The sequence below is a fragment of the Nonomuraea glycinis genome, from assembly GCF_014646515.1.
GTDB classification, from domain to species: domain Bacteria; phylum Actinomycetota; class Actinomycetes; order Streptosporangiales; family Streptosporangiaceae; genus Nonomuraea; species Nonomuraea glycinis.
Genome location: NZ_BMNK01000022.1, coordinates 111490 through 165961, shown reverse-complemented (window position 1 = coordinate 165961; position 54472 = coordinate 111490). Strand labels below are relative to the sequence as shown.

Sequence of the window (54472 nt, the reverse complement as noted above, 5' to 3'; positions counted from 1 at the left end):
TCGCCATCTGTTGGAGTTGAGTCGGCATCCACGTATCACTGTCCAACTCGTGCCTATCGCGGCGGGTTGTGCGGCTGGCATGATGAGCGCGTTCGCGCTGGCACGGCTCCGCAATGGCGCTGAGGTGGTGTCGGCCGACTCCGTTCTCACTGGTCACGTCACGGGTGATCATGATTCGGTCGCCAGCCTCAAAATGAGGTATGACAACATCAGAGCTGACGCATATTCCCAATCAGTTTCACAGCAATCCATAGAGGATGCGGTAAGGAAATGGACAAAGTGAACCTTGAGCATGCGGAGTGGCGCAAGGCGAGCGCCAGCGGCGACAACGGCCAGTGCGTGGAAGTGGCGACCAACCTGCCCGGCGTCGTGGCCGTACGCGACAGTAAGGCCCCGGACGGGCCCGCGCTGGTGTTCACGCACCAGGAGTGGCAGGCGTTCCTCCACGGAGCCGGCCGCGGCGAGTTCGATCTCTGACCGAGGACGGCCGCTTCCAGGCCCAAGTCATCGACCGAAAACCTCCCGAACCATTCCTTGATCTGCGTACGTGTGGATGGTTGAGGAGGCAATCATGCTCACACGTCGTGCATTGATCACCCGGGTCGGCGCCGCGGGCGCAGGAAGCGTCGTCTTCCTGTGGCCGAGCGCGGCCGAGGCGGAGTCGGAGGCGGCCGGCCCCGTGCTGGCCAGCACCAAGGGCATTCCCGTCGGTGGCGGAAAGATCGTCAAAGGCAAGTACGTGATCACTCAGCCCAAGAAGGGCCTCTACAAGTGCTTCAGCGCCAAGTGCACCCATCAGGGCTGCACGGTGGCGAGCGTGAGCGGTGGCGCGATCAACTGCCCGTGTCACGGCAGCAAGTTCAGCGCCACGACCGGTCGTGTGCTGAACGGACCCGCCAAGCGGCCCCTGGCCCAGAAGAGGATCAAGGTCGCGAAGGGGAAGATCAGGCTCGCCTGAGCGGTAGGGCGTAGGAGACTGACCGAACGACGGCCGCTCCCAGGCACAGGAAGCATGTCTGAGAGCGGCCGCTCCGCACTCCCGGTGGCCATGTCGGGACTACAGGCCGGTCATCACCAGGCTCATGTAGTACCAGTAGCCGTTGCCGAAGATGTGCTGCGGGATGTCGGTGGTTTGGCCGGTGGCCAGCCCGGCGCAGGTGAAGCCCCAGGCGGTGACCGAGCCGAGCACCTTGCCCTGGCCGACGGCGGGCGGGGTGACCTCGCGCAGGCTGAACAGCGCCGACCCGGTGGTGCCGATGGTGGTGGTCGGGTTGGCGAAGTTGCCGGAATAGGCGCGGTCACCGTTGCTCATGGCGACGTACCGGTTGCCGGTGGGATACATGAACCCGGCGAGGTTGACCTTGATCTCGTCGCCGCCGTTCTCGTCCGTGTCGTGTGCGTCGACGAAATTTAGCTCCACCCTGCACGTGGAGGCCTTGGCGGTCGCGCCGGCGGGCGAGGCCACGGCCGCCGGGACGACCAGGCCCGCCGTCAGTGCGAGCGCGAGTACGAGCTTGTGAGATCGCATGCCGTTTCTCCCTCTAGGTGACCTGCGTTTCCTGCCGAAACGCCGGCATCTCAGGGTGTGGCCGACAGCGTGCGCAGGTCAGTGACCAAATCCACGCTCTGTGCACGCCCTTTTACGCGGTCGCGCGGCCAAGGCACGTGCGCGAACCCCGGTGAAACAGACGGTGGACAGATCATCGATCCATGTGGATCATGGCGTCCATCGAGGTTCCCGCCGCCCCCCACCACGAGGACCCGAGGATGACCCGTACAAGAGCTGTGCTCGCCATGGCCGCGTCCGTGCTCCTGATCAGCGGAAACGCCCAGGCCGCCACGGACCTGCCGTTATCGTCGGCGATCTTCCGCGCCACGCACAACAGCTATTCCGGCAACATCGACGGCGCCAGGAACTCCATCACCTACCAGCTCGACCACGGCGTCCGCTTCATCGAGCTCGACGTCCACGACAACGGGTACGCCACGGCGCACGACTACGCCATCGGCCACGACTCCCCCGGCGATCAGGTCGACCACTCCGGCAACCCGGCCTCGAACCTGCTGCGCGACTGGCTGGACGTGATCGACACCTGGTCCGAGCGGCATCCGACAGCCGCCCCGCTCGTCGTCATGCTCGACCTCAAGGACGATCTGACCGACAACCCGTCGTTCGCCGCCGGCAACCTGGCCGCGCTCAACCAGGAGCTCATCGAAGTCTTCGGGCCGCGGCTGCTGCGGGCCGAGGACTACCCGGCGAGCACCCCGCAGCTGGACTCGCTGCGCGGCCGCGTCCTGGCCCTGCTCTCCGGCAACGGCAAGAGCCGCGCGGAGTACCGACGTGACATCGGCCGCGACCCGGCGATCGCGATCAACGCGAACGGGCAGATCGTCGAGGTGCACGACTCCGGCTCGGGCGTGCTCTGGTACTGGACCGGCAGGTACGACGACGGCCGGGTGACCTGGCTCCGCCACGGGCGCTACGACAACGGCAGAACGCCCGCCGTCGCGCTGAACGACAACGGCGACGTGGTTGAGGTTCACCAGTCCCAGAACGCGACCACACTGTGGTCTCGGGTGGGGCGTCTCGGTGCGGACGGCGAGATCAGCTGGTCCGCCAGCCGCCAGTACGACAACGGCGTGCTGCCCACGGTCGCGTTCACGGACCCGGCCGGCACGCGGCTGCGCGAGATCCACCGCAGCCAGAGCAACAGCCAGAACTGGACGTGGGACGGCCTGCTGAACGGCGGCACGTCGACGGTCACGTGGAGCGGCAACGCGAAGACCTCCGACGCCCACTTCGACAAGACCACCTCGGCCCGCGGCACGTCGAGCGTGCGGGTGTGGACCGGGGCGGACGGCCCGACCCCGGCGCAGACCCTGCGCGTGGACACCGACCGCGTCACCGGCGACCGCATCGGCTACCCGCAGATCGCCTTCGACGAGTTCCAGAAGGGCGACGCCGCCGAGCTCCAGCAGGGCGCCCTGTTCTACGCCGCACCGGCGGGCGAGTCCGCCTTCATCACCTCGGCACGGCGAGCCGGGCGGCTCGTCCGCGGCTGGGACTTCGACAGTGCGAACCAGGCGACGACCCCGCTGGCCAACCACCCGGCGACCAACCATCCCTACGCCTCCTGGTACGAGAACCTCCTCACCCAGTCCGGCGCCGTCCAGTGATGCGCTCACGGATCTCAGTCGGCAGCCCTTCGTACGTGGCCAGGCGTGTCAGAGCCGCGCGGCTCTCGGGCACGGCCTGGGTGCAGAGGAGCGCCTCCACGGCCTTCTCGACGGCCATCCCGCGCTGTACGTACAGCTCGGCGAGGTTCATGAGCCAGGGGGTGAGCGCCTTTTCGTCGTCGACCATGAGGCCGCACCAGCTCAGGGTCCGCTCGGCGATCCAGGCGGTGACGCGCCGGGTCCAGATCTCCTCGAAGTCCATGGTGTCGATGCCCTGACGGGCGCACTCGGCCTTGACGTCGGCCATGCGCTCGGCGGTGACGTGCCGGGCGTAGGGCATGCGTACGCGCAGAAGGGCCCGGATCGTGGTCCACTCGGGGTACTCGTCGTCCGCGCACTCCCAGACGGTCGGCTCCTCCGGCGGCTCGGGCGCGGCGAGCGCGGCCCGAGGCAGGCATGCTTCGAGTACGGCCCGCGCGTAGGCCAGGTCCTCCTCGTGCTCCGGCGGCCAGACGAAGCCCGAGCCCCAGGAGAACGGGTAGGCCCGGACCACGTCCGGCAGCAGCGGTGTCTCGTCCGCGATCATGTGACTCCGTTCATGCGGAGGGTAGGGCGGCGGGCCCAGGTCGCCCAGCGCCAGAGCCACTCCAGGGGACCCTGACGGTAGCGGCGAAGCCAGAGGGTGGAGAACAACCACTGGGCCGCGAGGATGACGCCCGCGGCCTGGAACGCCACCGACGACGACAGGCCGATCGGCAGGCCGAGGAGGTGGGCGGCGGCCAGGACGAGGAGGGTGGCGGTCAGATAGTTGGTCAGCGCCATCCGGCCCAGCGGCGCGAAGAGGAGCTCCAGCACCGGTCGAAGCGGCGTTCTGAGCAGGATCAGCAGGACGCACACGTACACCCCGGCGAGCAGCAGGTCGGCCAGGGTGGACGTGGCGGGCAGGTCCGTCACCGACCGTGCCCACAGAGCGGCGGCCAGTCCCGCCGCGAAGGCCAGGCCCAGCAGGACCGGCCCCCGGGTGGAGCCGTCGATCTTGTCGATCACCCCGTAGCGGACCAGGGCCGAGCCCAGCAGGAACAGCCCGGCGATCAGCAGGGGCCCGCCGCCGCTGATCACCGCCACCGTCATGAGCGCGGCGGACAGGCCGGCCACGGCCCAGCGCGGCAGCCAGGTCGAGGGCAGCAGCACCAGCATGCCGACGATGGCGTACTTGGTCAGGACCTCGCCCGGCCACAGCAGCATGTGCCCGAGGCCGATCGCGAGCAGCGCCAGCAGCCGGCGCAGCAGGACCAGCCGTGGGCGGGGGTCGCGGCTCGCGGCGGAGTCCAGCAGCAGCGAGAACCCGATGCCGAACAGCAGGGAGAAGATCGGGAGCCCGAGCCAGGGATCCCAGGCGCCCATGGGCTGCGCGACGACGGCGGTGCCGTCATTGGCTATCAGCTGGATGTTGGCGAGCAGGATCTCGCACAGCGTGAACCCGCGCAGGACGTCGAGCGCGGCGATCCGCGGCCGGCCGGGGGAGGGCATGGCGGGGCCTCCCCTGAGGGGATGCAGGTCTTCATCGGGCACGGGCCTCATCCTGCGGGCGCGGCTCCGGCGCGGGGATCGGCCATAAGTGGTATTTCGCGGTCCGCGACCGTACTTTCGGCCAATTGAGAACGATATTGATTGTCATACCCAGTGGCTGTTCTACGCCGCACCGGCGAGCGAGTCCGCCTTCATCACCTCGGCACAGCGAGCCGGGCGGCTCGTCTGCGGCTGGGGCTTTCAACAGGGCGCCGTGGGTGAATGTCTACTCCGCGAGGTGGGCCCTGTCAGCTACCGCGCTGCGTCGATCACGCTGTCCACCACCTCGGTCACCGGCTTGGATGCATCGATGATCGTCGCGCCAAGGCTTTCGTAGATCGCTCGCATCTGAGGATTCCACTTCAGGGCCGCTGCGAGCTCTTCGGGATGTTGACCGAAGGTGTTCGTCGTGCGGGTCGCGAGCCGGTGGCGGAGGGTGTCCTCGTCGATCACCAGGCATACGATGAGGTCGAAAAGATCACGGACGTCTGTCTCGTTCTCCGCCGACCCGCACAAGAACGTGATCTGGAAACGAGACTCCTCGACGAGGGCCGCAACTCGCTCGCGGACGATCGCCCACCCGTATCGATCGAGCCAGCCCCCGGGAACCGGATCCGGCGGATCCATCACGACCTCGCCATCAGCTCGGTCGATCCAGCGACAGAATCCGTCCATGTCGGCGTCGAACGCGACATGGCCACGCGCTCGCAACACCCCGCAGACCGTGGACTTACCAGTCCCTGAATTGCCCGTCACCCACACCAATGGCACGCCGCCAGCGTAGCCATGACCACCCGGGCAAGCGACCGGCTGCTCTTCGTACGTGGGCCGTACGACCCTCGGGAGCCAGGTGCGAGAGTGTGACCACCCCGGAGTGGCGTGACCAGGGCATCGGCAGCGCCCTGATGGGTGAGGTCGACCGCTACGCCCGCAGCCATGACCTGGACACCCTCATCGTCTGGCCTTCACCTCGCAGCGCGCCGCTGTACCGGCGCGGTGGCTTCGGCCGCTCCGTCGAACTGCTCGAACTGCCCGTCACGCCTGACTGAGCCACGAAGCACCCTCGTACGACTCTGTCCCGCCCGAACCGACTCAGCCAGCCGTGCCCCCAGCGAAGTCAACGCCAGAAACGATACAAGAACGACATTGATTGTCATATCCAGTAGCGGTATGGTCGCGGAGGGTGATCAATCCGAATAAGGAGCCGCGTGAGCGACAGCATCAGCAACCCGATACCCCCCGGAGTGCGTTTCGCCTCCGACCTGGAGCACTACCGCAGAAACTCGGGCCTGTCCCTCGTCGCCCTCGGCACCCGGATGCAGTGTCACCCCTCTCTCATCAGCCACATCGAGCGAGGCCGCCGAGAGCCCACTCTCGACTTCGCCGAAGCCCTGGACCACGCCTTCCAGCTGGACCAGCATTTCACCACCCTGTTCCGGCAGATCTCGCACTCCCCCGCCCTCGGCTGGTTCGCGCGCTGGGTGGAGGAGGTCGAGCCGCAGGCGGTCATCCTCCAGTCCTGGGACCCGATGCTGATCCCGGGACTGCTCCAGACCTCGGAGTACGCCCGCGCCGTCTTCTCCCCCATGGCCCCCGCCGACCAGCTGGAGGAGCGGGTCGAGGCCCGGATCCGGCGGTTGCAGATCTTCGACCGGCCGAACCCGCCGGTCTTCCTGGCGCTCATCGACGAGGGCGTGCTGCATCGTCCGATCGGCGGGCCGGAGGTTCTCCTGCACCAGCTGCGCCACCTCCTGGAGCTCGCGCAGCATCCGTGCGTCACCGTCCAGTTCGTCCCTATCGCGGCGGGTTGCGGCGCTGGGATGATGAGTGCGTTCTCGCTGGCGCGGCTTCGCGGCGGGATCGAGGTGGCGTCGGCGGACTCCGTACTGTCGGGTGACGTCACGAGCGATCATGACGCGGTCGCCCGGCTGAAAGTGCGCTACAACATCATCAGAGCGGACGCGCATTCCCAGTCGGTGTCGCTGCGGCTCATGGAGGACGCGGTGACCACCTGGGCGAAGTGAGCCTTCCCGCGCACCCGGTTCGCTCCTGGGCCGTCAACCAAGCTGATCCGGACGGCGGGCCAGAGACGCCAGGATGATCTCTCGCACCGCGCGGACCGTGGCCGCGAAGGCGGCCGGGTCCCGGCCGATGTGTTCGGCGCCCGCGCGCATGACGCCGGACAGCAGCTCCACCGCGAGGTGCACGTCGCCGACGGCACGGAACTCCCCGCGCGCGATGCCCTCCCGGACGACGTTCCGCACCTCGACCACGATCGCGTGGAACGGACTGTCCAGCCCCTTCGGCACCTCGGCGACGAGCGGGCCGGAGCCCGGCCGGAACATCAGCTGCATGGCCTGATCCGTGGACGCCTCCAGGAAGGCCTCGATGATCTCCCGCATCCGCTCCGCGGCCGGGTCCGAGGACCGCGCGGCGATCGCGGCCACCCGCTCGACCACAGGGCGGCTCGCCCGCCGGGTCAGCGCCAGGACCAGCGCGCTCTTGTCGCCGGCGTAGTTGTACAGCGTGTTGCGGGCGAGCCCTGCCCGGGCCGCGATGTGGCCCATGGTGATCGAGTCGTAGTCGCGTTCGAGCAGCAGCCGCCGCATCGCCTCGGCGAGGTCGGCCCACACCATCTCGTGGTGCTCCTCGATGCTGGCTCCCCGGATCCGTGGCATCCGATCATTCTCCCCCCGCCGCTAGCGGGCCCGCTCGGCGGCCAGGGCAACGCTCGACAGCTGCGGGTTCTCCTGGTACGTCGAGGTGAGCTTCACGCGGTTGAGGCGCCAGCCGTCGGCCGTGCGGACCGCTTCGTTGTCGTAGAAGCCGACCACCAGCCAGTGATGGGGACCATCTCCGGCGAGCTCGTCCGGGATCCAGTGTTCGGCACGGACGTGCGCGTGGATCGTCGCGCTGTCGCCGTCGATCTCGATGACGTGTCCGGTGATGGCGTGGTGCGTCGCCGTGTAGGGCGCGAAGGCGGTGCGGAGGGTCTCGAGGTAATCGCCGAGCGGCACGGTCATGGGCGGAATGTCGGCGACAGACCCGAAGTCGAGCGTCAACGGGTCGGTGAAGACGAGGCCGGGTAGGTCGGTGAACTCCTTCAGGTCCGCTATATCGGCATATCGGCCAAGCAGCTCGATGAGATCGGCACGGTCGATGAGCGCATTCATGAGAAGCCCTCTCCCTTCACTACGACACTGCTCGCGCTTTACGCGACAACCTGTCGCAAAGATTACGACAGGTTGTCTACGAAATCAACGCATGGGCCTCAGTAGGAGGAGTTTCGAACCTCCCAGGACATCCGGATCCGGGATACGGTGCGAGCCACGGCGGCCCGTCGTTCGGCGTGGGCTCGGGTGAAGGAAAAGAGAAAACAGTGAGAGCATGGATCCTCATCGCAGTCGGCGTTCTCCTGGCGGCGGCCGGCGTCCTGTGGACGCTGCAAGGGCTGGGCGCGGTCGGCGGCAGCGTGATGAGCGGTGACACCACTTGGGCCGTCATCGGCCCCATCGTGGTCATCGTCGCTCTGGCCCTCGTGTTCATCGGCGTGCGCGGGTTGCGCGGCTCGTCCAAGGCAAGCGGCGAATGACCCGCTGACGCCTGGTTCAGCGCGGGGGGCGGACGCCGACGCCGTCGAGGTAGGTCGCGAGGAACGGCAGCTCGGCGACGCCGCCAATGGCCGCGACGTATCCGTCAGGACGGACGAGCGCCCACTCCCCCGGCGACAGCCCATAAGCACTCTGTACGTGGCCGCCGGTGTCGAGGATGTCCCGGCCGAGGACGTGGATCCGCAGGCCGACGCGGAGCGCCGGGAGTGCCGTCTCCTCGACCTCGTACCCGATCAGCGTCCAGTGCGGCCCCTGGAAAAGGCTGAACAGCCGCGTCGCGAGCCCGCCCGCGCCGGTCACGGGGGCGTCGGGGGCCCGGTCGCCGGCCTGGACGCCCTTCTCGCGCGGCGGTCCGCCCACCGTCAGGGGCGAGTCCGGGTAGCCGAGGTCGAGCTGGCTCACCTCGCGTCCGCGACGGAGGTCACGCTTCTGCGCCGCTTCGAGCAGCCGCTCCGACAGGCCCAGCACCTCCTGCGCGATCGGCCGGCGCTCTTGTTCGTACGTCTCCAGCAACGACTCCGGGGCGCCGTCGAGCACGGCGGCCAGCTTCCAGCCGAGGTTGTAGGCGTCCTGGATGCTGGTGTTCAGTCCCTGGCCGCCGGTCGGCGGGTGGCAGTGGGCCGCGTCCCCGGCCAGCAGCACGCGCCCGCGCCGGTACTGGCCGGCCAGCCGGGCGTTCATCTCGTAGACGGATCCCCATACCACCTCGCGGATCACGATGTCGTCCCGGCCGGTGCGTTCGCGGAGCAGCGCGGTGAGCCCCTCGGGCGACAGGTCGACGTCGACGCCGAAGGGGACGGCGGCCTGACACTGGAACAGGTCGGTGCCGTACAGGGGGCACAGTGACACCTGCGCCTCCTTGTCCTGGTCCCAGCGGTGCCAGAAGTCCCACGGGAGGCCGTCCACGCGCACGTCGGCCACGAGCGCCCGCACGCCGAGGGTCTTCCCGGGGAACTCGATGCCGAGGGCCTTGCGCACGAAACTCGATCCGCCGTCGGCGCCGACCAGGTATTTGGCACGCACCGGCCACGCGCCTTGGATCGTGGCGGTGACGCCGTCGGCGTCCTGCTCGAAGCCGACCAGCGCGTGGTCGTACTCGACGGCGTGGCCGAGCTCGGCCAGCCGCTCGCGGAGGCGGCGCTCGGTGAGGAACTGGGGGACGAGCAGGGGAATCTGGTACGGCTCGGCCGGCGTCGGCTCGGTCCGTTCGCCAGGTGCCCGGTCGACGTGGCCGTCATCGGTGTAGAGCCGCGCCAACGGGTACTCGCCGCCGGAGGCGACGATCCGGTCCACCACGCCGAGGTCCTCGAAGACCTCCTGGCTGCGGGGCTGGATGCCCTTGCCGCGCGAGCCGGCGAACGGGTGCGGCGCCTTGTCGATCAGGCGGAAGCCGACGTTCCTGCGGGCGAGGTCAATGGCCAGGATCAGTCCGGCCGGACCGGCCCCACAGATGATCACATCGGGTGACATGGCGTACGTCTCCTTCGGTGGAAGCTCCTTGAAAACGTGTGTATTTTGCACATAATTTGAGGAGAAAGTCAAGCGGATAGCCTGGTGGACTGGTTCATAGATGAATGCATAGTGAACACATCTTGCCAAGGCATCGGCGTGCGGCCATGCTGGGAGAGCTCACCCGAGCCGGTATCCTCGCGTTGGCACGTCCCACCCGTTCACGTAAGGCGAGCATGGTTTCCAAGCACCGCCGGCAGGTCGCGCTTCGGCGCCTGCACGAATCACTGGTCGACCTGATCTCGTTCACCAACCTGCCGCGCGGCGACGAGGAGCTCATCGCCGAGGCCGGGGTCGTGCTCGACCAGGCCCTGTTCCGCCTGCTCGTGGGCGTCGAGCGGTTCGGGCCGATCAGCGTGGGCGAGATCGCCGAACGGACCGACCGCGACCACACGACCGTGAGCCGGCAGGTGGCCAAACTCGCCGAGCTCGGCCTGATCGAGCGGCGGTCGAGCCCCCTGGACAAGCGGGTCAAGGAAGCGATGGTCACCGCCGCGGGCCGCCGGGTCACGGACGCGCTCGACGCCGCCCGGATGCGGCTCAGCACCCCAGTGTTCGAGCACTGGAGCGACAGGGACCTGCTGGAGCTCGAACGGCTGATGCGCCGCTTCGCGGACGACCTCCTCTCGATGTCCGCCATGCCGAAGGAGACGGACACCTGACTTTTCCCGCCTGTGCGAGAGACCTCGTCAGCCGCCGGCGTGCAGGGCTTCCGCCACGTGCACCCCGGCGGGCCCGTCCTCCTGGTCGAGCAGCGTGGCCGGCGTCCGGGTGTCCTGACGGAGGTCAGCGGGTCGAGGTGAGCCCTTCCGCGATCCGCTTCAGCTCGGCGCTGACGGCTTCGGCGCCGGAGAACTCCTTGGCGTATGTGGGACTGAACATGATCTCGGCGCGCTGCCTGTCGCCCATCCTGAGGAAGAGCGTGGGGGTGCCCTTCATGCCGTCCTCGCCCACGTGCTGGATGACCAGGTAGCCGGTCCGGTCGCCGATGGTCACCTCCTCACCGTCGCCCTCGTCGCGGTACTGCTGGATCCGGTCGTCGAGCTCCTGGACGGCCGCTTCCTCGTACATGTAGATCTGGACGCAGTAGAAGCTGTTCTTGTCGCCGTCGAAGTTGTACGAGGTCGAGTATCGGTCGCCGAAGTCCACCGACCAGTTCGACCATCGCAGCCGCTCGGGCAGATACCCCACCTTCACCTGCCCGAACTCCTTTCCGTCGCCCAGGTCTCCGAGCTCCCGCGGCTTGGAGGGGACCGGCGGGGTGTCGTCGATGGCGGGCGGCTCCGGCATCGCGGAGATCGTGGGCTCCTGCCCGGTCGTGGCCACCGAGCCGACGGTCAGGTATCCGATGGGCGCGGCGGCGATGACGGCGACCGACGTGGCCAGCGCCGCGACCCTGGCTCTCGTCCGCCTGCCGCGGGAGGCGCGCATGACCCGCTCCGCCAGGTCGGGCGCGGCCTGCAGCCTCGCGGTCTCGTCCGCCATGATCTGGCGGATCTCCTCCTCAAGCATGGGCATTCCTGATCACTCCTTCCGCTGATTCCCGGCCGAGCGCCGAGCGGAGCTTGGCCATGGCCTTCGACGCCTGGCTCTTGACGGTGCCGACCGAGCATCCGAGCACCTCAGCGGTCTGCGTCTCGCTGAGGTCCTCCCAGTACCGCAGGACGATCACCGCGCGCTGCCGGGGCGGCAGGGCGCGCAGCGCCTCCATGAGCACATGGCGCAGGTCGACATCGGTCGCGCGGGCCGACCTCTCCGGCGGGCTGTGCATCGGGATGATGCTGAGGATCGCCCGGCGGCGGGCGCGGCTGATGGCGGCGTTGACGATGACGCGCCGCACGTAGGGCTCGGGGCTGTCGTGACGCACCCGGTCCCAGCTTCTGTACGTACGCTCCAGCGCGGTCTGCAGCAGGTCCTCGGCCTCCGCCGCGTCACCGCAGGCGAGATAGGCGACCCGCAGCAGACTCGTGGCACGCGCGGCCACAAAGGCACTGAAGTCGCGTTCCACGCCGCTCACGGCTTTCTGTCCGATTTCACGCCTCCTAATACGCCTCGGCCTTCGCAACCGTTGCCCTCCCGCGCAGAATATTTTCGCGGGCAACCCTTCGAGCGGCCCAGGCGTATGGATGGTCGTGACTTCGAATCCATGGAGCGATCTGATGACATTCGTGACCGCGCCGGCCTGGCGGCTGATCACCCTCGGCGTCGCCCTGGCCGTTGGCGCCACCGCCCTGAGCGCGCCGGCGGCCGTCGCGGCCACTCCCCCTGAGGGGGCCTACTGGCACACCAGGACGATGTCGACGTCCACCCACCCCTGGCGATTCGGCTCCAAGGCGCGCCCCTATTCGCTGGTCCAGCGGGACATCACGGAACGGTGGAGCGCCCCTGACGGCAGGGCCTGGTTCGGATACCGCGAGCTGGCGACGCTGCCGGGGACCGCGGCCGACAAGAAGGCGTGGCAGCGCGACGGCTCCCCCTCCACGTGGAGTGAATCGATCGACGGCAAGACCGTGAAGCTGTCCGCCCACCCCGCCAAAGGCCGCGTGGGCCCAAGGCCGAATGAACCGAGCCGGTTCTGGTTCGCGCAGCAGTGGCTGACGTACGACGAGGTTCAGCGCCTGCCCAGCGACCCGGGTCGGCTGAAGGACTGGCTCACCAAGGCGGGCCAGGTCAGCCGGGAGAACGACATCCCCGGCTGGCTCCGGTACACCCTGCCCGAGCTGCTGCACGACGTTCCCGCCCCGAAGGAGGTTCGCGCCGCGGCCTACCAGGCGCTGCTGACGCTGCCGGGCATCCGCGCCGGCGGCGACGCGAAGGACGCCCTGGGCAGATCCGGCGCCGCCGTCCTGATCGACACGGGCCAGAAGCACTCGGCCAAGATCAGGCTGATCGTCGACACCGGCAGGATGGTGCTGCTGTCACGTGACCAGACGGCCAGGCTCGACGGCAAGATCCTCAGAGGCAAGACCAACGAGGAGACGCTGGTCGAGGTCGGCTGGACCAACTCCCAGCCTGCCGTCCCAGCCCTGCCCTAGTGTCCCGCCGGCGTGGACGGGGGCGCCTACCTCCGCCGGTGTCCGGCGCCTGCGCCGAGCTCCTCCACGCCGGCGCGCGTCTCCGGGGTCGTGGCCGCTACCACCAGGGCCGCGAGGGCTACGACAACGAGGTAGTAGGCGGGGGCCACTGCCTCCCCGGTGCTGTCGACCAGCCAGGTGCCCACGAACGGAGCCGTGCCGCCGAAGACGGCCAGGGTCACGTTGTAGCTGATGGCGGCGCCCGTCACGCGGGTCGCGGCGGGCAGCAGCTCGACGAAGAAGGTGTAGCTGCCGCCGCCGTAGACGGCCAGGGCCGCGGCCAGCAACACCTGCCCGATCACCGCGGCGCCGAAGGAGCCGCCGGTCATGAGCATGAACGCGGGCAGCCCCACGACGGCGACCGCCGCCGCGCCGGCGATCAGCATCGGCTTGCGGCCGAAGGTGTCGGACAGCCGGCCGCCGATCGGCAGCAGCATCGCGAACGACAGCAACGCCACGGCATTGGCCGCCAGCGACTGCGTCAGGCTCAGCCCGACGACGGTCTGCAGGTAGGTGACGAAGTAGCCGGCGAGGAGGTAGAAGCCGAGGCCGGACAGCGCCATGACGGCGAAGATCTGACCCAGCCGGACCCAGTCGCCGCGCAGGCTGCCCCGCAGCGGGGCGGCCTCGATCGCGTCGCTTCGCTGGAGCTCCCGGAACACCGGGCTCTCCTCGGTGCGACGGCGGACATAGACGCCGATCAGCGACAGCGGCAGCGCCAGCAGGAAGGGGACGCGCCAGCCCCACGCGGCGTAGGCGGTGTCCGGCACCGCGCCGGAGATGGCCAAGATGATGACCAGCGCGATGACGGACGCCGCGGCGGTCGCGGCGACCGTGATGGCGATCCAGGTGCCCCGACGTTCGTACGGCGCGTGTTCGAGCACGAACGACGGCGCGCTGACCGCCTCGCCACCCGCCGAGAAGCCCTGCGCCAGTCTGCACATGACCAGCAGGACGGGGGCCATGATCCCGGCCGCGGCGTGGGTGGGCAGCAGGCCAATGAGCGCGGTGGCCACCCCCATGCACATCAGCGTGGCGTACAGGACCTTCCGACGGCCGGTGCGGTCGGCGAGCGCGCCGAAGAACAGCCCGCCCAGCGGCCGGGCGACGAACGCGACACCGTACGCGGCGAAGACGGACAGCAGGCCGGCGACGGGGTCCTGACCGGGGAAGAACGCCTCGGCGATGGACACGGCCGAGAAGCCGTAGATGGCGAAGTCGAAGAACTCCACGAACTGCCCCGCGCCGGCCCCGAGCAGCACCCGGCGCTGGGCCGCGGACGTGCCGCCCGGGCTGACGAAGTCGCGGATCATGGAGGGGTGAATCCTTCTCCTCAACGGTGCCCCCGGCTCCCGCTTTGGCGAGCCCCGGTGGATAGGGTCCTCTCCCATGGTCGACTGGGTGCGCCTTGAGCTGGACGTTGACGGGTTCGATGACGCGGACTTCGAACCGTACCTGGTGCGAGCCCGTGACTCCGGCGTCGGCTTCACCACGATGGCCGAGGCGGGCGACACGGCGGCGGGGCATCGCGCGCTCTACGACCTCAACCGGACCTGCTCGGCCGACATCCCGGACCGGGGCGAGTTCTACACCTATGACGACTACGTCACCCAGCGCATCAAGGTGCCATCGTACGATCCGGCGGGGATCATTCTGGCCACCCGCGAGGGGGCGTGGATCGGCATGTCCTCGACGTCGTTGCACCCGGCCGAGGGGCAGGCGTTCAGCGAGATGACCGGGGTGCTCGCGCCCTACCGGGGGCAGGGGCTGTCGCTGGCGTTGAAGCTGCTGGCCATCCGCTTCGTCCGGGCGGCGGGTTACCGCCGGCTGGCGACGTTCCACCACCCGCGCAACGCCTCGGCCATCGCCATGAACCGCCGCCTCGGCTTCGTCGACCGACCGGGTTGAGCGCGGCACCGTACTTCGCCTGTCGCTTGTCGGGGACGTAGTGACCTACGGCGTCGTCGTGTGATCAGCTCTGGTCGCGCGGATTCGAGCGGATGGCGGGTGGGAAACGCAGCACCCAGCGGCGCTGCCAGGGAGTCTCGACGGCCCTGGGGTGGTGGTGCTCGCGCGTCCAGGCGACGGCGTCGGCCCGGTCGATGCCGGCCAGGACGGCGAGGCAGGCGATGACCGTGCCGGTGCGTCCGACGCCGCCCCCGCAGGCGACCTCCACCGCGGCGCCCGCCCGTGCCCGCTCATGCAACGCGCGGATCTGCTGTACGGCCAGGTCACGGTCACGGGGCAGCAGGAAGTCGGGCCACTGGATCCACGTGTGCGGCCACCGCAACTCGCTCTCGTGGCGACGCCGGAGCCGGCCTTCGCCGAGGTACAGGCCGAAGTCGGGCGTCGGCCCGGCCGGCAGCGGATAGCGCAGGCCCCGGCCGCGGATCCAGGAGCCGTCCGGGAGTTGGAGAGCGCCTGCCAGCGGCGATCCGCCGGCCGGGCTAGGGTCCTGCATCGGGTTCTCCTCGTGTCGTCTCATTGGGTGACGCCGCCGCCCAGCCGGTGCCGTGCGCGGTGATTGGCGACATTGAGCCGGTTACCGCACAGCTCAGGCATGCAGTAGATGCGGCGTCCCCCGCGACTGGTGTCGACGAACACCCCACGGCAGCCCGGCGCGACGCAGGCACGGAACCGCCCGTGCCCGAGCGTCCGGACGGCGCCGAGCAGCCCGATGCCGATGAGCGCGGCCAACTCCTCGGCCAGTGACGCGCCCGGCGCGGTCGGGACGTACCACTGCCACCGCCCACCGGCATCGCGATCCAGCACCGGACTGAGCCCGGCCCGCCCGGCCAGCACGGCGGCACCCGCGACGGCCTGCTCCTCCGTCTCGGTCTCCACGATGCCCCGCGCCTCCCGCCGCAGCAGATGAACCTCCCGAACGTCGTGGCCGGTCGGCGGCCCATCCGCCAGGGCGTCGAACCGCAGCCCATGCCCCACAAGAAACCGCGCCAACGCTTCAGAATCCGGCAGAGCCTCCCCCTCCGCACTCCGCACAGTGGGCGAGGTATTGGCCAATTCCCCAGCCAGAGCCGCCCCCACCCCATAGTCAACGATGGAGACCCGCATACTCCCACCCACTTTCCTGTAACCGATTAAATGGAACTATAACCCTTACATCAGGCGGAAGCGACTGGTGCCGGCCGGTGTTCGATGCAGGGATCACCGGCTTTACGGTGGGTTCTGGCAACATGATGACGGCTACGACCAGGCATGAGAGGGTGCAAGGCATGTTCGCAAACGATCAGCGCGCTGGAGTGGTCGGCGTCGGCTACGAGGGGTGTGACCTCGACGGTTTCATCCAGCGGCTACAGCATGAGGGCGTGACACTGCTGATCGACGTACGTCTCAACCCGATCTCCCGCAAGCGGGGTTTCAGCAAGACGGCCCTGTCCACCGCCTTGGCCGACGCCGGTATCTCCTACGAGCACATGCGCGTGTTGGGCAACCCGAAATGGAACCGCTCAGGGTTCGGCGGTAGTCCGGCAGAGCTGGGAACCGCTCGCGGCATCTACGCCCAATCCCTGGATGACGACGACGCTCGTGATTGTCTGGAGCGGATCGCATCGACCGCCCGGCGGCAGCGAGTGGCGGTGATGTGCTTCGAGGCGGACGAGCTCCGCTGCCATCGAGACCTGATCCTGGAAGCAGTCCGCGAACGGTTCAACTTCGCGATCTCAGCGTAGGGCGTTCGGGATAGACAACGCCCAGAACGATGAAGCTCCGTGGGTGCGCTTGTTGGTTGCCGACGAAAAAGATCGTGTCGCGCTTCGGTGAGCACATCATGTCCCAGAACTTCTCACGAATGACCCGCTTCAGACCTTCGTCATCGCAGTCGTTGAACCGGCGCTGCAGAGCGGCGAACTCCCAATCGTAGATCCCCTGACGATGGGTCGGACAAGTGGCCAGGTGGCATCGATACTGGTACCAAGCTTTGAAACGGGGCGCCTGTAGGGCAGTACGGGGCCCCACGTCGAAGAGGTCGAGCTGCTGTACATACCGAGTGATCTTCGCGTGCTCCTCAGGAGTCCACCCGGGGTGGGGTTTGATGTCGAGCCTGAGGATCTCCTTTGGCCGGATCGCTGCGAGTGAGCGTGCTCCCGGGTGGTCCCGAACGCCGTTGATGAGATCGCACATCGATTCTTCGACGTAGTCGTCAACGTAGGACATACGCCGGTCCCAGCCTTTGACCTGCTTCTCGACCACGAAGCTATCCGCGCGTGGGCGCCAACTCTCCGCCCGCGGATCACTGGTGTTCGGCTTGGCCTCCACCGTAACGATGTCATATTTCTTGAACTGGCTATCTCCATCCAACTCTCGAAAATTGATGGGATACAGTCGTATCCATCCGGGATTGTCAAGATCGAGCCGGAGGGCTGCGATGCAGACCGTTTCACCGTAAGTCTCAGATGGGTTCGGAGCGGCCTTAACAGTGATCAGCACCCTTATCCGCTGATAAGTCGATCCAACCGGCTTGGATTGGCTCGTTTCAAAGTTTGGACCAAACAGCGAAAATTGCCCCATCGTGAGTCCTTTATCCTCAATAGCTCAGCGGCACAGATCCGCTCGGGTAGCGTAACGGTAAAGCATGCATCTGAGAGAGCTAGTCAGGTTCAGCTTCGCTTGAGGAGAGGGCATTGATTAAGCACCGAGCGAGTAAGCTTTCCTTCACGGTGACGTAATGCGCATATCGCCTGTACCGAGAGTCGATCAGCGCCGCGACGGCGGCCACGAGCGCCCGGCCGAGAATCGAGTTGACTGGCAGGCATGGGAGAGCAGGCGCGACCAGGGGGCCCGACGGTGGAGCAGGCGCTGCTCGGGGGGCGGGTCAGTGGGGCGGTTCGGGTTGGGGATACGGTTCGGCGGCCGGTCGGTCCGGGGGCTCAGGGTGATCCTCAGTTCGTCCGTGAGCTGCTGATTTTTCTGGAGCGGGCTGGATGGGCGGGCGCTCCCCGGTTTCTGGGGGTGGATGGGCAGGGGCGGCAGGTTCTGAGTTTTCTGGACGGGCACGTTGCCTGGGACTGGGAAGGTGGACAGCCTGAGGCGGTCGGCGGTGATGGCAGTCTTGCCCGGGCCGGCGCGTTGGCCCGGGAACTGCACGACCTGACCGCCGGTACGGCTCTCGCCGGGGAGAGTGAGACGGTCTGTCACAACGATCTGTGGCCGGGGAACATCGTCTACCGTGACCTCGGGCAGGGGCTGCGGCCGGTGGCGTTCATCGACTGGGATCTCGCCTCGCCCGGTGCGCGGCTGCACGATGTGGCCCGGCTGTGCTGGCAGTACGCCGGGTGGTGGGAAGGGAGCGACCCGGCCGAGGTGCGGCGGCGCTCCCAGGTGATCTGCGAGGGGTACGGTCTGGGCGACCGGTCCGAGCTGGTCGAGACCGTGCTGTGGTGGCAGGACCGCTGCTGGCGGGGGATCGATCAGGCGGCCGAGGCGGGGGATCCGGCGATGGTACGGCTGCGCGACTCCGGCGCGGTCAAGCAGGTCAAGGCCGGGTATGCGTGGGTGGCTCGGCACCGTGCGGAGCTTCGTTGAGCCGGTTGCGCTGATCTCAGCGTCGGGCCGTGGGCTTCAGGGTTCGCGGGCGGAGAGGTAGGTGTCCAGGGTGGCGGCGCCCTTGAGCATGGCGCGGCTCCGGGTGGACAGGCGGGTCTGCCAGTCGCGCAGGGTCGACTCCAGCGGGGCGACGCCTCCGGCCGAGCGGACCTGGGCGAGCAGCGGAGCGATCCGCTCCAGCAGGTAGCCGCCCCGCCTGAGCTGGTGGGCCAGCCGGACGTCCCGTACGTCGGCCGCGCTGTAGATGCGGTAGCCCGTCCGCGGATCGCGGCGCGGCCGGACCAGTCCGGCGTTCTCCCATGTGCGCAGGGTGGCCGGGCGTATATCGAGCCTCCTGGCCAGGGGGCCGATGAACGTGTCGCCGCGCTCCTGCGGTACGGGCGCCAGATCGCGGAGCGCGGCTTCGACGGCCTGAAGGGTGCGGCGGTCGTCGAGGAGCTGGCCGTGGCTCTCGTCGATGAGCCGCAGCGCGTCCTCGGTGTCACCCCGGTTGACCGCCCGCATGATCGACGTGGCCGTGCGGTGACCGTGCCCGGCCGCGAGGGCGAGGAAGGCGCGCAGGGCTTGCGCGTGCAGCGGCGTGTAGGTGCGGTAACCGTGGGCGGTGCGCTCGGAGGCGGGCAGGATGCCGGCGTCCTCGTAGTTTCTGATCGCCTGGGTGGACAGGCCGTGCTCGCGCGCCAGGTCCACTGGCCTCATGAATGCATCACCGATTGAGGGTCTACCGCGCTGAGAGTGGAGGTTTTCCGGCAAAGCTTACACCGAAAGTTCAACGATACCGTTGAGGGAATGGATATCAAGGACACGGCCCGGCCGCTCGATGGCGCGGGCGTCTCGGCGTTCCTCCGGTCGCTTCCCGCCAGGCCCCTGCTGCTCGGTCTGGGCGAGGCCAGGCACTTCGTGGACGAACTGGGCGAGGTGCGCAACGAGATCTTCCGGCATCTGGTCGAGCACGAGGGCTACCGGTCGTTCGCCATCGAGAGCGACTGTCTGATGGGCCTCGTGGTGGACGACTACGTCACGACGGGCGCGGGAACGCTCGACGACGTCATGGAGCGCGGCTTCAGCCACGGCTTCGGCGCGTTCCCGGCCAACCGCGAGCTCGTACGCTGGATGCGGGCGTACAACGAGGAGCATGACGAGAAGGTGAGGTTCTTCGGGTTCGACGGCCCGCTGGAGTATTGGGCGGCGAGCCCGCGCCAGGCGCTCACCGGCCTCTACGCCTTCCTGGAGGGTCCGCTTCCCTGCACCAGGGAGACTCTCGACACGCTGCTGGGCCCGGACGAGCAGTGGTCGAACGAGGCCGCGGCCATGGATCCGTCCCAGTCGATCGGCCGGTCCGCCGACGCCCAGCGGCTGCGGCTGATCGCCGACGACCTGGTGGCGCTGCTCGACACGCAGGCCCCACGGCTGGGCGCGGAGGACAGGGAGCGGGCGGCACTGTACGGGCGCACCGCCACCGGCCTGCTTCGCTATCACCACTGGATGGCCGACGCGTCGCCGGCACGATGGGGCCGGTTGTCAGCCCTGCGGGACGCGATGATGGCCGCCAATCTGCGTGCCCTCGCCGAGCACGGTCCGGCCCTGGTCTTCGCCGGCAACCTCCACCTGCAGCGGAACAAGAGCCTCATGTCGTTCGGCGACCAGACGCTGGAGTGGTGGGGCGCGGGGGCGATCACCGGAACGCACCTGGGCGACCGGTACGCCTTCCTCGCCTCGGCCCTCGGCACGGTCGGCGACGACACCCCGTCCCCGGACACCGTCGAGGGCCTCCTGGCCACGCTCCCGTGGGACCGCGCTCTCATCGACGCCGGCCGCCTGGCCGAGGCCGTCACGAAGCCCGCCCCGCGCATCTCCCAGGATTTCGCCTATTTCCCGCTGGACCCGGCCCAGCTCGACAAGATCGACGGCATCGTCTTCCTCAAGGAGGCCGTGCGGCTGAAAAAGCTGGGTTGATCAGTCGCGGGTGCCATCCGGCCGGTGACCGTAGCGGCCCGGGGTGCAGCCGTACTCCTTCTCACCGGCCACAGCCGCCCCCACCACATAGTCGGTGATGGAGATCCGCATACCTCACCCGCTTCCCTGTAACCGTTCAAATAGAATGAAAACCCTTACGTCAGGCAGAGGCGACGCGTACACGATCACGGAGAGCAAGGAGGCGTGTAGTCCCTGCCAGGCACGTACACCTGCCATTCTTCCCTCGACAGTGCCGCTCCTGAGACTTTGCAGATCTGCTGGGCGGCCCAGTAAGGATCGAGTCTCCACAGCCGGAGCGACGAGTTCGACGCGCCGGTCGCGAGAAAGCGATCACCTTGGGTGAACGCGATGGCCCCAACCGATGCGCCATGTTCTCTGAACACGGCATAGAGGGTCGGTTGTGCCGAATTGTGGAAATCCCACACGCGGACGGACTGGTCTTGTGATCCCGACGCCAAGCGCTTTCCGTCATGGGACAGAGCCAGCGCGAAAACGGCGCGAGTGTGTCCTCTTAGGACGCCGATGATCTTCGGGCTGGAGGTGTGCGTGACATCCCACACGCGGACTGTTCCGTCGACTCCACCGGTCGCCATGGTTTTGCCGTCGCCGCTGAAAGCCATCGTTATGAGCTTGGCGGTATGGCCGTGCAGAGTTGCCAGTTCCTTGGGGTGGCCGGCGTCACGGACATCCCACAGCTTGATCGTGAAATCGTCGGACCCGGTGGCCAGTACGGGCCCCACCGGGCTGAACGCGACCCCTCCACCGAGATTCTGCCGATGCGCCGCCCATTGTGCCTTGACCACCGGATGCCTCAAATCGGTCACGTCCCAAAGCTCCGCCATGATGCCGTGGGAGAGAGCGAGCAGGTGGCGGTCATGACTCAAAGACACACCGGAGAGACTGGGAGATGTGCCCGGCAGAGTCGCGGTTTTGATCACACTGACCGCTACGGGACGAGACACATCGTGGATGTCCCAGAGCTGTGAGGTGCCGTCGCTGGAGGCCGTCGCCAAGAACTTCCCGTCTGGGTGCAAGGCGACTCCCTTGATCCAGCTACTTTGTCCCTTGAGTATGGCCAGCGGGATCGGGTGCAGCGGATCGGTGGTGTCGGCGAGCTCCACCGAGCCGTTGCCGGAGGCGTTGGCCAGCATTCGGCCGTTTCGTGTGAAGGCCACTTGCATAAGGTTCCCGCCGCTGTAGAGGCGTCCGAGTCCGCCGAGCGCCTGGATGTCAGCGGTGTTCCACAGCCGGACCAACGCGTCGTCCGAACCCGTCGCGAAGAGCCCGCCGTCGGGACGGAACACGATGTCCGTGGCTCCTCCATATTGCGTGATTGCACTCATGTGCCGGGATTGAAGGCGGTCGCTGATGTCCCACACGCTGATGCTGGTGCCCGACTTCGTGGCGGCGTAATGGCCGTCACCAGTGATCGCGACACCGGACACGCCATCGGCGAAGCCCTCCATCCGGGAGATGTAGGTCGGCAGGGACGGTTTCCCGACATCCCAAAGGCGTACGGTTTTGTCGTCCGACGCTGTGGCGAGCGTGTCCCCCGCCGAGTCGAACGCCACCGCTCTCACCGCGCCGGCGTGCCCGCGCAAGGTTCCCACCCTGCGCGGGTCGGTAGTGTCGCCGACGTCGTACAGCGCGGTCGTCCCGTCGGCCCTGCCGATCGCCAGTATGGAGTCGGCGCTGATCGCAAGAGTCCCGACGGAGGACTTCGACGACAAGACATCGCGGCCGATGGGTTTGCGGGGATCGTCGACATCCCACAATTTCACCGTCGTCTCCCCCGAATAGCGGACGAAAGAAGTGGCGAGGATCCTGAGCCGGGGGCTGAACGCCACGACGGAGTAGCGCGCCACTTTGTCGAGGGCCTCGCTGGGAGCCTTTCCACCTGCGCCGGACGCGTTGAGCCTGGACAGTAGTACTGGGTGAGACAGGTTCGAGACATCCCACAGTTCGATCGTCCAGTACAACCCGCTGACGGCCATGAGCTTGCCGTCTCCGCTGAACGCGAGTCCTGTGATGCCACCGATGGAGCTCTTCACCGTGCTGGTGAGATCGGGCTGGGACGGATTCTTCACGTTCCACAGGCGCACGCTGGAATCTTGGGATCCCGTGGCCAGCGTGACCCCGTCCGGGGCGAAGGCGAGGCGCGAGACGGATCCGTTCTGCCCTGCGATTCTCATACCGGGATTGAGGTGAGCCGCGGCGATAAGCGCCCCCTTGGTCTCAGGGGTGTCCGCGATACGGAAGGCCGTAAGTCCTAGCTGCGCACGTAAGGTGAGGTCGCTGAGAGTGTTGGTCGACCCCGCCAGTTGCCCAGCGACGGCAAGGTCACGCTCTTGGGCGTTCTGTGCCGCCAAGCGCAGCGCGGCGAACCCCGCTCCCAAGGCGCATACCAGAGAGATCGCCAGGATGGTGACGGCACCTCTCCGGAGCCTTCGCTGCCAGGCGCTCTGGGTGATCCCCTGCCGGAGAAAGTCGAGTGCCGGCCCGGGGAGATCATGAAATTGGTCAGCCGGGATGGCGGCCTCGGCGGCGGCAAGCCGACGGCCGGAGTAGAGATAGGCGGGATCACGATTATGGCGATGCCAGATCTCGGCGTCCTCCGCGAGACGTTGGGCGGCCAGAATCCGGGCGCGGTCGTTGGAGATCCAATTCTGGAGCTGCGGCCAGGCCTGGATGAGCGCCTCATGGGCGATCTCGGCGGTGTCCTCAGTCACGGTGACCAGGCGGGCCTGCACGAACTTCGCCAGCACGACCCGTTCCACCGCGTCAGGGTCGGGGGGCAGTTGAGACAGCGGCAGACGGCGCCGGGTTTCGGCGACTTCGCCGACGTAGACCAGGCGAAGCATCAGCCGGTGAGCGATCTCCTGCTCCGCGCCGAGGAGATCGCCGAGAGTGGCGTCGGCTGTCACGGCGAGTGAGCGCCTGATGCCGCCGACCGCACGGTAGGCGGCCAGCGTGAGAATACGCCCATCGCGGTGGCGCCAGGTTTCCAGCAGGGCGTGCGACAGCAGAGGCAGGGTGCCGATGCCGGAGCTGCCCGCAAGGTCCTCCAAGAGCAGATCGACCAGGCCCTCCTCCATGGAAAGCCCGGCGACGCGGGTTGGTCCCTCAATCGCCTCCCGCTGTTGGACAGCTGTCAGGGGAGTGACGAGGAGGGGCCTGCCCATGGCACGTTCCAGTTCTGGGAAGGTAGTGCAGGCACCGAAGAAATCAGATCGCAGGCTCAGTACGACAGTCGCAGGCAGGTCTGTGAGTTTCCGCAGGAAAGCGGCACGTTCCGCGTCAGTGACGGGCGCGGTGAACAGCTCCTCCAACTGGTCGACGATGATGACCGCCCGATCGGGCAACTCATCGTGCGGCAGCCGTCTGTCCAGCTCTCCGAGCGGGTCACCGCCCGGCACCATGATCATGCACTGCAACCCGAGCCGGGCCAGTTCAGGCGCCAGGCCGGCGCGCAGCAGCGAGGACTTGCCGGAGCCCGAGGGCCCGGTGACGACAAGGAGGCTCTCACGAAGAGCCCTGTCGACCAGCTTCGCCGTTGCCTCCTCACGTCCGAAGAACAGGGCCGTGTCCTCGGGTCCGAAAGAGGCCAGTCCCCGGTACGGGCTCTCCTGGTCGTTCCCGTCCACCAGTGGCGGCGGGGGAGGCGGGTCCTCGGCGAGGTAGGCCGGGTTCGGTGCCAACGGAACGCGATCCCCGAGGTCAGCCACCTCCCGGTAAGGCAGCGGGAAGCCCTTGGCCGGAAGTGAGCGGACCAGGAATCGGTAGAGATAATCCAGCGTCAGCAGCGGCGGTCCCGTCGGGTCGCCCTCGGTCAGCACCCGGATGAGCTCCCCGCTGAAAGCCGTGTGCCGGTCCCCCAAAGGCGCGAACGACCGCAGGTGGTGGCTACTGGACGCCAGCAGATAGGCACCGGGTGCGCGCACGTTGTCGAACCCGCGATACGAGCCGTTGCCGCGCGGAGCCTCGGCCATGCCGGAGAAGCAGCAGTCGAGGGTCACCACGACGCGTTCGGCCGGGCAGCGGGCCAGCGTCCGCTTGAGGGTGGCGTATGGCAGGGTCTCCAGCAGCGGCACGGCATCCACCGACTTGTTAGTGGCGTGGGTCGCGAGATGCAGGTCCTCGCCTTGATCGTCCTGCAGGCCGTGCCCGACATAGTAGAAAAAGAAGACATCAGAGGCCCCATCCATCGCCTTGATCAGCGCGGCAAGGACCGTTGCGGGATCGGCTGGGTCGACAAGTGTGACGAGGTGCGCGGGATCTAGTCCTCCCACACCGGTCAGGCAGGCCGCCAGGTCCTCGACGGTGGTGGCGACCGACGGGACGGGGGTGAGCCGAGAACCGTCGACGTAGCTGCCCGAGCCCACGATGAGCGCCCTGGCTCCGCTGGCACCGAGCAGCAGCGTCGGCTCAGTCGCCATCGGCCCGCTGCTTGGACAGCGCCGCCACAACCTTCTCGGTGAGCAAGGCGATCTGGTCGGAGTCCATGGTCGACAGCCCCTTGGCGGTCAGCTCGATCTCCTTGCCGTCCTGGTTGAGCCGTACGGTGAACTCGCTCGAACGGTTGCGCAGCCAAGCGATGACTACACTGGCTGCACCGCCGATCGTGCCCCCGGCACCCAGCGTGATCTGCAGCATTTCGATGATGGGCCCGAGTGTCTCGGGGACCGGCTCTCCCTCGACGATCCGTGCCGTACATCGCAGCCCGCGATCGGCGGCGATACGCGCGTACAGGCCGCGCAGCTCATTCCCGTCGCCCGTGGGCACGGTAACCGTTAACTCCATGAGACCTCCGTGTCATGGGACGCTTCGGGGCGGCCGGTCGACGGCAAAACGATCAACACGATCAGGTAACTCGCGCCCGGCGCGTATAGCTCAGGTAGAGATCTTTCTTCCACGCTGACGCGGAAACATCGGCGACCACCCGGCCAATATGTCCACTGAAATTCATAAGTGTCACGATATATTCGCCCGAATCGGCCATGACGCAGAGGAGATGTTCCTCATCCCACCAGCCCAGCGTCTCCTCGGCCTTAGTGGGAACGCGACTGATACTCCGCCCGGTCCGGGCGTCCCAGACGCAGATATTCTCCTCGACCGTGCTGGAGCACTGGGTAACGAACCGCTTGCCAGAAGGAGAGAAAGCGTCCTCTCCGCCGGCAAGTACGCCGACCCCCGATATCGTCCGCAGAACCCGGCCGTCAAGATCGAAAAACCTGACCCCGTCCTGATGACTCGCCACAAGAGAGCGGCCACCGGGAGCCCATCGCAGGCGGGCATCCTTACTCATTCCCGCCACGGTCACAACCCGGGTCGTGCGGAGGAGAGCGTCGACGATCACGAACCCGGTCGGCCGACCCCCCGCCACGATCGTGGCCACCACTCGACGACCGTCGCGGGACCAGTAGGGGGCGACGGTTTCCATGGAGTCTCGCACCGTACGAATGCGCACCGTCTCGACATAGGCCCGGTTCAAAAAGATCATTCCGTCGTAGCCGTGGGAGAAGTCCTTCGGAATCGCCACTACCTTACCGTCGGTCGGGGAAGCCACTACGTCGTTGTACTCTGGCTTTTTGGCGAACCGGTCATCGGCGCCCCGGAGGAGGCGCAAAGGCTCTTCGCCCTTGTAGAGGTTCACCGCGGTGACCAGGAAAGGATCATTCGGCCGCTCATGCAACGTGATGAGGATGTCGGGAATGGGGATGTGAGTCTCGACGATCGGCCATGGGTCGGCGGTCACGGCCGCTCCGAAACCCGGCACGGAGATAACAACACCGAAGACGGACGGCAATAACCTTCCGGGAAATACCACAAGCGCATATTACTTCCGCACCGTGCGGCTGTCGTTGACCGACTCGATGAGCCGGCGGACCTTCTTGGAGTATCGGCTCGCCGAATCGGCGTTTTCTCGCGTGTGGACAAGGGCTGGCCAACTCATACCGGCCCACCCACCAGGACGCTCCTAGCAGGTGTCATCCGGCCGGTGGCCGTAGCGGCCCGGGGTGCAGCCGTACTCCTTGCCGAAGGCCGCGACGAAAGCCGACGGGCTCGCGTACCCCACGCGCCGCGCCACCTCCCCCACCGGGTGCGTGTCCAGCAGCACCCGGGCGGCGCGCAACCGCAGCAGGGTGCGCCACCTCGAGTACGACATCCCGAACTCCCGGGTGAAGTCCCGCTGCAGGGTCTTGACGCTGATGTGCAGCCGTGCGGCCCACTCCTCCAGGGTGATCGCGGCGCCGGGGTCGTGGGACATGGTGCGGGCGACCTCCATGGCGAAGCCGGGGCCGATGGCGTGGTGGCCGACGTAGGCGCGGGTGGTGGCGCCGAGGCCGGACAGGATGCGGGCGCGGGCGGTCAGTGCCTCCGGCTCGGCGCAGCCGGGGCGGGCGAGGGTCTGGATGAGCCGGGCCGCCTCGGCGTCGATGGAGACGGCGCCGGCGCGCAGGCCGTCGAGCGGGGGCGGCACCTCGCGCAGGCACAGCCGGTAGACGCTCTGCCAGTCGCCCCCGCGCACCTCGTGGCTGATGGCCCGTTGTGCCCAGAACGCCTCCCCCTGCCCCACGAACTGGGTGTCCGTCCCGTAGCGGGTGGACAGCACCCCGTCGGGTGACCAGTAGAGCTGGTGCAGGAAGTCCTGCCGCCGCTGGCCGAACTCCAGGACGCCCGCCGCGCGGTATCGGATCACCAGGATCCCGTCCGGCCGGCCGAGGCCGTAGCCGTACTCCTCGCAGGACAGGGGGTCAGCCGGAGGGCCTGCCAGCGACATCGGATGTCCTCCCAGCGACATCGCAGCCAATTTAGGTAAGGATAACCTAACTTTCACTAGATGCCCTCTTTGCAAGGAAACAGATTCATGTCCTCTCGACAGCCCAAGCTCCTCGCCGGCGCGCTGGCCCTCACGCTCGCCCTGGTCACGGGGTGCGCGTCAGCCGCCTCCACCGAGAGCGCGGCCCCGGCGCAGACCCGCGTGTTCGCCGCCGACAACGGCGACGTCAGCATCCCCGTCACGCCCAAGCGCGTCGTCGCGACCGGGTACGCGGTGCCGGTGCTCATCGAGGCCGGCGCGCCACTGGTCGGCATCTCCAGTTGGAAGCGCGGGCTGGCGATGATGACCCCCGAGGATCTCAAGACGTACGAATCGCTGGAGAAGATCGCGGGCGAGACCGCCGCCGAGACCAACTACGAGGCCGTCGCCCAGGCCAAGCCGGACCTCATCGTGATCGGCGTCCCCAAGCCCGCCCTCGGCGACATCGACCTGGACCGCCTCAAGTCGATCGCGCCCGTCGTCGCCATCGGCCCGACCACCCCCGACGCGTGGCGCGACCTGTCCCGCCGCCAGTCCGACGCGGCGGGCCGGCTCGGCGACTTCGACACCGCCAAGAACGCGTACGACCAGAAGGCGGCCGCACTCAAGAAGAAGTACCAGGACGCGCTGAGCGGCATGAAGTTCGGCCATGTGGGCGCCTACGGCGACGTCGCGGAGGGAACGTTCCAGCGGGAGTTCGGCGGGTCGTGGGGCACCAACATCGCCCAGGACCTCGGTGTCACCTACTACGGCGAGGTCAAGTCGAAGGGCGGCAACGCGCGCGACGTCAGCGAGTATCCGTCGATCGAGGAGCTGCCCCAGAGCTTCGGCGAGGCCGACGCCATCACTTACACCGTGGACCCCGACGGCACGGTCAGCGAGCAGGTGCAATACGTGCTCGACTCCAAGCTGTGGAGGAACCTGCCCGCCGTCAAGGCCGGCCAGGCTTACCCGCTGCGCTACACCGAGGCGGCGACGTACGGCTCGGCGCTCAAGACGCTGGACGCCATCGACCAGGCGCTCGCGCCGGTGCTCGACCGATGAGCTCCGACCGCGACGACCCGCGCGGGCGCGTCGCCGCCCACCACCGGACAGGCACGAGGACGGCGCGGATCGGCTACCCGGTCGGCGTGCGCGAGGTCTCGATCCTGGCCCGGGAGTACGTGACGCCGCGCATGCTGCGGTTGACCCTCGGCGGCCCGGAGCTCGACGGCTTCCACACCTACCAGGCCGACGACCACGTCAAGATCGTGTTCCCGGACGCGGACGGCACCCACCGGCCCCCGGTGCCGAACGACGGCCAGACGCTCGACTGGCCCCGGCCGCTGCCCCGCAGCCGCAAGTACACCGTGCGCCGCTTCGACGCCGAGGCCCGCGAGCTCGACCTGGACTTCGTCCTGCACGACGGCGGGCTCGCCTCGACCTGGGCGGCCTCCGCCCAGGTGGGTGAGCGGGTGACGGTCGCCGGGCCGCCCGGCGCGAAGGCGTTTCCGCACACCTACGAGCACTATGTCTTCGCCGTGGACGCCACCGCGCTCCCGGCGGTCGCCCGCTGGCTGGAGGAGTCCCCGGCCGACGTGTCGGCGCAGATCGTGATCCAGAGCGACGACGACGCCTACCCGCTCGCGTCCAGGGCCGGGGTGGCGGTGACGTGGGTTGCCGACTCGCTCGCGCAGGCCGTACAAGCGCTGCCCGAAAGCCTGGGGTTCCTGTTCGCGGCCGGGGAGGCGGGGGACATCAAGCCGCTGCGGGCGTGGGCCAAGGGGCGGCTCGACTCGCTGTTCACCGGCTACTGGAAGCGCGGAGTTGCCGGACTTGACGACTGAGCTGCCCCGGCAGGTCGCGATCCTGGTGGCGGCGGCCGTCCTGCTCGTCGTGGTGGCGGGCGCGAGTGTGGGCGTCGGCGCGGGGGCGGTGGCGCCGGTGGAGATCTGGCGGGCCTTCGCCGACTTCGCCGGCACCGACGAGCACCTGATCGTGCGGGAGATCCGGGTGCCCAGGACGATCCTCGGCATCTGCGTGGGCGCGGCGCTCGGCGCGTCCGGCACGCTGATCCAGACGTTGACCCGGAATCCGCTGGCCGAGCCGGGCATTCTGGGCGTGACCTCCGGAGCGGGGTTCGCGATCACGATGGGGGCCGTGCTCGGGCTCGCCGGGTCGCAGCCCGCCCAGTTGCTGCTCGCGGCCGGGGGGTCGGTGGTGGCGGCGGTCGTGGTCTACACCGTGGGGCGGACCTCGCCGCTGCGGCTGGTCCTGGCCGGGGTCGCGCTCAGCGCCGTGCTCGCCGGGGTGTCGCTCGGGCTCCGGCTGATACTGCCGGACGTGTTCGACCGGTTCCGGTTCTGGTCGGTGGGGTCGCTGGCCGGGCGGGAGCGGACGTCGCTGCTGCTTCCGCTGCTGGTCATCGCCGCCGCGCTGGTCGTGACCATGCTGGTGACCCGGCCGCTGAACGCGATGGTGCTCGGCGAGCAGGTGGCGCACACGCTCGGCGGTCATACCGTACGGACCCGGCTGGTGGTGCTGGCGACCGTCACCGTGCTCGCCGGGGCCGCCACCGCCGTGGCCGGGCCGATCGCCTTCGTCGGGCTCATGGTGCCGCATCTGGCCCGCCGCCTGGCTCGCGGATCGATTCCGTGGCTGATGGCGTACACGATGCTGCTCGGACCTGTCCTGCTGCTGGTCTCCGACATCGTGGCGCGGGTGCTGCTGCCGACCGGCGAGGTGCCGGTGGCCGTGGTCACCGCGTTCCTCGGCGGCCCGGTGCTCATCTGGGTCGTCCGGCGGCACGGGGCGGTCGGGCTGTGAACGCGATCGTGCTGCGGGCCGGGGGCTGCTCTGCCCGGGTCGAGCGGCGGACGGTGCTGATGTCGGCCGGGCTGGTCCTCGCCGGGCTGCTTCTCGCGCTGGTCGGGCTCTGTCACGGGGCGTCCTGGGCCACGCCGGCCGAGGTGCTCTCGGCGCTGGCCGGGCAGGGGACTCGGTCGTGGTGATCCGCGACTGGCGGCTGCCCCGGGTCAGCGCCGCGCTGATCTTCGGCGCCTCGCTCGGGCTCGCCGGGGCGATCTTCCAGAACGTCACCCGCAACGCCCTCGGCAGCCCCGACGTCATCGGACTCGACGCCGGCGCCTACACCGGCGCGCTCGTCGCCATCACCGTGCTGAGCGGCACCTCCGTGCAACTCGCGGTGGGCTCGGTGGCGGGCGGCCTCCTGGCGGCGGCCGTCATCTACGTCCTGTCCCTCAAGGCGGGCATCAGCGGCATGCGGCTGGTCGTCATCGGGATCGCGGTGAACGCCATCCTCATGGCGGTCAACTCCTGGATCGAGCTGCGCGCCGAGCTGGAGGTGGCCATCGCCGCGAGCGGGTGGAGCGCCGGCTCGCTGAACGGCGTCGACTGGGACGAGGTACGGCTGCCGTTCCTCATCATCGGCGGCCTCATGCTCGCCCTGCTCGGGCTGTCGCACGCCATGCATCAGGCCGCGCTCGGCGACGAGCTCGCCACCACCTCCGGCGTCAGCCTGAACCGGCTCCGGCCGCTGATCGTCCTCGTCGGCGTCGGCTGCACCGCGACCGTGACCGCGGTCGCCGGGCCGATCGTGTTCATCGCGCTCGCCGCGCCCCAGATCGGGCGCCGGCTCGCGGGCGCCGCCGGCGTGCCGCTGCTGCCCGCCGCGCTGACCGGCGCGGTGCTGTTGCTGGCCGCCGACCTCGTCGCCCAGTTGCTCCTCGCCCCCGTCGCGCTGCCCGTCGGCGTGGTGACGACCGCGATCGGCGGCTGCTACCTCATCTGGCTGCTCGCCAAGGAAGTGAGACGACCATGACCTCGCGCCTGGCCGCCCAGGACATCACCCTCGCGTACGGCGACCGGATCGTGTCCTCCCACGTCTCCCTGAACATCATGGACGGCGCGTTCACCGCCATCGTCGGACCGAACGCCTGCGGAAAATCCACCCTTTTGAAGGCTTTCGTACGGCTCCTCACGCCCACAGCGGGGACCGTGACCTTCGACGGGCGCGACGTCAGCGCGTACAAGCCGAAAGCCCTCGCGCGGGAGGTCGGCTTCCTGCCGCAAGGGCTCGTCGCCCCGGAGGGCATCGCCGTCAGACGGCTCGTCGCCCGCGGCCGGTACCCGCACCAGTCGCCACTGTCCACCTGGTCGGCCGCCGACGAACGGGCCGTGACCGAGGCCATGGCGGCGGCCGGCGTCTCGGACCTGGCCGGGCGGCCGGTGGAGGAGCTGTCCGGCGGGCAACGACAGCGGGTGTGGGTCGCCATGGTGCTCGCCCAGGAGACGCGCTACCTGCTGCTGGACGAGCCGACGACCTTCCTCGACATCACCCACCAGTACGAACTGCTCCGGCTGTTCGCCCGGCTGCGGGACGAGGGGCGTACGGTCATCGCGGTGCTGCACGACATCAACCAGGCTTGCCGCTTCGCCGACCACCTGGTGGCCATGCGCGACGGCCACATCGTCGCCCAGGGGGCACCGGCCGACATCGTGGACGCGGCGCTCATGCGCAAGGTCTTCGACCTGCCGAGCATCGTCGTCCCAGACCCGGCGGCCGGCACCCCGATGGTCATCCCGACCCCCTGAACGTCAGCCTGCGGACCGGTAGACGGTGTCATTACCCCAATCTCCCGTTACGGTTAGTGTTGGTTTGACTACTCACTGTGCATGATGGGTGGCGTCTCGTGACCAGCGGGACGAAGGACGCCGCCAGGTGCCCTTCCCGGGGGCTCGGAGGTCGCTGGACCGCACGGGCCCGCCAGGCACGATTCCCCCAAGGAGCCCAGTGAAGAGATTCCTTCTCGTCCCCGCCATGACAGCCGCGATCATCGCGATCACCGCCGGCGCGGCCTACGCCTCGCAGTACATCGCCTACGAAGGCCGCGGCTTCACCGGCCGGTCCGTCGTCATCGACGCGTGCGGCGTGTCCAACATCCCGTTCAACGGGTCCTACAAGTGGTACGGCGACGGCCAGTCCGGTCGCATGTACAACCAGCGCGACGCGAAGGGCGTGATGCACTTCGAGCTCGCCTCCAACAGGAACGCGGAGCAGCGCACACCTGTCGGCTGGAAGAGCATCTTCATCGTGTGCTGACCCTGACACCCGCGTAAGACCGTGGGGGCGTCCGCCGAGCACCTGACTTGGCGGACGCCCCCACGCTGATCAGGGCACCCAAGGCGGTGGAGTACGGCAACGACGAGGAACCACTCGCGACCGTATTGCCAAGCGGTGCCTTCCTCTGGGAGGAAGGGACATGCCCGGATTCCCGCTTCTGCGATCGATCGTCATCATCCTGGTCGCGGGGGTCTGCACCGCCGGCCTCACCGGGTGCTCTCCCGCCGTCGAGGCGCCCGACCGGGCGCGCCCGTCCAGTTCCCAGCCGGAGAAGAGCCCGGCATCGTCGAGCGTTCCGGCACCCGCACCGACCGGCGAGGGCCACACCGACGTCCGGTCTGTGGCCTTCGGCCGGTTGCGGGGCAGGCAGGTGGCCGTCACCGCGGGGGCTGAGGGGCGCGTCAGGATCTGGTGGCTGCCCACACTGGAACCGGCCGCGGACCCGCTGCCCGGCAACCGCGCCGCCGTCGTCGAGTTGGACGGCCGATCCGCGGTGTTCGCCGCCGACAGGCTTGGCGGTCGCCTGTGGGATCTGGACACCCGCCGGGAGTTGCTCCACGTTCCGGCACCCGTCTCCGCGTTCGCCTTCGGGAGGCTGCGCGGTTCGCCCGTGCTGTTCACCGGCGACCGCCGGGGCCGTGTCAAGATCTGGGACCTGACCTCGGGCACGCTCGCAGGAAGTCTGAACACCGGCACGGACCTGAGGATCACCGCACTGGCGTCAGCACAGGCGGGTTCCCGGCCGATCCTCGTCGTCGCCATCGGCAACCATGGGGACGATTCCGGCCATGCCCAGTTTTGGGATCTCGCCACCCGCCGCAGGACCGGCGCCGCCCTGCTCACCGGAGGGGAAGCCGAGAGCTTCGATCAGCTCCAGATCACGCCCCTCGATGGACGGCCCATCCTCGCCGCCGGCTCCATGTACGGCCTGAAACGCTGGGATCTCGAAAGCCGATATGGGCTCGGCCCGTCCATCGAGAACCGGCAGGAGGACGGCCGGCTCTTCGCCTTCCCCTCGTTCACCATGGCCTTCGACGGCCGGCGACCAGTCCTGGTCACGGGTCAGTTCAGCGGGGCTCCGCTCCAACTACGGGATCCCATCAACGGTTCGGTCCTCGCGGAACTGGCCGTCCAGCACCAGGGAGCGGTGACCGCGCTCGCGGCCGGGACGCTGGACGGCGACCAGATGCTGCTCAGCGGCGGCGACGACGGCGCGGTCCGGCTGTGGAACCTGCGAACCCGCAAGCAGATCGGCGGCCCGACACCGTCCGGGCCCTCATGACGGTGTACGGCTCCCGGTCACAGACTCGCCAAGGTCATCGACTCGCTTCGGGACCGGGGCCTACCGCATCGGGCCCAGGCAACGATGGCCGAGACGACGGAATTCGTGGAGTGCAGCGACGGCAACCTGAAGTAATTGCTCCGCTTACGAGCCGACGCGCGCACCCGTACTGGTGATCCCCTCCGCGCAGCCGTTTCCAGATCATTGTGGCCAAGCAGGTGGATGCCACCGTTTGCGATGCCACGACCAGGACGCCCCACCACTTGTCGAAGGAGCCGAACTCATGACCGCCATCGACCAGATCGTCCGCAACCGCCGTTGAGCGCGCATTGATGTGGGGCGAGGGCGGTGGCCACCAGGGCGAGGTCCGGCCAGAGAACTCGCCGCGCACCACGTAGGTGGACACGGACACCGTGCGCACCCCGGCGGTCCGGTTGAAGGTGAACAGTGGCCGGCGTCGAGGTTGGTGTCGGCGCCGGCCACTGGTGGGAAACCGTCAGTGGTACGCGCTGAGGCGAACGGGGGCGACCGCTGACTTGGGGCAAGTGACGCGCGGGTTCCACGGCTCGACAGGCCGTTGGGGTTAGGCTTGGAGAACCAGATGTGCATGTCGTAGTGGATCGCCATGCCGTTCTCGTGCGGCCCCATCGGTCCCTGGAATTCGCGGCCGAAAAGCGACGGGCGGTCGTCGGCGGTAGCCATGCGCTCGCCAAAATAAGCCTTTATAACGGCACATCGTATTTATCGGACTATTTCGGCGATCGCGAGTTGCGGATCGTCAGGCGGCCGTAGGTGAGCTCCCCGGTGACGTGGACGTGCAGCTTGCCGGGACGGGCGTAGGTGGCTGCCTTGCAGGTCACGCTGCCCCATTCGGTGCGCACCCCGTCGCAGTTCGCGCTCGCGCCGGCGGGCAGGATGATCGTGGCGGGGCCGTAGGTGAGCTGGAGCTCGATGTTCACCTGGGAATGCCGGATGAGGGCGCGGGACAGGTCGAGGCGGACCTTTCCGTATTCGGACTCGATCCGGAGCTGGCGGGGGACCTGCCAGTCGCCTTCTCTCCTGATGCGTCCGCGTCTGTGCGCCAGGTGCACCATGTCGACCGTCAGGTCGGAGACCACCGCGAGCAGGTCATCATGGGACTGCGCGGTGAGCGCGCGTTCGAGTCGCCGTTCCAGCTCGCCGGCCGTGAGGCGACCGTCGGCGAAGCCGTCCTGCAGGAGTTGGACGGACGTGTCGCGATCGTCGTCGGAGACCCGTGCGTGTGGTGCCGCGGCCGGGTTCACTGGCTGACGGCTCTCTTGTACAGCCGCGTGGCCAGCGGCACGAACACGACCAGGAGCACGAGCGACCACAGGATCGACGCCGGCACCGCGTGCTGCAGCGGCCAGGCGCTGGGCACCGGCATGGCCGGGCTGGTGTTGCCGAACAACTCGCGCGTGCCCTGGATGAGCGTGGAGAGCGGGCTCCATTCGGCGACCACCTTCAGCGGGCCGGGCAGGCGCGCACTGTCGACGAAGGCGTTGGACAGGAAAATCAGCGGAAGGGACACGATGGTGGCCACATTGTTGAACATCTCGGGCGTGCGCAGGGCCAGCGCGACCGTCGCCGTCACCCAGGAGAAGGCGTACGCGAACAGCAGCAGCACCAGGAAGCCCAGGGCCGCTTCGAGCGGCGAGGTGTGGACACGCCAGCCGACGAGCAACCCGACGAGGGCCATGGTCGCGATGCTGGTCACGTTGATGATCAGGTCGCTGGCGGTCTGGCCGGTCAGCACCGCCGACGGTGACATCGGCAGGCTGCGGAACCGGTCGAAGATGCCCTTCTGCAGGTCCAGGGTGAGGGTGTAGCCGGTGATCTGCGCGCTGGTGGTGATCGTCATGACGAAGATGCCGGGGAGCAGGTATTCCGCGTAGGACATGCCCGACAGCTCGATCATGCTGCCGAAGACGTAGGTGAACAGCAGCACCAACACGATCGGCAGCAGGACCACGCCACCGAGCAGGTCAGGTGCTCGCTTGATCTTCAACGCGTTGCGCTTGGTGATCGTCATGCCGTCGGCGAGTGCCATCTGCAGGGTGTTCATCGCACGGTCTCCTTGATCTTCTCGTCAGCCTCGTGTCCCGTGAGGGTCAGGAACACGTCGTCCAGGGTCGGCCGGCGCAGTCCGGCATCGCGTACGGCGATCCCCTCGGCGATCAGGTGGCCGAGCGCCGTGGTCAGCGCGGTGGCGCCGCCGGTGACCGGGATCGCGACCCGCAGGGCGGGGGCGTCGACCTGCATGTCCCCGACGGCCAGCGGCGCCAGCGTCCGCCGGACGGCCGCCAGGTCCGCCACGCTCGTCACCGACAGCTCGATCCGGTCGCCGCCCACCTGGTCCTTGAGCTCGTCGGCGGTGCCGAGCGCGATCACGTGGCCGTGGTCGACCACCCCGATGCGGTCGGCGAGCCGGTCGGCCTCCTCCATGTACTGGGTGGTGAGCAGCACCGTCGTGCCCGTCGCGACGAGCTCGGAGATGACGTCCCACAGGCTCGCCCGGGCCCGTGGGTCGAGACCGGTCGTGGGCTCGTCGAGGAACAGCACCGGCGGGCTGACGACCAGCGCGCCGGCCAGGTCGAGGCGGCGGCGCATGCCTCCCGAGTAGCCCTGCACGGGGCGGTCGCCCGCCTCCGTCAGGTCGAAGCGCTCCAGCAACTCGCGGGCGCGCTGCTTGGCGCGCTTGACGCCCAGGTGGTAGAGGCGGCCGACCATCTCCAGGTTCTCGGCGCCGGTGAGGTGGTCGTCGACGGCGGCGTACTGGCCGGACACCCCGATGTGGGCGCGCAGCCGGCGCGCGTCACGGACGACGTCGAGGCCGGCCACCTTGGCGTAACCGGCGTCGGGTTTCAGCAGTGTGGTCAAGATGCGCACAGTGGTCGTCTTGCCGGCTCCGTTGGGGCCGAGGAGCCCGAACACCGTCCCTTCGGGGACGGTCAGCTCCATCCCGTCGAGGGCCACCACGTCGCCGTACTTCTTGACCAGGCCCTCGGCCACGATCGCGTCTGGCATGGGAATCTCCTTCGGTTGTCAGGAACGATGGATGACGATGTCGCCGTAGGCGGTCTGCGCCCGCACCTCGACGACCTGTTCGGCCCGGCCGGGCTCGTCCGTGGGGTCCAGGGAGACGTCCACCGTGCCGTACTGCGAGCTCACGTCCAGCCACGCGGCGGAGCCCTCCCGGATGCCGAGCTCCAGCCCGCCGCCGGTGGTCTCCATCACGACCGAGCCGGACACCACCTCACCGATCCGGACGCTGCCGTAGGAGGTCTTGGCGACGACCCCGGCCAGGGCGCGATCGACGGTGCTGTCGCCGTGGGCGGAGTGCAGGCGCAGCTCGCCGGTCACCTCGCGCAGGCGGATCTCACCGTGCGAGGTCTTGACCACCGCCGTGCCGTCGATCTCGCCGAGGCGGATGTCGCCGTGGGTCGTGCTGATCTCGGCATGCCCGGTCGAGCGGGTCACCGAGATGGCGCCATGGGTGGAGCTCAGCCGCAACCGGCGGGCCTGCTCGACCTGGATGTCGCCGTAGGAGGTGGTGAAGCTCACCTCGTCGAGCGCGCCCCGGCAGCGGAGGCTCGCCGCCGCCTTGGCGTCGACGCGGGAGCCCGCCGGAAGGCCGACCGTCACCTCGACCGAGCCCTCCCCGCCGAACAGCAGGGAACGCGCCCAGGTCGAAGGCGACTGCAGCAGCTTGTCGACGGAGAAGCCGGACAGCGGCATGGCCAGGTCCGGGTCCGCCCGGACCAGGAGCCTGCCGTCGGCGTAGTCGACCTCGATGTGCTCGGCGGCTCGCACGTCGGCGTCGCTGTGCTCATCGCTCGGGCGGACCTCGACGACGGTGTCGGCGCGGTCGCTCGCGTTGATCCGAACCTGGGCGATCGCCACGTCGATGATGGCGAGAATCGGTTCTGGGCTGTCGAAGGTCGGCATTGCGGTCCCTTTCTTACGCGTTGGCGTGGCCATCAGCGCACCCAGCCGCTGTAGCGATTACCGGTCTGCTGGGTCGGGCGCCGCGTGGTGCGGCGGCCGGGGTCGCCCGGGTCGAGCGCGGCGGAGACGGCGCGGACCAGCCAGGCGTTGACCGACAGCCCGTCTCGGGCGGCCGCCTCCTCGATGCGCGGCTTGAGGTGCTCGGGGACCCGGAGCGAGATCCGGGAGGTCCCGCCCTCCTCGGCGTCCACGGGTGGCGGCGGGGCGGGCGGCCGCTCGTACCGCTCGATCTCGCCCTCCTCGTCGTACGGCCGTCCGGCTCGTGGCGTCACGACGAAGCTGGGGTCACGTCCACGCAGGCGCACCTCGACCGAGCCGGGTGCGAGCTCCTGGGTGATCTCGTCCGCGGCGGCGGACAGGGCCTCCAGCAGGGCGAGCCGGGTGGCCGACTCAAGCGTCGCGGCGAGACGTTCGGCCAGCGCGCGAGCTTCCTCGCCGCCCGCTCCGGCGGCGATGGCGAGCTCGCGGCGCAGGTGATCGACATACGGCGAAAGGTCCATGACGCCACTATGACATCATCATGGCGTCACAGCAAGGCGGGCATTGACGTCATCCTGAATGGACTGACGTCACTGAGCCACCGCTTCATCGCGTCGGGGATCGTCCACCTGCCGCCGAACCTGCCCACACCAAGGCAGAAGCCGGTCGCGACCAGCGTGGTCGCGACCGGCTTCGGTTTTGGGCCGTCCCTCGGCGTCAGTCGCCGACGGCGACGAAGCCTGAGCCGGGGCGGTAATGCGGCGACTGGTGGCGGAAATAGGTGTTGTAGACCTGGCAGTAGCGGCCGCCCTTGGCCAGCAGGGTCGCGTGGTCGCCCTCCTCCACGATCTGGCCGTGGTCCAGCACGATGATCCGGTCGACGTGCTCGATGGTGGACAGGCGGTGCGCGATGACGATCGAGGTCCGGCCGGCCAGCACGACGTCGAGGCCCTCCTGGATCTGCGCCTCGGTCAGCGGGTCGACGCTCGCCGTGGCCTCGTCCAGGACCACGATCGCCGGGTCCTGGATGAGCAGCCGGGCCAGCGCGACGAGCTGCCGCTGCCCCATGGACAGCGCCCGGCCGTGCTCGCCCACGTCGGTCTCCAGGCCGTGCGGCAGGGCGTCGATCCAGTCGCCGCCGCCGACCGCCGCCGCCGCGGCGAGCACCTCGGCGTCGCTCGCGTCAGGCCGCGGGTAGCGGATGTTGTCGGCCACGGTGCCGCTGAACAGGAACGGAGCCTGCGGGACCGCGCCGATCTGCTTGCGGTAGCCGCCCAGCTCCAAGGTGCGGATGTCGCGCCCGTCGATCAGCAGCCGGCCGTCCTGGAACTCGTAGAAGCGGGTGATCAGCTTGCTGAGCGTCGACTTGCCCGCGCCGGTGTGGCCGACCAGCGCCACCGTCTCACCGGCCTCGATGAGCAGGCGGAAATTGCGCAGCACGGGGTTGGCCGGGTCGTAGCCGAAGGTGACGTTCTCGAACTCGATCCGGCCGGCCAGCCTGCCCACCGGCTCGGCGGCGCTCTGCACCACCCGGGGTGGGGCGTCGATCAGGGCGAAGACCCGCTCGGAGGCGGACAGGCCCTGCTGGAACTGCGACCAGAAGGCGGCGATGGACGTCAGCGGGAACCAGAAGAGCGCCACTCCCTGCAGGAACAGATACCAGTCACCCGCCGACAGCCCGCCGCCGAGCACGGTCGTGCCGCCGAGCTGGACGAGCGCGACCGTGCCGAGCCCGGCGACCAGGAACAGCACCGGGAAGATGGCGGAGAAGACGTAGCCCTGCCTGAGCGTCACCTGGTAGCTCTGCTGGTTGATGGGCCGGAACTCGTCGTAGACCTGCTGCTCCTGGCGGAAGTTCTTGGCCACGGCGATGCCGCCCATGGTCTCCTGCAGGTTGGCGTTGACCCGGCTGAGCGAGCGCTGCGCCTTGCGGGTGCTGCTGCGGGCCAGGCGCCGGAAGAGCAGTGCGATGGCGATCACGACGGGCACCATGAGCAGCGTCAGCAGGGCGAGCTCGACGCTGCGCAGGAACAGCAGGACGGTGACGAACCCCACCATCAGCACCTGGCTGATCAGGTCCATCGTCAGCGTGGACACGGTGGCGAAGTCGTCGGTGTCGGAGGTCACCCGGCTGACGATCCGGCCGGACGGCGTCTCGTCGTAGAACGACAGGTCCCGCTCCAGCACCGCGTCGAAGGCGTCCTCGCGCAGCCGCAGGACGACGTCGCCGGTGACCTTGGAGCTGTTGGACTGGCGTACGTAGTTGAACAGCCAGCCCAGCCCGCCGACGAGCAGCAGTCCGGCCGCGAGCTGCCCGCCCACGTCGGTGATCGTGCCGGCCTCGATGGCGTCCACGCCCCAGCTGATCAGCAGGGGCACGGCCGCCTGGCTCATCGACAGCAGCACGATCATGGCCGCCACCAGGAGCATGCGGCCGAGCTTGGGCCGGAAGTAGGACAGGATCCGGCGCAGCAGGTCACGGTCGTTGTAGGTGCGGTCGTAGTCCTCGGCGTCCAGGCCGTCCATGATGAAGCCCATCAGCGTGCCCCTTCCTGCTCGCCGGCCATGACCGCCGGGTCGGCGACCTCGTCGTAGTGGGCGAAGATGCGCCGGTAGAGCCCGCTGCGCTCGATCAGCTCGTCGTGGGTGCCGTAGTCGACCAGCTCGCCGCGTCTGAGCAGCAGGACCTTGTCCGCCCAGCGGATCTGGGAGAGCCGGTGGGTGATCAGGAGCGTGGTGCGGCCGTCGAGGATGCGGCCGATCGCCTGCTGGATCTTGTCCTCGGTGGCGGAGTCGATGGCGCTGGTGGAGTCGTCGAGCACGAGGATCGCCGGGTCGGTGAGCAGCGCCCGCGCGATGGCCAGCCGCTGCCGCTGGCCGCCCGAGAGGGTCACGCCGCGCTCGCCGATGACGGTGTCGTAGCCGTCGTCGAGCTCGGCGATGAACTCGGCGGCCTGGGCGTCCTCGGCCGCCCTGATCACGTCCTCGCGATCGGCGCGCTGCCCGAGGCTGAAGGCGATGTTCTCGGCCACGGAGCGGGAGAAGAGCACGATGTCCTGCTCGATGGTGGAGATCTGGGAGCGCAGCGAGTCGAGCTCCCAGTCGCGCACGTCGACCCCGTCGACGAGGATCCGGCCGGAGGTGACGTCGTAGATGCGCGGCACCAGTTTGCTGAGCGTGCTCTTGCCGGAGCCGGTCTCGCCGACGATCGCCACCGTCTCACCCGGCCGCACGGTGAACGACACCCCGCGCAGCACCGGATCCCCCTCCCCGTAGCCGAACGTCACATCGTCGAAGACGATCTCTCCGGTCATCGGGGCGGTGTGGCCGTCGGCGCGCTGCTCCAGCTCGGTCTCGGCGTTGATGACGTCCAGGATCCTGCGCGAGGACACGATGCCGAGCTGGACCAGCGAGAAGGTGAAGATGGAGATCTGGGTGGGGAAGCCGAGCATGCTCATCAGCCCCATGAACGCCACCAGCTCACCGATGGTGATCGCGCCCGCGCCGTGCAGGTAGAGGGCGTGCCACAGCGCCCCGGCCATCGCGACGGCGAACAGCAGCGTGGGCAGGTAGCGGGCCTGGACCAGGCCGTTGCGCACGAAGGAGTCGCGGTAGCGGCGGGCGCGGATGCGGAACAGGCCCCGCTCCTGCCCTTCCTGCGCGGTCACCTTGATGACCTCGATGCCGCGCACGGCCTGGCTCAGCCCCGCGTTGAGGTCGCCGAACTCCTCGCGCATGCGGGTCGCCACCGGGTTGAGCTGCCGCATGTAGTGCCAGAGCGCGAAGACGAACAGGACCGCGAAGGTGCCGGGCACCAGCAGCAGCCGCGGGTCGATCGTGGCGATGAAGAAGAGCGGCACCAGGCCGGTGAGTCCGGAGTCGACGATCAGGTCGACCCCAGGAGTGATCATGATGGACAGCTGGCGGATGTCGTTGGCCGCGCGGGCCATCAGATCGCCCACCCGCTGCCGGTTGTGGTAGGTCTGGCTCTTGCTGAGCAAGCTCACGTAGAGCTCGTCGCGGGCGTCCCGCTCCAGCCGCTTGGCCAGGACCTCGCCGGACAGCCGAGCGACGAGGTCGAACAGGCCACGGGCCAGCACGATCGCCAGCAGGGCCAGCGAGATCAGGCCCAGTGCGGCCATCGGCTCGCCCCGCGCGCCCAGCACGGCGTCGAACGCCTGGCCGGTCAGCTGGGGGACCATGGCGTTGAGCACCACCATGATCAGCGAGCCGCCGAGGAACCCGGTCATGGCCGGCCAGTGGCGGCGCAGATGCGACCAGAGCCATCGCACCGGACCACGCCGGTCGTACGACCGGCCGGCGACGGAGAACTCCGAAGTGCTGCTGGACACGGCAAGGCCCCCTGGCCATGGATGGGTGGGCATCGAACCTGTTTTCTATCACCGGGGTCCGACAGTTTCCCAACGCTTTTCCGGTGGCCGGATGGGCACAACAAAGGTCACAGACTAGCCCGAACGCGGACATAGTACGCGAGTCCAGTTGCCAGCACGATCACGCCGGCCATCAGCGGCACCCAGCCTGACGTACGGGGTCGTCCCGCGATCCAGCGGCACGTTGTTTGAACCCGGCCGGTCACTTGTTCATACTCCGAGAGACACCCCGTACAGGAAGGACTCCTCATGCTGTACGTCTTCGGCTTCGAGCGCATCGGCGTGGCCGTGAGCGACATCTACTTCCGCGACCCGAATCCGAGCAAAGGCCAAGAGGGCGCCGAACGGGGGGTTCGTCTCGAAGTACGAGAACTCGCCCAGGGAGAGTTGAAAGGCACCGTCTACTCGGCCCGCCCGATCCACGTCGACCGGCCGATCTGGCGGGTGGACCTGCTGGAGTCCGTCGACGGACGGCCCGGCAGCTTCGACCGGACCCATCATCACCCGGTCTTCACCGGCTGGGACCCGGGCCCCCGCGTGTTCGCCCGGGAACTGTCCAGTGATCCCCTCAAGTGGCTCGAAGGCCGGCTGTCCGACCTGGACGGCGTGCTCGAACAGGCGGGCGCCGGCCACGACGCCGCCGAGGACGCCGACGCGCTGCGCGCCAGCGCCCCCGAGATCATCGACTGCGTCGAACGCCTGCTCGCCAAGGTCAGGGCGGGCGAGCTCGGCAGGGCGCCGGACGACGGGACGGCCCTCGCCGTCAGGGCCAGCTGGCTCTGACGCTGCCGAGCCGACCGGACGATGATCAACTCTGCCAGGCCGAGCGGACGGTGATCAACGCTGCCGGGCCGGGCGGACGATGATCTCGCTGACGTCCACGTCGGCCGGCTGCCCGATCGCGTACGAGATCGCCTGGGCGATGGCCTCGGGCGCGATGGTGTCCGCCCGGAACACGCGCATCAGATCCTGCGCGCCCGGCTCGGTGATGGTGTCGGCGAGCTCGGACTCGACGACCCCCGGCGAGATGGTGGTGACCCGGATGCTCGGGTCGGACTCCTGCCGCAGCCCCTCGGTGATCGCCCAGGCGGCGTACTTCGTGGCGCAGTAGACGGCGGCGGTCGGCGACACCTGGTGGGCGCCGACGGAGGCGACGGTCACGAAGTGCCCGCCTCCCTGCCGCTGGAAGATCGGCAGCCCCGCGGCGATGCCGTGCAGCAGGCCGCGGACGTTCACGTCGATCATCCGGTCCCACTCCTCGACCAGCAGCGAGTCCAGCCGCGACAGCGGCATCACGCCGGCGTTGTTGACGATCACGTCGACCCGGCCGTGCCGCCGCACCGCGTTCTCGGCGAACGCGACCACCTCCGCGCCGTCGGTGACGTCCAGGCGCTGCGCGTCGACGCTGCCGCCCGCGTGCCTGATCTCCTCCGCCAGCTCTTTCAGACGGTCCTCACGGCGCGCGCCGATGACCACATGGTGGCCCTCACGGGCCAACCCCAGCGCGACGCCCCGGCCGATGCCACTGCTGGCGCCGGTGATCAGAATGACCTTGGAGTTACTCATGTACGTCTCTCGTTTCGTGTTTTTCGGGCACGCGGCATCGACCCACGTGCTCGGCGGGAATCGGGTACGGCGGTTAACGGGTACGGCGGTTAACGGGCACGGCACCCTGGTACGGCGGTTATCGGATACCGCGGGAATCGGGTACGGCGGTTATTCGGCGGCCGACCGCCGCGTGGCGGCAGGACGCTCGGCCTCGGCCTCGGCCGTGAGGCTGCCCAGCAGGGCGAGGGCCTGCTCGGACGGGCTGCCCGGCTCGGCCTGATAGACGACCAGTTGCTGGCCGGGGGCGCTGTTGACGGTCAGCGACTCGTAGTGCAGCGTCAGCTCACCGACCAGGCGGTGGTGGAAGCGCTTGGTCTCGTGCGTCTTCTGGCGGACGTCGTGCCGCGCCCACAGCCGCCGGAAGCTCTCGCTCTTCAGCGACAGCTCGCCGACCACCTCGACCAGCGCCGGATCGTCGACGTCCGCCCCGGCCCGCAGCCCGGCGACGGTGTTGGCCGCCACCCGGTCCCAGTCCGGGTAGAACTCCCGTGCGTCCGGATCCAGGAACACCAGCCGTACGAGGTCCCCGCTGTAGGTGTGACCGGCGAACAGCGCACCGCCCAGCGCGTTGTGCGCCAGGATGGTCAGGCGGCGGCCCATGACGACGGCCGGGGTGTGGGACCAGCCCGCCATCATGCGCAGCAGGTTCGGGCTCACCCTCTCCTGCCGTGGAGCCCTGCGCCGGCGGACGACCGGACTCGCGAGCTGGTGCAGGTGCGCGACCGCGTCGTCGGCCAGCCCGAGCGCGCGGGCCAGCGCGTCGACCACCTGCGCCGACGGGTGCCGCTCGCGGCCCTGCTCCAGGCGTACGTAGTAGTCGGCGCTGACCCCGGCCAGCATCGCCACCTCTTCCCTGCGCAGTCCCGCCACCCGTCGCCGGGTGCCGGGCGGCAGGTCCACGTCCTCGGGGCTGATGAGCTCCCGGCGGGCTCTCAGAAACTGGCCGAGCAGGTTGTCCCTGTCCATGTCCTCCAGGTTAAGTGGGGTCCGGAGCCTGGGGGAGCTCGTAAGGGGGGCAGGTCACTCCTACGATGACCGCTCCCTCGTAGGCCTCTCCGTCGTGGACCTCTCCGTCGCCGCGGGTCGGTGACCTCTGTCCCAAGCGGCTCCCGTGCCCATGCCAGTCCCGGTGGATGACAGCGGCAGCATGACCTCCACCTGCGTCCCCGCGTCCGGCAGGCCGCTGACGACGCAGATGCCGCCCAGTTCGGCCGCTCGCTCGCGCATCGACCCCAGCCCGACCCCGGCCCGGTGGCCCTTCGGCAGCCCCCGGCCGTCGTCGCGGACCGTCACCCGCAGCACCGACTCCTCCCGCCGCAGGACGACGGAGGCCGTACGCGCCTCGGCGTGCCGCCGTATGTTGGTCAGCGCCTCCTGCACGATCCGGTAGACGGCCACTTCGACGGCCGCCGGCAGCTCGGACAGGTCTCCGTCGACCTCCACCTCGATCGAGATCGCCGGCGAGGACTGCCCGGCGAGATCCCGTACGGCCCGCGCCAGGCCCAGGTCGTCGAGGGCGGGCGGGCGCAGGCCGTACACCAGCTCGCGAATGTCGCCGGCGACGGCGTCCATCCCCGAGCGCAGTTGCAGCAGCAGTGTGTCGGCCGAGTCCGGCGAGTCCTTCAGCCGGCTGCGGGCGATGTTGATGATCATCGCCATGCTGGACAGACTCTGCCCCAGCCCGTCGTGCAGGTCGCGGCGCAGCCGCCGCCGCTCCTCCTCACGCGTGGTCAGGATGCGCTCCCTGGAACGTTGCAAGTCGGCCGCCATGCGTACCGCGTGCGCCACGTCCGCGACGTACGGCGTGACCGCGGCCAGCATCCGCTCGTTGTGCGCGGCGGGGAATCGGCGCGCGCCCGGCAGGCCTACGAGCAGGTGGCCCACCTGCTCGCCGTGCCAGACGAGCGGGACTCTGCGCTGCTCCTCTCCCACCTGCCCGTTCTCGACGTAGCGGGGCTCGCCGTCGATCACCACCACGGCGACGCCCTCGACCGCGAGTCCCTCGCGCAGTACGCCCACCACCGACGTCAGCGCCTTGGCCGGGTCGCCGCGCCGGATCGCCTCCGTCAGCCGCTCGGCGAGCAGCCCGGGATCGCCGACGTCGCCGTACAGCATCCGGTCGACGACCCGCTGCAGCGCCCGCCGCAGCGGCTGGAAGAACGCCCCGGCGAACAGGGCGGCGGCCAGCCCGGCGACCTGGTCGTACCCGGCGACGAGCAGGCTCGATGCCGCGCTGATGCCGAAGTAGACGGCGCTGACGACGGCCAGCAGCCCGGCGGCCACGAAGGTCCGGCTGATCACCGTGTCGATCCCGTACAGCCGGTAGCGCAGGGCCGAGAAGGCGATCGCGATCGGGATGAGCCCGGCCCAGATGATCGCCGGCCAGGTCAGCTCGACCCGGAACGAGGCCACGATCAGGCAGATGATGTAGCCGGTGAACGCGAACAGCGGCCACCCGATCTGCCGCCGCACCACCGGGCTCGCGTACCGCATCCGAGAGGCCATGGAGAGGGCCGCCAGCGTCATCGAGACGTAGATGACCGTCCAAGTGATCACATAGATGGTGGAGGTGTACGGCGCGAGGGCGGGAACCTCCAGCGGGTTCGGGATGACGGCAGGGTACGGATAGTTCTCCGGCCGAGGATTCGGGCGCAGGGCGTTGCGCAGCATCTCGGCCGCCAGCGCGGTGGCGCCGACGATCGGGACGACCCGCCAGCGCGGCGACGGCAGCCGGCCGTCGGGTGAGTACATCGGCAGCAGCAGCGTCAGCGTCACGCCGCACACCGCCCAGCCGACCATGTTCGGGAAGCGTAAGTAGCCGGCCAGCACGAGGTGGCCGTCCGCCGCGACCCGCATCATGTACGCCGCCATGACGTCGCTGACGCCGGCCGCCAGCCCGCCCACGCACATCAACCAGGCCAGCTTCAGCCGGGGCCGGTAGTACAGGAGGAACGCGCCCACCGCCGGGAACGTCAATGCGACGGCCGACTGCGGAGTCACGGTCAGCCGCGGCATCCACTCCTCGGGCAGGCCGGCCCAGACCAGCACGGCCGTCACCTCGAGCGCCGGGGACACCACCGCCATCACCAGCGCGATACCGCTCATCCGGAGCTTCGGGGAGCTCTCGGCGGCGGCCACGCCTGATATCGTGGCACTACCGGCGATTTCGGCCATTGTGTCCCTGCCTCTCCAGTCCCGGAATACTCCCAGGAGCTGGACAGGATTATGACGCCTTTATGGTAATAAATCGCCTCCCCTCGCCGCCGTTACGGTGAACCCCCGCCCCCGGGTCGGCACCAGGCCGGTGACAGACTCGAAACCATGCAGAAGACCTCACTGGACGCCCTGGTCCGCGAACACCTCCAGCGCGCGGCCGATGGCTCGACCGGACGCAGCGCCGAGACGCTGCACGGCGGGCACGAGCACACCCTGCGCCAGACGCTCATCGCGCTGACGGCAGGTCAATCGCTCACCGAGCACGAGAACCCCGGCGAGGCCACCCTCATGGTGCTGCACGGACGAGTACGGCTGCGCAGCGGCGGCACCTCGTGGGACGGGATGACCGGGGACTTCATCGTGATCCCGCAGGCCCGCCACAGCCTGGAGGCCCTGGAAGACTCCGCCGCCCTCCTCACCGTCGCCAAACTGCCCTGACCCATGGCGTGCCAGGAGTGCGGCACGCGATCGCGGGTTCAGCTCAGCCGGGCGTGCCCGTAGGCGGTCATGGCGTCGCGCATGTACTCGGCCAGGCCCTCGGCGACCTGTTCGTAGTTTCCCCGGAACCGCTCCTCCTCCGCCTGCATCCGGGCCAGGTGGAGATACTGCGCCGCGGTCGGCGTCCAGGACTCACTCAGGTGCCGATAGTGGACGTCGAGCTCGGCGAAGACCTGCGGGGAGTCGGCGGGGGCGCCGGCGAGCATGTGCTCGGCCATCCGTATCATCCCTGCCGTTGCCTCGCGCTGCATCCGCTCCAGCTCCTGGGGAGTACGGCCGGCCAGGAGCTCCTGCTGCCCGCTCTGCTGCCACTGCTCCGGCCACCGCTCGAGGGCGTCGGCCTCGTACCGTGCACCGTCGAATCCCTGGAACAGGTTTTCCGGTCTGCTGATCCTGGACATGGTCGTCTTCCCTTCGCTCTGCTGAAGTTCGGCGATGGTGCGCGCCACCATGCGGCTCACCTCGTCCAGCCGGTCACGCTCCGCCAGCAGGCGCTGGTGGTGCTCACGCAGCGCCGCGACGGGGTCGGTGTGCCGCTCGACGATCTTCTTGATCTCGGTCAGGCCGAGGCCCAGCTCACGCAGCACCAGGACCTGCTGCAAGCGCAGCAACTGGTCCTCCTCGTAGTAGCGGTAGCCGTTCCCGCCGACCCGTGCGGGAGGCAGCAGCCCGATCTCGTCGTAGTGGCGCAGCGTCCGAGACGTCACTCCCGACATCTGGGCCACCTGTGCGATCGACCATGCCATGACCGGCTCACCCGTCCCTTGTCCATCGCCGAGCCGGTGCTTTCCGGCTCATTCACGACCGTAGAAGTTGACGTGACGAGAAGGTCAAGAGTGCGGGGACTTTCGCGCGGGCGATGAGGTCCGCAGGGTGAGGTAAGGGGGCGTTCGTGCGCTAGGGCGTGCTTCCGGCGAACGCCTGGGCGACGGCGAGGCTGTCCTCGTAGATGTGGTGGCGGGTGACGAGACCGCCCTCGACCGTGAGGTGCAGGGCGAAGCGGGCGTGGTAGCCGCGCCCGGTGGAGCGCGCGGTCTGCCGGATCTCGCCGAGCACGACGGCGTCATCGCCGTCCACCAGGACGCGCTCCACCACGGTGTCCGCCTTTTCCGGGACATGGTGCTCGGCGATCAGGCGGAAGTGGTCGGCCGCCTCCGCGCCGGCGGCGCGATGACGGATCCACGGGGTCTCCGCGCGGCCGTGCTCCGGCTCGGGCCAGTCGAGCTTCCAGTCGACGCGCTCCGCGTACAGCTCGGCGATGCGCTCGGGGTCGCCCGCGCCGATCCGGCGCAGCAGCTCTTGAACGACGTCGCGCGTGGCCATGGTGTTCCTCCAGGGGTTGATCAGCGGATGGCCCACTGTGCCAGGAGCGGCCGACGCTGCGCGATTACCTCCCAGGTAAGGCGTTGACAATTTTATTTGTCGGTGAGAGGGTTCCGGGCATGGAGACGAAGCACAACACCCAGACGGTCACCTCCGCCGACGGCACCACGATCGCCTTCGAGCGCATCGGCCAGGGCCCGGCGCTCATCCTGGTCGACGGCGCCATGTGCCACCGCGCCTCGGGCCCCGCCAGGCCGCTGGCCCAGGAGCTGGCCGACAGCTTCACCGTCTACACCTACGACCGGCGCGGCCGGGGCGAGAGCGGCCACACCGCGTCGTACGCACCCGAGCACGAGCTCGAGGATCTCGCCGCGCTCATCGAGGAGGCCGGCGCTCCGGTCCTGCTGTACGGGATCTCGTCGGGCGCCGCGCTGGCCCTGGCCGCGGTCCAGAGCGGGCTGGCCGTGAGCAGGCTGGCGGTCTACGAGCCGCCGTTCATCGTCGACGACACCCGCCCGCCCATCCCCACCGACTACACCGAGCGGATCCAGGAGTTCCTGGCCACGGGCCGGCCCGGAAAGGCGATCGGCTACTTCATGCGCAAGGGCGTCAACCTGCCCGGCGCGATGGTGGCCATGATGCGGTTCATGCCCGGCTGGTCCGGGATGAAGGAGGTGGCGCGCACGCTGCCGTACGACGCGGCCTTCGTCACCGACTTCGAGCGCGGCAGGCCACTGCCCGAGGGGCAGTGGGACTCGATCAAGGTGCCCACGCTGGTGGCCGACGGCGCGAAGAGTCCCGCCTGGATCCGCAACGGCGCCACGGACCTGGCGCGGGTGCTGCCCCACGCCGAGCGCCGCACGCTCCCGGGCCAGACGCACATGGTCAAGCCGCAGGCGCTGGCCCCGGTCCTGAAGGGGTTCTTCCGATGATCTTCTACGCCACTGTGGAGCTGGGCGGCAAGACCATCACCGGGTTCGAGGTCCCGGCCGAGGTCGTGGCCGAGCTCGGCTCGGGCCGGCGTCCGGCCGTTCACGTCACCGTCAACGGATACACCTACCGCAGCACGGTGGCCGTCATGGGCGGCCGGTTCATGCTGCCGCTGAGCGCCACGAACCGCGCGGGGGCGGGCGTCGCCGCCGGGGACGAGATCGAGGTCGGCCTGGAGCTCGACACCGAGCCCCGCCAGGTGAGCGTGCCGCCCGACCTGGCCGAGGCGCTCGATCGGGCGCCGGAGGCCAAGAAGTTCTTCGAGAGCCTGTCCTACTCCCGGCAGAGCCGGTGCGTACTGCAGGTCGAGGGCGCCAAGAAGGCCGAGACCAGGCAGCGGCGCGTCGCCGACATCATCGCCCGGCTCGCGGGCGGCGAGGCGTGAGGCGCATCCTCGCTCCTGCGGGTGAGGCCGCTCACTCTTGGGAGTGAGGCCGAGGATCGCTCCTCGCGGCGATCCCCTTCGAGGCGAAGAATCGCAGGATTAGGGGCATCAGCCGAATCGCTGGGACATCGACTCCGGACAGCCGGAATCGCGCCGCTCCGAGGTCATCGGAGGCCCCCAGCCCCGCCCCGAGGAGATCACGTCATGATCACCCGCCCTGCTTACCTTGCCGCCCCCGCGCTCGCCATGGTGTACGGAGTGCTCCGCGTCGTCGACGGGTTCGACGGCAGCAGAGGCCCCGGGCCCGCCTGGACGCTCGGACATCTCGCCTTCATGGGCGCTTTAGTGCTCTTCGCCGTGATATTTCGGGATATGTGGGTGATGCTGGGGCGTAACCGGGTCGCCACCGGCATTCTGGTGGCCGGACTCGCCGGGATCGCGTTCGCCTTCGTCCAGTTCGCGATCGACATCGTGGTCGGGTTCATGGCCGCCGACCACGAGGCCATGGGCCCGCTGTTCGACCAGGTGCAGGCCGTACCCGGCGTGCCGCTGCTGGTCTACCAGGCCGGGCCGATCCTCTTCTACCTCGCCCAGCTCGCCCTGGTCGTCCACCTCGCCGTGCGACGCCAGGTCAAGGTCTGGGTGCCGGTGCTCGTACTGGTCCAGATACTGCTGCCGTTCGCGTCGCTGGACCTCATCCCCGTCGGCGCCGTCGTCGCGATGATCGCGTTCCTGCCGCTGGCGACGCGGCCACGGAAGACCGCCCTGGCTCATGCGTGATCATGCGGAAAGATGGGACATCGTGCCCGATCCCCCGCTCATCTCCGTACTCCGCAGGCGACTGCGCGCGGTCCCTCCCCTCCAGGCGGACGGGGCGCTCACCGCGCTGATCACGGTCGCGCAGCTCTGGCCGCTGCTGTCCAGCGAGAGCTGGACCGGCGTGCCGTACAGCTGGTGGGGCTACGCCGTCGCGGTCGCCTCGTCGCTGCCGCTGATCTGGCGCCGCCGCTTCCCCCTGCCCGTCCTGCTGCTGAGCCTGTCCATCAGCGCGATGTACGACCTGTCCGAGCAGGTGGCCGACCAGCCCGTGTGGTACGGCTCGCTGGTCGGTTTCTACACCGTCGCCGCCTACTCCACCTTCTGGACCAGAATCATCACCCTCGTCCTGACCGCCGCCGGTATGACGGCGTTCGTCGGCTCGTCGGAGACGGCGTTGCGCAGCGCCGTGCTGCTCGTCGCCTCGTACGCCATCGGCAGGGCGGCGGCCACCAGCCGCGCCCACGCGGCGGCGCTGGAGGAGCGGGCCACTCGGCTGGAAAGGGAACGTCAGATGGAAGCCGAACGCGCGGCCGAACGCGAGCGGGCCAGAATCGCCCGCGACATGCACGACATCCTCGCCCACGCGGTCAGCCTCATGGTCGTCCAGGCCGAAGCCGGGCCGGTGGCCGTCAGGAACGACCCCGAGCGGGCCGAGGCCGCCTTCGAGGCCATCGCCGGGGCAGGGCGCGACGCGATGGTCCAGCTCCGGCGCATGCTGGGCACCCCGAACGCGGACGGGGCGCCGCGGGCCCCGCAGCCCACCGTCGAGGACCTGCCCGAGCTGGCGGCCCAGGTCGCGGAGACCGGCTTGAAGGTGGCCTTCCACACCGTGGGCGCGGCCCGCCCCGTGACTCCGGACTGTGCGGTCGCCGCCTACCGGATCACCCAGGAAGCGCTCACCAACATCGTCAAGCACGCCGGCGCGCGGCACGCGGACATCCGGCTCACCTGGGAGGACGACACGCTGATGATCGACATCACCGACGACGGGCAGGGCTCCGGCCTGGCGCTGCCGTCCAGCGGGCACGGGCTGATCGGCGTCCGCGAGCGCGCCGCCGCCTGCGGCGGCATCGCGACCGCCGGCCCCCGCCCGAACGCCCCCGGCTTCCAGGTCTCGGTACGCCTCCCGGCGGCTCGATCATGACCGGTACGGAGTCCGCCCCGGTCGTCCGCGTCGTGGTGGCCGACGATCAGGAGCTGGTCAGGGGTGGGTTCACGATGATCCTGGACGCGCAGCCGGACATGGAGGTGGTGGCCGAGGCGGGCGACGGGCTGCAGGCGGTGGCCGCGGTCCGCGAGCACGCCCCGGACGTGCTGCTGCTCGACATCCGGATGCCCAGGATGGACGGCATCGAGGCGGCCCGGATCGTGTGCGCCGAGTCGGCGTGCCGGGTGCTCATGCTGACCACGTTCGACCTGGACGACTACGTCTACGACGCGCTGCGGGCGGGGGCCAGCGGGTTCCTGCTCAAGGACGTGCGCAGGGACGACCTGGTCAACGCCGTGCGGGTGGTCGCCGGGGGTGAGTCGCTGCTGGCTCCGACGGTCACGACGCGGCTGATCCACGAGTTCACGTCCAGGCCGGGGAAGCCCGCCGCACAGGCGGCCGGGGCGCTGGCCGTACTGACTGCCAGGGAGCGCGAGACGCTGCAGTTGATCGCCCGTGGGCTGTCCAACGCGGAGATCGCCGCGACTCTGGTGGTCAGCGAGCACACCGTGAAGACGCACGTCAGCAACCTGCTCACCAAGCTCGGCCTGCGCGACCGGGTGCAGGCGGTGATCGCCGCCTACGAGTCCGGGCTGGCCGTGCCGGGGGCGTGAAGCGCGGTCCGGAGGGTAGGCCGGGGCCTATGACCGAGCGTATTGATGGGCGTGCCGTGGTGACCATGGCAGCCGAGGACCCGCGGGCCTAGCGTCATGGTCGAGCCGCAGCCGTGGATCGAGGGCTACCTCCGGGCATGGGAGTCCAACGACCCGGACGAGATCGCCGCCCTGTTCGCCGAGGACGCCGTCTACTACAACGAGCCGTACAGCATGCCCGCGCGCGGCCGGGACGAGATCATCGCGAACTGGCTCGCCCACCAGGACAAACCGAGGGAGACGACGTTCGAGTGGCATCCGGTGTGTCTCACCGACGAGGTGAGCGTCATCCAAGGCGTCACGACATATCCGGACAAAACGTATAGCAACCTCTGGGTCATCCGATTCCTTCCCGACGGCAGGTGCCGGGAATTCACCGAATGGTGGATGGAGCATGACGCAAGGTGATGCAATAGGCCGACCAACACCCGAGGAGGCCCGTTGAGAGACAACCTCGACCTCGCCGCGAACGCCCAGCAGCTCGCCGACGCCGCGCCGGCCGGATCGATCGACCGTGCCGCGGCGAAGTCCGTGGCGATCACACTCGCCACGACCCGCGACGCCACCCAGGCCAGGCAGACGCTCGACGGGCTGTCGCCCGCGGACGTACGGCAGGCCGCCCTGGCCCTCTTCGATCGCCTCTCGGCGAGCTAACCCGCTCCGCCCCGCTCCCAGCGGCACCGCACGAGCGGTGCCGCCTGTTCGCGTTGTGCTCGCAACAGCCACCGACCTGCCGTGACGCGGGCGAAGCCGCCACGCCGGTGCCGCTCTCCTGAAGAAGGAGCGGGTCTCCCGTGGGACTGGGAAGGCCTCCGGCCTATAACCAGGGTTTGAACATTTAGTACGTCCCCACAAGGTCCGGGCGGTCTAGGGGCTGCGTACTGTGGTAGGAGCAGTGCGGCAACGCATGCCAGCCGCTGCTACACACGGAGCGCCACTTTCGAACTTCCGCAATCGCGGCGAATGCGCCAATGTGGGGGCAGCTTCCACCCGCGACAGAAGGAGACCAGTGGCCGATCCCGTCACGCTCGGAACCCGAGGCAGCGACTTCGCCAGACTCGTCAACAAGATCACCGAAGCCGGTCTGCTGAACCGGCGGCCTGTCTACTACGCGATCCGGATGAGCCTCGTCATGGGCGCGTACCTGGGCGCGTGGGCGCTGTTCGTCTGGGTCGGCGCCTCGTGGTGGCAACTGCTCGTCGCGGTCCTGCTCGCCGTGATCTCCACCCAGATCGGGTTCGTCTCCCATGACATGGGCCACCGGCAGGTCTTCAGGACCCGCCGGGCGAGCGACATGGCCGGGGTGCTGTTCGGCAACCTGGGCATCGGGCTCGGCTGGGGCTGGTGGAACAACAAGCACAACCGGCACCACGCCAATCCCAACCATGAGGACCACGACCCGGACGTCTCCCCTTCGGTGATCGTCTGGTCGCAGGACCAGCTGGGCAGGACCACCGCCCTGGCCCGCTTCATCGCCAGGCGGCAGGCCTACTGGTTCTTCCCGCTCCTCACCCTCGAAGCCTGGCACCTGCACGTCGCCAGCGTCAAAGAGGTTTTCAAGCCCACGGCCAAGCGCCGCGGCACCGAGGGCGCGCTGCTGGCCGTCCACTTCGTGCTCTACTTCGGCCTGATCTTCACCGTGCTGCCGGTGGGCATGGCGCTGGCGTTCATCGT

Annotated in this window: 61 protein-coding genes (2 of these 61 running past the window's edge); 31 read left to right on the top strand and 30 right to left on the bottom strand. The window is 68.9% G+C overall.

Annotated elements, in window-relative coordinates; genetic code table 11:
- From IEY87_RS41050 to IEY87_RS41040, 3 genes are all read left to right on the top strand, one after another.
- Nucleotides 1-283: the 3' end of a helix-turn-helix domain-containing protein gene (locus tag IEY87_RS41050; RefSeq protein WP_189144279.1), read on the top strand. The gene continues 533 nt to the left of window position 1, outside the view; 283 of the gene's 816 nt are visible here — the last part of the coding sequence; its start codon lies off the left edge, out of view; it ends in the stop codon at nucleotides 281-283.
- Nucleotides 271-477: a DUF397 domain-containing protein gene (locus IEY87_RS41045; RefSeq protein ID WP_189144278.1), complete on the top strand. Its 207-nt coding sequence runs from the start codon at nucleotides 271-273 to the stop codon at nucleotides 475-477. The genes IEY87_RS41050 and IEY87_RS41045 overlap by 13 nt, the downstream gene beginning before the upstream one ends.
- Nucleotides 478-571: 94 nt before the next feature.
- On the top strand, nucleotides 572-958 hold the full coding sequence (locus tag IEY87_RS41040; protein ID WP_225278125.1) for a Rieske (2Fe-2S) protein: 387 nt from the start codon (nucleotides 572-574) through the stop codon (nucleotides 956-958).
- Nucleotides 959-1057: 99 nt separating this feature from the next.
- Here IEY87_RS41040 and IEY87_RS41035 read toward each other — a convergent pair whose 3' ends face one another.
- Nucleotides 1058-1528: a hypothetical protein gene (locus IEY87_RS41035; protein WP_189144276.1), complete on the bottom strand. Its 471-nt coding sequence runs from the start codon at nucleotides 1526-1528 to the stop codon at nucleotides 1058-1060.
- 182 nt (nucleotides 1529-1710) lie between these two features.
- Between IEY87_RS41035 and IEY87_RS41030 the strand changes: the two genes are divergently transcribed.
- Nucleotides 1711-3177 carry a PI-PLC domain-containing protein gene (locus tag IEY87_RS41030; protein WP_225278126.1) on the top strand — a complete coding sequence of 489 codons (1467 nt, stop codon included), beginning with the start codon at nucleotides 1711-1713 and terminating at the stop codon, nucleotides 3175-3177.
- Here IEY87_RS41030 and IEY87_RS41025 read toward each other — a convergent pair.
- The 3 genes from IEY87_RS41025 to IEY87_RS41015 form a co-directional block, all read right to left on the bottom strand.
- Nucleotides 3152-3763: a hypothetical protein gene (locus IEY87_RS41025; protein WP_189144275.1), complete on the bottom strand. Its 612-nt coding sequence runs from the start codon at nucleotides 3761-3763 to the stop codon at nucleotides 3152-3154. The two genes, IEY87_RS41030 and IEY87_RS41025, sit on opposite strands and share 26 nt — an antisense overlap.
- The gene (locus IEY87_RS41020) at nucleotides 3760-4749 is read right to left on the bottom strand and encodes a DUF418 domain-containing protein (RefSeq protein ID WP_225278127.1); all 990 of its coding nucleotides are present in this window, start codon (nucleotides 4747-4749) and stop codon (nucleotides 3760-3762) included. Before IEY87_RS41020 ends, IEY87_RS41025 begins: the two co-directional genes overlap by 4 nt.
- Before the next feature lie 249 nt (nucleotides 4750-4998).
- Nucleotides 4999-5517, bottom strand: a complete 519-nt coding sequence (locus IEY87_RS41015; RefSeq protein ID WP_189144274.1) for a DEAD/DEAH box helicase family protein — start codon at nucleotides 5515-5517, stop codon at nucleotides 4999-5001.
- Nucleotides 5518-5606: 89 nt separating this feature from the next.
- On the opposite strand from IEY87_RS41015, the gene IEY87_RS41010 reads away from it, so the two are divergent.
- On the top strand, nucleotides 5607-5795 hold the full coding sequence (locus IEY87_RS41010; protein WP_229699454.1) for a GNAT family N-acetyltransferase: 189 nt from the start codon (nucleotides 5607-5609) through the stop codon (nucleotides 5793-5795).
- A 159-nt stretch (nucleotides 5796-5954) separates the two neighbouring features.
- The gene (locus IEY87_RS41005) at nucleotides 5955-6770 is read left to right on the top strand and encodes a helix-turn-helix domain-containing protein (RefSeq protein WP_189144272.1); all 816 of its coding nucleotides are present in this window, start codon (nucleotides 5955-5957) and stop codon (nucleotides 6768-6770) included.
- Between the two features lie 33 nt (nucleotides 6771-6803).
- Here the strand turns inward: IEY87_RS41005 and IEY87_RS41000 are convergent, their stop codons facing one another.
- A complete protein-coding gene (locus IEY87_RS41000; protein ID WP_189144271.1) occupies nucleotides 6804-7424 on the bottom strand; it encodes a TetR/AcrR family transcriptional regulator in 621 nt (206 codons plus the stop codon).
- Between the two features lie 21 nt (nucleotides 7425-7445).
- On the bottom strand, nucleotides 7446-7919 hold the full coding sequence (locus IEY87_RS40995; RefSeq protein WP_189144270.1) for a nuclear transport factor 2 family protein: 474 nt from the start codon (nucleotides 7917-7919) through the stop codon (nucleotides 7446-7448).
- A 206-nt stretch (nucleotides 7920-8125) separates the two neighbouring features.
- Between IEY87_RS40995 and IEY87_RS40990 the strand changes: the two genes are divergently transcribed.
- Nucleotides 8126-8338, top strand: a complete 213-nt coding sequence (locus IEY87_RS40990) for a hypothetical protein (RefSeq protein ID WP_189144269.1) — start codon at nucleotides 8126-8128, stop codon at nucleotides 8336-8338.
- Nucleotides 8339-8354: 16 nt separating this feature from the next.
- Here the strand turns inward: IEY87_RS40990 and IEY87_RS40985 are convergent, their stop codons facing one another.
- Nucleotides 8355-9827: an FAD-dependent oxidoreductase gene (locus tag IEY87_RS40985; protein WP_189144268.1), complete on the bottom strand. Its 1473-nt coding sequence runs from the start codon at nucleotides 9825-9827 to the stop codon at nucleotides 8355-8357.
- 215 nt (nucleotides 9828-10042) lie between these two features.
- Between IEY87_RS40985 and IEY87_RS40980 the strand changes: the two genes are divergently transcribed.
- The gene (locus IEY87_RS40980; RefSeq protein ID WP_189144267.1) at nucleotides 10043-10528 is read left to right on the top strand and encodes a MarR family winged helix-turn-helix transcriptional regulator; all 486 of its coding nucleotides are present in this window, start codon (nucleotides 10043-10045) and stop codon (nucleotides 10526-10528) included.
- A 124-nt stretch (nucleotides 10529-10652) separates the two neighbouring features.
- Here the strand turns inward: IEY87_RS40980 and IEY87_RS40975 are convergent, their stop codons facing one another.
- Together IEY87_RS40975 and IEY87_RS40970 are read right to left on the bottom strand one after the other, a co-directional pair.
- Nucleotides 10653-11384 (bottom strand): hypothetical protein, encoded by a 732-nt coding sequence (locus IEY87_RS40975; protein ID WP_189144266.1) that lies wholly within the window; start codon nucleotides 11382-11384, stop codon nucleotides 10653-10655.
- Nucleotides 11371-11874, bottom strand: coding sequence for a SigE family RNA polymerase sigma factor (locus IEY87_RS40970; RefSeq protein ID WP_225278147.1), 504 nt, complete (start codon nucleotides 11872-11874; stop codon nucleotides 11371-11373). Before IEY87_RS40970 ends, IEY87_RS40975 begins: the two co-directional genes overlap by 14 nt.
- A 151-nt stretch (nucleotides 11875-12025) precedes the next feature.
- Here IEY87_RS40970 and IEY87_RS40965 point away from each other — a divergent pair, with 151 nt between their 5' ends.
- Nucleotides 12026-12901 carry a hypothetical protein gene (locus IEY87_RS40965; RefSeq protein WP_189144264.1) on the top strand — a complete coding sequence of 292 codons (876 nt, stop codon included), beginning with the start codon at nucleotides 12026-12028 and terminating at the stop codon, nucleotides 12899-12901.
- Between the two features lie 26 nt (nucleotides 12902-12927).
- On the opposite strand, the gene IEY87_RS40960 is transcribed toward IEY87_RS40965, so the two are convergent.
- Nucleotides 12928-14253, bottom strand: a complete 1326-nt coding sequence (locus tag IEY87_RS40960; protein WP_189144263.1) for an MFS transporter — start codon at nucleotides 14251-14253, stop codon at nucleotides 12928-12930.
- Nucleotides 14254-14329: 76 nt separating this feature from the next.
- Here IEY87_RS40960 and IEY87_RS40955 point away from each other — a divergent pair, with 76 nt between their 5' ends.
- Nucleotides 14330-14848, top strand: a complete 519-nt coding sequence (locus IEY87_RS40955) for a GNAT family N-acetyltransferase (protein ID WP_189144262.1) — start codon at nucleotides 14330-14332, stop codon at nucleotides 14846-14848.
- Between the two features lie 64 nt (nucleotides 14849-14912).
- Here IEY87_RS40955 and IEY87_RS40950 read toward each other — a convergent pair whose 3' ends face one another.
- A complete protein-coding gene (locus IEY87_RS40950; RefSeq protein WP_189144261.1) occupies nucleotides 14913-15401 on the bottom strand; it encodes a protein-tyrosine phosphatase family protein in 489 nt (162 codons plus the stop codon).
- A gap of 20 nt (nucleotides 15402-15421) precedes the next feature.
- Nucleotides 15422-16012: a CGNR zinc finger domain-containing protein gene (locus IEY87_RS40945; protein ID WP_189144260.1), complete on the bottom strand. Its 591-nt coding sequence runs from the start codon at nucleotides 16010-16012 to the stop codon at nucleotides 15422-15424.
- Nucleotides 16013-16089: 77 nt separating this feature from the next.
- On the opposite strand from IEY87_RS40945, the gene IEY87_RS40940 reads away from it, so the two are divergent.
- Complete coding sequence (locus tag IEY87_RS40940; RefSeq protein WP_225278128.1) at nucleotides 16090-16629, top strand: DUF488 domain-containing protein; 540 nt, start codon at nucleotides 16090-16092, stop codon at nucleotides 16627-16629.
- Here IEY87_RS40940 and IEY87_RS40935 read toward each other — a convergent pair.
- Entirely contained in the window at nucleotides 16607-17467 is an 861-nt protein-coding gene (locus tag IEY87_RS40935) for a DUF8757 domain-containing protein (RefSeq protein ID WP_189144259.1), read from the bottom strand. The genes IEY87_RS40940 and IEY87_RS40935 overlap by 23 nt on opposite strands.
- Before the next feature lie 558 nt (nucleotides 17468-18025).
- On the opposite strand from IEY87_RS40935, the gene IEY87_RS47355 reads away from it, so the two are divergent.
- Nucleotides 18026-18481 carry a phosphotransferase family protein gene (locus IEY87_RS47355; protein WP_372462292.1) on the top strand — a complete coding sequence of 152 codons (456 nt, stop codon included), beginning with the start codon at nucleotides 18026-18028 and terminating at the stop codon, nucleotides 18479-18481.
- Nucleotides 18482-18517: 36 nt separating this feature from the next.
- Here IEY87_RS47355 and IEY87_RS40925 read toward each other — a convergent pair whose 3' ends face one another.
- Nucleotides 18518-19201: a TioE family transcriptional regulator gene (locus tag IEY87_RS40925; protein ID WP_189144257.1), complete on the bottom strand. Its 684-nt coding sequence runs from the start codon at nucleotides 19199-19201 to the stop codon at nucleotides 18518-18520.
- Nucleotides 19202-19291: 90 nt separating this feature from the next.
- Here IEY87_RS40925 and IEY87_RS40920 point away from each other — a divergent pair, with 90 nt between their 5' ends.
- Nucleotides 19292-20458 carry an erythromycin esterase family protein gene (locus tag IEY87_RS40920; protein ID WP_189144256.1) on the top strand — a complete coding sequence of 389 codons (1167 nt, stop codon included), beginning with the start codon at nucleotides 19292-19294 and terminating at the stop codon, nucleotides 20456-20458.
- 185 nt (nucleotides 20459-20643) lie between these two features.
- Here IEY87_RS40920 and IEY87_RS40915 read toward each other — a convergent pair whose 3' ends face one another.
- From IEY87_RS40915 to IEY87_RS46880, 4 genes are all read right to left on the bottom strand, one after another.
- Nucleotides 20644-24915, bottom strand: coding sequence for a caspase, EACC1-associated type (locus IEY87_RS40915; RefSeq protein ID WP_189144255.1), 4272 nt, complete (start codon nucleotides 24913-24915; stop codon nucleotides 20644-20646).
- The gene (locus tag IEY87_RS40910; protein WP_189144254.1) at nucleotides 24905-25279 is read right to left on the bottom strand and encodes an effector-associated constant component EACC1; all 375 of its coding nucleotides are present in this window, start codon (nucleotides 25277-25279) and stop codon (nucleotides 24905-24907) included. Before IEY87_RS40910 ends, IEY87_RS40915 begins: the two co-directional genes overlap by 11 nt.
- 61 nt (nucleotides 25280-25340) lie before the next feature.
- A complete protein-coding gene (locus IEY87_RS40905; RefSeq protein WP_189144253.1) occupies nucleotides 25341-26234 on the bottom strand; it encodes a WD40 repeat domain-containing protein in 894 nt (297 codons plus the stop codon).
- Between the two features lie 222 nt (nucleotides 26235-26456).
- On the bottom strand, nucleotides 26457-27260 hold the full coding sequence (locus tag IEY87_RS46880; protein WP_263653225.1) for a helix-turn-helix transcriptional regulator: 804 nt from the start codon (nucleotides 27258-27260) through the stop codon (nucleotides 26457-26459).
- A gap of 87 nt (nucleotides 27261-27347) precedes the next feature.
- On the opposite strand from IEY87_RS46880, the gene IEY87_RS40895 reads away from it, so the two are divergent.
- The 8 genes from IEY87_RS40895 (at nucleotide 27348) to IEY87_RS40865 (ending at nucleotide 33703) form a co-directional block, all read left to right on the top strand.
- Nucleotides 27348-28343 (top strand): ABC transporter substrate-binding protein, encoded by a 996-nt coding sequence (locus tag IEY87_RS40895; protein WP_189144252.1) that lies wholly within the window; start codon nucleotides 27348-27350, stop codon nucleotides 28341-28343.
- Nucleotides 28340-29125 carry a siderophore-interacting protein gene (locus IEY87_RS40890; RefSeq protein WP_189144251.1) on the top strand — a complete coding sequence of 262 codons (786 nt, stop codon included), beginning with the start codon at nucleotides 28340-28342 and terminating at the stop codon, nucleotides 29123-29125. Before IEY87_RS40895 ends, IEY87_RS40890 begins: the two co-directional genes overlap by 4 nt.
- Entirely contained in the window at nucleotides 29115-30104 is a 990-nt protein-coding gene (locus IEY87_RS40885) for a FecCD family ABC transporter permease (protein WP_189144250.1), read from the top strand. Before IEY87_RS40890 ends, IEY87_RS40885 begins: the two co-directional genes overlap by 11 nt.
- Nucleotides 30101-30289: a hypothetical protein gene (locus tag IEY87_RS46380; RefSeq protein ID WP_225278129.1), complete on the top strand. Its 189-nt coding sequence runs from the start codon at nucleotides 30101-30103 to the stop codon at nucleotides 30287-30289. Before IEY87_RS40885 ends, IEY87_RS46380 begins: the two co-directional genes overlap by 4 nt.
- Nucleotides 30283-31119, top strand: coding sequence for a FecCD family ABC transporter permease (locus tag IEY87_RS40880; RefSeq protein WP_229699452.1), 837 nt, complete (start codon nucleotides 30283-30285; stop codon nucleotides 31117-31119). Before IEY87_RS46380 ends, IEY87_RS40880 begins: the two co-directional genes overlap by 7 nt.
- Nucleotides 31116-31892 carry an ABC transporter ATP-binding protein gene (locus IEY87_RS40875; RefSeq protein ID WP_189144249.1) on the top strand — a complete coding sequence of 259 codons (777 nt, stop codon included), beginning with the start codon at nucleotides 31116-31118 and terminating at the stop codon, nucleotides 31890-31892. The genes IEY87_RS40880 and IEY87_RS40875 overlap by 4 nt, the downstream gene beginning before the upstream one ends.
- A 199-nt stretch (nucleotides 31893-32091) precedes the next feature.
- Nucleotides 32092-32400, top strand: coding sequence for a MiAMP1 family antimicrobial peptide (locus IEY87_RS40870; RefSeq protein WP_189144248.1), 309 nt, complete (start codon nucleotides 32092-32094; stop codon nucleotides 32398-32400).
- Nucleotides 32401-32560: 160 nt separating this feature from the next.
- Nucleotides 32561-33703 (top strand): WD40 repeat domain-containing protein, encoded by a 1143-nt coding sequence (locus tag IEY87_RS40865; RefSeq protein ID WP_189144247.1) that lies wholly within the window; start codon nucleotides 32561-32563, stop codon nucleotides 33701-33703.
- A 749-nt stretch (nucleotides 33704-34452) separates the two neighbouring features.
- On the opposite strand, the gene IEY87_RS40860 is transcribed toward IEY87_RS40865, so the two are convergent.
- From IEY87_RS40860 to IEY87_RS40830, 7 genes are all read right to left on the bottom strand, one after another.
- Nucleotides 34453-34986 carry a DUF1707 SHOCT-like domain-containing protein gene (locus tag IEY87_RS40860; protein WP_189144246.1) on the bottom strand — a complete coding sequence of 178 codons (534 nt, stop codon included), beginning with the start codon at nucleotides 34984-34986 and terminating at the stop codon, nucleotides 34453-34455.
- A complete protein-coding gene (locus IEY87_RS40855; protein WP_189144245.1) occupies nucleotides 34983-35786 on the bottom strand; it encodes an ABC transporter permease in 804 nt (267 codons plus the stop codon). Before IEY87_RS40855 ends, IEY87_RS40860 begins: the two co-directional genes overlap by 4 nt.
- On the bottom strand, nucleotides 35783-36748 hold the full coding sequence (locus IEY87_RS40850; RefSeq protein WP_189144244.1) for an ATP-binding cassette domain-containing protein: 966 nt from the start codon (nucleotides 36746-36748) through the stop codon (nucleotides 35783-35785). The genes IEY87_RS40855 and IEY87_RS40850 overlap by 4 nt, the downstream gene beginning before the upstream one ends.
- A gap of 18 nt (nucleotides 36749-36766) precedes the next feature.
- Entirely contained in the window at nucleotides 36767-37669 is a 903-nt protein-coding gene (locus tag IEY87_RS40845) for a DUF4097 family beta strand repeat-containing protein (RefSeq protein WP_189144243.1), read from the bottom strand.
- A 32-nt stretch (nucleotides 37670-37701) separates the two neighbouring features.
- A complete protein-coding gene (locus IEY87_RS40840; protein ID WP_189144242.1) occupies nucleotides 37702-38229 on the bottom strand; it encodes a toxin-antitoxin system HicB family antitoxin in 528 nt (175 codons plus the stop codon).
- A gap of 196 nt (nucleotides 38230-38425) precedes the next feature.
- The gene (locus tag IEY87_RS40835; protein WP_189144241.1) at nucleotides 38426-40246 is read right to left on the bottom strand and encodes an ABC transporter ATP-binding protein; all 1821 of its coding nucleotides are present in this window, start codon (nucleotides 40244-40246) and stop codon (nucleotides 38426-38428) included.
- Nucleotides 40246-42060 (bottom strand): ABC transporter ATP-binding protein, encoded by a 1815-nt coding sequence (locus IEY87_RS40830; protein WP_225278130.1) that lies wholly within the window; start codon nucleotides 42058-42060, stop codon nucleotides 40246-40248. Before IEY87_RS40830 ends, IEY87_RS40835 begins: the two co-directional genes overlap by 1 nt.
- Nucleotides 42061-42348: 288 nt before the next feature.
- Between IEY87_RS40830 and IEY87_RS40825 the strand changes: the two genes are divergently transcribed.
- On the top strand, nucleotides 42349-42882 hold the full coding sequence (locus IEY87_RS40825; RefSeq protein ID WP_189144239.1) for a hypothetical protein: 534 nt from the start codon (nucleotides 42349-42351) through the stop codon (nucleotides 42880-42882).
- A 54-nt stretch (nucleotides 42883-42936) separates the two neighbouring features.
- Here the strand turns inward: IEY87_RS40825 and IEY87_RS40820 are convergent, their stop codons facing one another.
- The 3 genes from IEY87_RS40820 to IEY87_RS40810 all read right to left on the bottom strand — a co-directional run bounded on the left by IEY87_RS40820 (nucleotide 42937) and on the right by IEY87_RS40810 (nucleotide 46845).
- On the bottom strand, nucleotides 42937-43665 hold the full coding sequence (locus tag IEY87_RS40820; RefSeq protein ID WP_189144238.1) for an SDR family oxidoreductase: 729 nt from the start codon (nucleotides 43663-43665) through the stop codon (nucleotides 42937-42939).
- 150 nt (nucleotides 43666-43815) lie between these two features.
- Nucleotides 43816-44673 (bottom strand): helix-turn-helix transcriptional regulator, encoded by an 858-nt coding sequence (locus IEY87_RS40815; protein WP_189144237.1) that lies wholly within the window; start codon nucleotides 44671-44673, stop codon nucleotides 43816-43818.
- 60 nt (nucleotides 44674-44733) lie between these two features.
- On the bottom strand, nucleotides 44734-46845 hold the full coding sequence (locus IEY87_RS40810; RefSeq protein WP_225278131.1) for a sensor histidine kinase: 2112 nt from the start codon (nucleotides 46843-46845) through the stop codon (nucleotides 44734-44736).
- 183 nt (nucleotides 46846-47028) lie between these two features.
- On the opposite strand from IEY87_RS40810, the gene IEY87_RS40805 reads away from it, so the two are divergent.
- Nucleotides 47029-47361, top strand: coding sequence for a cupin domain-containing protein (locus IEY87_RS40805; RefSeq protein ID WP_189144236.1), 333 nt, complete (start codon nucleotides 47029-47031; stop codon nucleotides 47359-47361).
- 38 nt (nucleotides 47362-47399) lie between these two features.
- On the opposite strand, the gene IEY87_RS40800 is transcribed toward IEY87_RS40805, so the two are convergent.
- The gene (locus IEY87_RS40800; RefSeq protein WP_189144235.1) at nucleotides 47400-48167 is read right to left on the bottom strand and encodes a MerR family transcriptional regulator; all 768 of its coding nucleotides are present in this window, start codon (nucleotides 48165-48167) and stop codon (nucleotides 47400-47402) included.
- A 151-nt stretch (nucleotides 48168-48318) separates the two neighbouring features.
- Nucleotides 48319-48744: a nuclear transport factor 2 family protein gene (locus IEY87_RS40795; RefSeq protein ID WP_189144234.1), complete on the bottom strand. Its 426-nt coding sequence runs from the start codon at nucleotides 48742-48744 to the stop codon at nucleotides 48319-48321.
- Between the two features lie 119 nt (nucleotides 48745-48863).
- Between IEY87_RS40795 and IEY87_RS40790 the strand changes: the two genes are divergently transcribed.
- The 8 genes from IEY87_RS40790 to IEY87_RS40755 form a co-directional block, all read left to right on the top strand.
- Nucleotides 48864-49676 carry an alpha/beta fold hydrolase gene (locus tag IEY87_RS40790; protein WP_189144233.1) on the top strand — a complete coding sequence of 271 codons (813 nt, stop codon included), beginning with the start codon at nucleotides 48864-48866 and terminating at the stop codon, nucleotides 49674-49676.
- Nucleotides 49673-50119, top strand: a complete 447-nt coding sequence (locus IEY87_RS40785; RefSeq protein WP_189144232.1) for a YdeI/OmpD-associated family protein — start codon at nucleotides 49673-49675, stop codon at nucleotides 50117-50119. The genes IEY87_RS40790 and IEY87_RS40785 overlap by 4 nt, the downstream gene beginning before the upstream one ends.
- A gap of 204 nt (nucleotides 50120-50323) precedes the next feature.
- Complete coding sequence (locus IEY87_RS40780; RefSeq protein ID WP_189144231.1) at nucleotides 50324-50899, top strand: hypothetical protein; 576 nt, start codon at nucleotides 50324-50326, stop codon at nucleotides 50897-50899.
- Between the two features lie 22 nt (nucleotides 50900-50921).
- Nucleotides 50922-52082 (top strand): sensor histidine kinase, encoded by a 1161-nt coding sequence (locus IEY87_RS40775; RefSeq protein ID WP_225278132.1) that lies wholly within the window; start codon nucleotides 50922-50924, stop codon nucleotides 52080-52082.
- Complete coding sequence (locus IEY87_RS40770; protein WP_189144229.1) at nucleotides 52079-52759, top strand: response regulator; 681 nt, start codon at nucleotides 52079-52081, stop codon at nucleotides 52757-52759. Before IEY87_RS40775 ends, IEY87_RS40770 begins: the two co-directional genes overlap by 4 nt.
- Before the next feature lie 96 nt (nucleotides 52760-52855).
- Nucleotides 52856-53206 (top strand): nuclear transport factor 2 family protein, encoded by a 351-nt coding sequence (locus tag IEY87_RS40765; RefSeq protein WP_189144228.1) that lies wholly within the window; start codon nucleotides 52856-52858, stop codon nucleotides 53204-53206.
- 33 nt (nucleotides 53207-53239) lie between these two features.
- Nucleotides 53240-53452 (top strand): hypothetical protein, encoded by a 213-nt coding sequence (locus tag IEY87_RS40760; protein WP_189144227.1) that lies wholly within the window; start codon nucleotides 53240-53242, stop codon nucleotides 53450-53452.
- 355 nt (nucleotides 53453-53807) lie between these two features.
- Nucleotides 53808-54472, top strand: partial view of a fatty acid desaturase family protein gene (locus IEY87_RS40755; RefSeq protein ID WP_372462293.1) — the 5' portion only. It continues 349 nt past the right edge of the window; 665 of the gene's 1014 nt are visible here — the first part of the coding sequence; it begins with the start codon at nucleotides 53808-53810; its stop codon lies beyond the right edge, outside the window.

Coding starts and splice junctions, on each gene's coding strand:
- IEY87_RS41045 (WP_189144278.1), top strand. CDS start 271: ATGGACAAAGTGAACCTTGAGCATGCGGAGTGGCGCAAGGCGAGCGCC.
- IEY87_RS41040 (WP_225278125.1), top strand. CDS start 572: ATGCTCACACGTCGTGCATTGATCACCCGGGTCGGCGCCGCGGGCGCA.
- IEY87_RS41035 (WP_189144276.1), bottom strand. CDS start 1,528: ATGCGATCTCACAAGCTCGTACTCGCGCTCGCACTGACGGCGGGCCTG.
- IEY87_RS41030 (WP_225278126.1), top strand. CDS start 1,711: ATGTGGATCATGGCGTCCATCGAGGTTCCCGCCGCCCCCCACCACGAG.
- IEY87_RS41025 (WP_189144275.1), bottom strand. CDS start 3,763: ATGATCGCGGACGAGACACCGCTGCTGCCGGACGTGGTCCGGGCCTAC.
- IEY87_RS41000 (WP_189144271.1), bottom strand. CDS start 7,424: ATGCCACGGATCCGGGGAGCCAGCATCGAGGAGCACCACGAGATGGTG.
- IEY87_RS40995 (WP_189144270.1), bottom strand. CDS start 7,919: ATGAATGCGCTCATCGACCGTGCCGATCTCATCGAGCTGCTTGGCCGA.
- IEY87_RS40985 (WP_189144268.1), bottom strand. CDS start 9,827: ATGTCACCCGATGTGATCATCTGTGGGGCCGGTCCGGCCGGACTGATC.
- IEY87_RS40980 (WP_189144267.1), top strand. CDS start 10,043: ATGGTTTCCAAGCACCGCCGGCAGGTCGCGCTTCGGCGCCTGCACGAA.
- IEY87_RS40975 (WP_189144266.1), bottom strand. CDS start 11,384: ATGCCCATGCTTGAGGAGGAGATCCGCCAGATCATGGCGGACGAGACC.
- IEY87_RS40965 (WP_189144264.1), top strand. CDS start 12,026: ATGACATTCGTGACCGCGCCGGCCTGGCGGCTGATCACCCTCGGCGTC.
- IEY87_RS40960 (WP_189144263.1), bottom strand. CDS start 14,253: ATGATCCGCGACTTCGTCAGCCCGGGCGGCACGTCCGCGGCCCAGCGC.
- IEY87_RS40955 (WP_189144262.1), top strand. CDS start 14,330: ATGGTCGACTGGGTGCGCCTTGAGCTGGACGTTGACGGGTTCGATGAC.
- IEY87_RS40950 (WP_189144261.1), bottom strand. CDS start 15,401: ATGCAGGACCCTAGCCCGGCCGGCGGATCGCCGCTGGCAGGCGCTCTC.
- IEY87_RS40945 (WP_189144260.1), bottom strand. CDS start 16,012: ATGCGGGTCTCCATCGTTGACTATGGGGTGGGGGCGGCTCTGGCTGGG.
- IEY87_RS40935 (WP_189144259.1), bottom strand. CDS start 17,467: ATGGGGCAATTTTCGCTGTTTGGTCCAAACTTTGAAACGAGCCAATCC.
- IEY87_RS40925 (WP_189144257.1), bottom strand. CDS start 19,201: ATGAGGCCAGTGGACCTGGCGCGCGAGCACGGCCTGTCCACCCAGGCG.
- IEY87_RS40920 (WP_189144256.1), top strand. CDS start 19,292: ATGGATATCAAGGACACGGCCCGGCCGCTCGATGGCGCGGGCGTCTCG.
- IEY87_RS40915 (WP_189144255.1), bottom strand. CDS start 24,915: ATGGCGACTGAGCCGACGCTGCTGCTCGGTGCCAGCGGAGCCAGGGCG.
- IEY87_RS40910 (WP_189144254.1), bottom strand. CDS start 25,279: ATGGAGTTAACGGTTACCGTGCCCACGGGCGACGGGAATGAGCTGCGC.
- IEY87_RS46880 (WP_263653225.1), bottom strand. CDS start 27,260: ATGTCGCTGGCAGGCCCTCCGGCTGACCCCCTGTCCTGCGAGGAGTAC.
- IEY87_RS40895 (WP_189144252.1), top strand. CDS start 27,348: ATGTCCTCTCGACAGCCCAAGCTCCTCGCCGGCGCGCTGGCCCTCACG.
- IEY87_RS40890 (WP_189144251.1), top strand. CDS start 28,340: ATGAGCTCCGACCGCGACGACCCGCGCGGGCGCGTCGCCGCCCACCAC.
- IEY87_RS40875 (WP_189144249.1), top strand. CDS start 31,116: ATGACCTCGCGCCTGGCCGCCCAGGACATCACCCTCGCGTACGGCGAC.
- IEY87_RS40865 (WP_189144247.1), top strand. CDS start 32,561: ATGCCCGGATTCCCGCTTCTGCGATCGATCGTCATCATCCTGGTCGCG.
- IEY87_RS40855 (WP_189144245.1), bottom strand. CDS start 35,786: ATGAACACCCTGCAGATGGCACTCGCCGACGGCATGACGATCACCAAG.
- IEY87_RS40850 (WP_189144244.1), bottom strand. CDS start 36,748: ATGCCAGACGCGATCGTGGCCGAGGGCCTGGTCAAGAAGTACGGCGAC.
- IEY87_RS40845 (WP_189144243.1), bottom strand. CDS start 37,669: ATGCCGACCTTCGACAGCCCAGAACCGATTCTCGCCATCATCGACGTG.
- IEY87_RS40840 (WP_189144242.1), bottom strand. CDS start 38,229: ATGGACCTTTCGCCGTATGTCGATCACCTGCGCCGCGAGCTCGCCATC.
- IEY87_RS40835 (WP_189144241.1), bottom strand. CDS start 40,246: ATGGGCTTCATCATGGACGGCCTGGACGCCGAGGACTACGACCGCACC.
- IEY87_RS40825 (WP_189144239.1), top strand. CDS start 42,349: ATGCTGTACGTCTTCGGCTTCGAGCGCATCGGCGTGGCCGTGAGCGAC.
- IEY87_RS40820 (WP_189144238.1), bottom strand. CDS start 43,665: ATGAGTAACTCCAAGGTCATTCTGATCACCGGCGCCAGCAGTGGCATC.
- IEY87_RS40815 (WP_189144237.1), bottom strand. CDS start 44,673: ATGGACAGGGACAACCTGCTCGGCCAGTTTCTGAGAGCCCGCCGGGAG.
- IEY87_RS40805 (WP_189144236.1), top strand. CDS start 47,029: ATGCAGAAGACCTCACTGGACGCCCTGGTCCGCGAACACCTCCAGCGC.
- IEY87_RS40800 (WP_189144235.1), bottom strand. CDS start 48,167: ATGGCATGGTCGATCGCACAGGTGGCCCAGATGTCGGGAGTGACGTCT.
- IEY87_RS40795 (WP_189144234.1), bottom strand. CDS start 48,744: ATGGCCACGCGCGACGTCGTTCAAGAGCTGCTGCGCCGGATCGGCGCG.
- IEY87_RS40790 (WP_189144233.1), top strand. CDS start 48,864: ATGGAGACGAAGCACAACACCCAGACGGTCACCTCCGCCGACGGCACC.
- IEY87_RS40785 (WP_189144232.1), top strand. CDS start 49,673: ATGATCTTCTACGCCACTGTGGAGCTGGGCGGCAAGACCATCACCGGG.
- IEY87_RS40780 (WP_189144231.1), top strand. CDS start 50,324: ATGATCACCCGCCCTGCTTACCTTGCCGCCCCCGCGCTCGCCATGGTG.
- IEY87_RS40770 (WP_189144229.1), top strand. CDS start 52,079: ATGACCGGTACGGAGTCCGCCCCGGTCGTCCGCGTCGTGGTGGCCGAC.
- IEY87_RS40765 (WP_189144228.1), top strand. CDS start 52,856: ATGGTCGAGCCGCAGCCGTGGATCGAGGGCTACCTCCGGGCATGGGAG.